Here is a 56,652-nt window from a genome sequence, read left to right on the forward strand (position 1 = left end):
CTCCAGGTCAGAGGCGCATACTTGAGTCATGCCCGCCCAGCCAGGACGGTGCAGCAAGACCAAGAGGGGAAGCAGGACCATGAACGTCACCGCCAGGATCCGTGCCCGCCGCGCCGAGGCCCGCACTCGCAAGGCGGTCAACCGCGCCATCGACCAGGCCGCCACGCCCGCGATGCGCCACGAACTCATCTCCCTCGCCCAGGCGCAGAACGTCTGGCGCTGACTCGAGACCGGATCCGCGACGTGATGCAGGGCACATTTCGGATCCGTGTAACACCACCGGGACGACGCACGATGTTCCGGTTGACCCCGTAGTGCTGGCGGACCCCCGACCTGGCAGCACTACGGGGTTTCTTCATGCCCGGACCCGCCCCGGGCGACCGGTGGTCACCGGAGCGCGACGAACGGCGACCACCCGGTTCAGCGCGGCCGTCCACCCGTCCACCCGTTCACCGGGTCGCCGCGCACCGCGCCCGGCCACCTCGCGCGGACTGCGCCAATCGACTGAAACGGACAGCTCGGACACGCGCGCCCTGCGTCACACCGGCGGGCGGCGGTCGGACCGGCGGACTGGACCGAACGGGCCGCCACTACTCCACCCGTTCAGTTCTACAGCCGATCGATGGTGGTCGTCGTAGGCCATCCGTCGTAGCGGTGGGTCATAGAGTCACCCGTTAGGTGAGGGGGGTCACAGGGGTGCCGCTCACCGACGAACACGTTCCGCTTATCGTCTACTACCCAGTAGTTACCTACCTGGCAACACGCGAGGAGGAAACTGATCAGTAGTCGCGAGTGGCGCGCTCCGCGGCGCTAGGAATCCCCCCGCACTACCCAGCGGTACACGAGGAGCTCGACACTTTGGCCGTGACAGGAACGGAGTCCGTGCGCACGGAACACCGCCGCACCCTGCACCTGACCTTCGAAGAGCCGGAACAACAGCAGCGGCGCGTTCCGGCCGACCCGCCGGTCGCCACCGACCGCCCGGCACCCAGGCTCACCGCGCGCGAACGCACCCTGGTGATCGCCGAGCGCTGGCTCGGTTCGTGGGCGCCGACGCTGCGCCTGGCCCTGCTGCTGGTCGCGAGCGTGGTCGTGGGCCTGGCCCTGATCGCGTGGTTGGCCGGACCGTACCCCGCCGCGGTGACCGCGCTGCTGCTCGTCGGCATCGCGGGTGCCCGGCGCACCTGATTCCCGCGGAGTCTCCGCCCGCGGACCGCGAGGGGCGGGGTCCTCACCAGGACCCCGCCCCTCGCCACGTCCCGACTAGTGCGCCGCCACCGGTTTCAGGTCCGCGTGCCCCTCGTCGACGTGGTAGTCCTCCGGCCTGGTCTCGTCCAGGCCGTTGAACACCCGCATCCGCCGGGCCACCGCGCTGACCGCGACGGCGACGACCAGGTTTGCCACCAGCGCAACGAATCCGACGTAGATCTGCAGCGTCGACCCGCCGAACGGGTGCCACCCGAACAGGTTCAGCTCACCCAGCTTCAGCGCGGACGTGCCGAAGTGCGCGCGCTTCCCATCGGCGCTCGGGATGCCGTAGAGCATCACCATCCCCCAGCCCATGCCCGCGACCCAGCCCGCGACCAGGCCCCACACGTGGAACCAGCGGGTGTAGAGCGCGATGGCGACCGCGGGCAGCGTCTGCAGGATCATCACGCCGCCGATCAGCTGCAGGTCGATGGAGAACTGCGGGTCGATGAACAGCACGAACGCGACCGCACCGAACTTGACGACCAGCGAGGCCAGCTTCGCCTGCCGCGCCTCCTCCCGCGGCGTCGCCCGCTTGCGCAGGAACTCCTTGTAGATGTTGCGGGTCCACAGGTTCGCCGCCGCGATCGACATGATCGCCGCGGGCACCAGGGCGCCGATGCCGATGGCGGCGAAGGCGATCCCGGCGAACCAGGACGGGAACTGCTCGGCGAACAGGTTCGGGATGATCGTGTTCGTGTCCGGGTTGCCGGTGGCGTGGTTGACCAGCGGCTTGGTCCCCGCCGCGATGGCCACGAAACCGAGCAGCGCGAGCAGGCCCAGCAGCAGCGAGTACGCGGGCAGCGCGGACATGTTCCGCTTGATCACGGTCCGGCCGCGCGAGGCCAGCACCCCGGTGAGCGAGTGCGGGTAGAGGAACAGCGCCAGCGCCGACCCCAGCGCCAGGGTGGCGTACTGGAGCTGGTTGTTGCCGTTGAGCAGCAGCCCGTCGCCCGGCGCCGGCGTGGCCTTGAACTTGGCGTCGGCCGCGCCGAAGATCTCCGACCAGCCGCCCAGCTTGATCGGCAGGTAGACCACCGCGACGATGATCACCAGGTAGACCAGGATGTCCTTGACGAAGGCGATCAGCGCGGGCGCGCGCAGCCCGGACTGGTAGGTGTAGAGCGCCAGCACCACGAAGGCGATCAGCAGCGGCAGGTGCCCCAGCGCACCGGACCCGTTGAGCCCCAACGTGCGCAGCACCGCCTCCAGCCCGACGAGCTGCAGCGCGATGTAGGGCATCGTCGCCATGATCCCGGTGATCGCGACGAGCAGCGCCAGCACCGACGAGCCGTAGCGGCCGCGCACGAAGTCGGCAGGGGTCACGTAGCCGCGGGCCCGCGACACCGACCAGATCCGCAGCAGCGGCATGAAGATCAGCGGGTACAGGATCACCGTGTACGGCAGCGCGAAGAACCCGGCGGCACCGGCGCTGAACATCAGCGCGGGCACGGCGACGAAGGTGTACGCGGTGTAGACGTCGCCGCCGATCAGGAACCAGGTGATCCACGAGCCGAACTTGCGCCCGCCCAGGCCCCACTCGTCGAGGTGGTCGAGCGTGCTGCCCGCTTTCCACCGCGCGGCGAAGAAGCCCAGCACCGTCACCACGCCGAACAGCAGCAGGAAGATGACCAGTTCGGTCCACCTCATCGGGCCGCCCCCTCGTCCAGGCTGTCCACGTCCGGTTCGGGCCCGGTCGCCGGGTTGGTCGGCTTGTCCCGCGTTTTGAGGTAGACGGTGACCGTGGCCAGCACGCCGAGCGCGACGCCCGCGAGCTGGAACCAGTAGAAGAACGGTAGGCCGAACAGCGCCGGTCCGGCGCGGTTGAAGATCGGCGTGACCAGCAGCACCAGCGGGACCAGCAGCAGCAGGTTCCACGGGCTCCAGCGGATTCCGGATGTTCGAGCGGGTTGTGCCATCGCGGTGCCTCGCTCTCCGTGACGGGAGTGTTGCCGCGAAACACTAGAGCGAAGGAAAGGCGAAGTCACCCGTTCACCGGGGTCAAAGTCATTTGGCGATTTGTTGGCCGACCGGACTGCCCGATCGCGCGGCGGCGAACCGCCCGAAGGGGTCACGGGCCGCGTCGGGAGTGGACACCAACCCCCTCCCCTTTCAGGATATAGCACACAGGGGGCCTTGTGGCAAGGCTCGATCGTGCCGCAGAATCTCCGGCCGGTGTCAGCGAATGGGGGAGACAAGCGCATGCGCAACTACGTTCTCGGTCTCCAGGAGATCGACCGGACGCAGGTGGCGGTCGTCGGCGGCAAGGGTGCGAACCTGGGCGAACTCACGCGGGTCGAGGGTGCCCGCGTACCCGCCGGGTTCTGCGTGACCACGGACGCCTTCCGCCGGATCACGGCGGAGGCGCCGACCATCGACGGCCTGCTGGACCGACTGTCCAGTGTGGACGCGAACGACCGGGGGGCGATCCGCGCGCGCAGCGCGGAGATCCGCCGGGCCATCGAGGAAACCGCCATCCCGGACGACTTGGCGGCCGCGATCACCGGCGCGCTCGACGAGCGGGCGGCCCACGCGGTCCGGTCGAGCGCGACGGCGGAGGACCTGCCGACGGCGTCCTTCGCGGGCCAGCAGGACAGCTACCTGAACGTCGTGGGACAGGCGGAGGTCCTCCGGCACGTCAGCCGGTGCTGGGCCTCGCTGTTCACCGAGCGGGCCGTGACCTACCGGCTGCGCAACGGTTTCGACCACCGCAAGGTCGGCATGGCCGTTGTCGTGCAGGAGATGCTCTTCCCGGTCTCGGCGGGTGTCCTGTTCACCGCCGACCCGGTCACCTCGAACCGGAAGGTCGCCGCCGTTGAGGCGACCTTCGGCCTCGGCGAGGCCCTGGTCTCCGGCCTGGTGAACGCGGACAGCTACCAGGTGCGGGACGACGAGGTCATCGCGAAAGCGTTCGGTACCAAGGAAGTGGCCATCCACCCGGTGCCCACCGGCGGCACGTGGGAAGAGGCCGTCGACCCCGCGCGGCGGGCGGCGCCCGCGCTGACGGACGCGCAGGTCGTCGAACTGGTCCGGCTCGGCAGGCGGATCGAGGCGCACTTCGGTCACCCCCAGGACATCGAGTGGTGCCTGGTCGACGACGGCTTCCGGGTCGTGCAGAGCCGGGCGATCACCACGCTGTTCCCCGTCCCGGAGACCGACGACGAGGACAACCACGTCTACGTGTCCGTCGGCCACCAGCAGATGATGACCGACGCGATAAAGCCCCTGGGGCTCTCGTTCTGGCAGCTGACCACGCCCCGCCCCATGGCCGAGGCGGGCGGGCGGCTCTTCGTCGACGTCACCCGGATCCTGGCCTCCCCCGCGACCAGGGCGGCCTTCTTCGACATCGCGGGGAAGTCGGACCCGTTGATCCCGGACGCGCTGGGCGCCCTCCTCGACCGCGACGGCTTCATCCCGCCGGAGCGGGAGGGCCACGGTTTCCCGATCCCCGGTGCCGCACCCGCCACGATCGAGACCGACCCGGCCGTGGTCACCGAGCTGATCGAGCAGAACGCGGCTTCCGTCGCGGTGCTCAGGCGGGACATCCGGGCGAAGTCCGGGACCGCGCTGCTCGACTTCATCCTGGCCGACCTCCAGGAGCTGCGCCGGCTCCTGTTCGACCCGCGCAGCCACGAGGTGATCATGGCGGGGATGCAGGCGACGTGGTGGCTCAACGAGCGGTTGGGCGAGTGGCTGGGGGAGGGGAACGCGGCCGACGCGCTCACCCAGTCCGTGCCGCACAACGTCACGGCGGAGATGGGGCTGGCACTGCTCGACGTCGCGGACGTGATCCGCCCGCACCCGGAGGTCGTCGCCCACCTGCACGACGCGGAGGACGGTTTCCTCGACGAGCTGCCCGGACTCCCCGGCGGTGCGCAAGCGCGCGACGCCATCCTGGCCTACCTCGACAAGTACGGGGTGCGCTGCGTCGGCGAGATCGACATCACCCGGCCGCGGTGGGCCGAACAGCCCACCACGCTGCTGCCCATGCTCCTCACCAACATCAGGAACTTCGAGCACGGCGCCGGTGCGCGCCGCTTCGAACAGGGGTTGCGGGAGGCCCGGCAGAAGGAGCAGGACGTGCTGGCGCGCCTGCGGGCCCTGCCGGACGGCGCGGCCAAGGCCGACGAGACCCAGCGGATGATCGACCGGGTCCGGACGTTCACCGGGTACCGGGAGTACCCGAAGTACGGCATGGTCAGCCGCTACGCCGCGTACAAGCAGGCCCTGCTCGCGGAGGCCGCGCGCCTGGTGCGGACCGGCGTGCTCGCCGAGCGGGACGACGTCTTCTACCTGCGGTTCGACGAACTCCAGGAGGTCGTGCGCACGAGCGAGGTCGACCGGGACCTCATCCGCCGCCGCAAGGAGGCGTTCCGGTCGTACGAGTCGCTCACCCCGCCCCGGGTGCTCACGTCGGACGGCGAGACCGTCAACGGGACCTACCGGCGCGACGACCTGCCGACCGGCGCGCTGGTCGGCCTGCCGGTGTCCGCCGGGGTCGTCGAAGGTCGGGCCCGGGTGGTCCTGGACTTGGCGCGGGCCGACCTCGAACCGGGCGACATCCTGATCACGGCCTACACGGACCCGAGCTGGTCGCCGCTGTTCGTGGCGGTCGCCGGCCTGGTGACGGAGGTCGGCGGCGCCATGACGCACGGCGCGGTGATCGCCCGGGAGTACGGCCTGCCCGCCGTGGTCGGCGTCGCGCAGGCGACGCGGCTGGTCCAGGACGGCCAGCGGATCCGCCTGAACGGTACCGACGGGTACCTGGAGATCCTCTCGCCCGCCTGACCACCACCCCCGGGTCCACAGGCTGTGCACAACCTTGTCCACAGCCTGTGGACAACCCTGGGGCGCCTGTGACTGGTGAGGCAAAAAGGTACGTTGACCTGGGCACCGCGACCGACCCGTTCATCCCCAGGTCGATCCACACGGGGTCAGGACGGGGTCGGCGGGGCCACCCGGGCGACCAGGTCGTCCCCCACGATCAACAGGCATTTCAGGCACCGGGTACCCGCGTGCGTGCGCGCCAACCGCGCGAACGGGACCGTGTGCGAGCACACGGCCTCCACGAAGCTCGCGGGCCGCTCGTCCGCCGCGAAGGCGTGCACCCGCTCGTCGTAGCCGGACCGCTGCCACCGCCACTGCCGCACCCCGACCACCCCCTCGTCCCCACGGGGACCTGCCCGAGAACACCGGTCCGTCCGATGTGCCCTGTCCGATGTGGGCCACTCTCCCAGACCGGGGGAGACTCTCGCGGCAAGAAGGCCCAACACGCAAGAAGGCCACCGTTGCCAGTCGGCGACGGTGGCCCTCTTGTGGGAATCGCTTAGCCCAGGCGCTGGCGCAGCGCCTCCAGCTCGTCACGCAGCGGAGTGGGCAGCTTGTCGCCGATCTTGTCGAACCACTCCTCGATCAGCGGCAGCTCCGCGCGCCACTCCTCCGCCGAGAACTCCAGCGCGGCGTCGATGTCGGCGCGGTCACCGTCCACACCGTCGAGGTCGAGCTCGTCGGCGGTGGGCACCCAGCCGATCGGCGTCTCGCGGGCCGAGGCCTTGCCCTCGATCCGCTCGATGGCCCACTTCAGGATGCGGCTGTTCTCGCCGAACCCGGGCCACAGGAAGCGCTTGTCGTCGCCACGGCGGAACCAGTTGACGTAGAAGATCTTCGGCAGCTTGGTCGCGTCGGCGCGCTTGCCGGTCTCGATCCAGTGGTTGAAGTAGTCACCGGCGTTGTAGCCGATGAACGGCAGCATGGCCATCGGGTCGCGGCGGACGACGCCGACCGCGCCGACCGCTGCGGCGGTGGTCTCGCTGGAGAGCGTGGCACCCATGAAGGTGCCGTGCTGCCAGTCGCGGGACTCGGTCACCAGCGGGATCGTGGTGGCCCGGCGGCCGCCGAAGAAGATCGCCGAGATCGGCACGCCCTGGGGGTCGTCCCACTCGGGCGCCTTGGTGTCGCACTGGTCGATCGGGGTGCAGTAGCGCGAGTTCGGGTGGGCCGCCTTCTCCGTGGAGTCGGGGGTCCAGTCGCCGCCCTTCCACCCGGTGAGGTGCGCGGGCGCCTCGCCCATGCCCTCCCACCAGATGTCGCCGTCGTCGGTCAGCGCGACGTTGGTGAACAGCGAGTTGCCCTTGGCGATGGTGCGCATCGCGTTCGGGTTGGTGTGGTAGTCGGTGCCGGGGGCGACGCCGAAGAAGCCGTTCTCCGGGTTGACCGCGTAGAGGCGGCCGTCCTCGCCGAAGCGCATCCAGGCGATGTCGTCGCCGATGGTCTCGACCTTCCAGCCCGGGATGGTCGGCTCCAGCATGGCGAGGTTGGTCTTGCCGCAGGCGCTCGGGAAGGCCGCCGCGACGTAGTAGACCTTGTCCTCGGGCGAGGTCAGCTTGAGGATCAGCATGTGCTCGGCGAGCCAGCCCTCGTCCCGGCCGATGACCGAGGCGATGCGCAGCGAGTAGCACTTCTTGCCCAGCAGCGCGTTGCCGCCGTAGCCGGAGCCGAAGCTCCAGATGAGCCGCTCCTCCGGGAAGTGCACGATGTACTTGGTGTCGTTGCACGGCCACGCCACGTCCGCCTGGCCCTCGGCCAGCGGCGCGCCGATCGAGTGCAGCGCGGGCACGAAGTCGCGCTCGGTGCCGTCGGCGTCGACGAAGCGGTCGAGCGCCTTGGTGCCCATCCGGGTCATGATCTTCATCGAGACCACGACGTACTCGGAGTCGGTGATCTCCACGCCCAGCATGGGTTTCTCGGCGTCGAGCGGGCCCATGCAGAACGGGATCACGTACATGGTGCGACCGCGCATGCACCCGCGGTACAGCTCCGTCATGATGGCCTTCATCTCGGCCGGTTCCATCCAGTTGTTGGTGGGACCGGCGTCGGCCTCGTCGACCGAGCAGATGAAGGTGCGCTCCTCGACCCGGGCGACGTCGTTGGGGTCGGAGGCCGCGTAGAACGAGTTCGGCTTCTTGTCGAGTCGCGTGAACGTGCCCGCGTCCACGAGCTTGTCGGTCAGACGGGTCCACTCGTCTTCCGAGCCGTCCACCCAGACCACCTGATCCGGAGAAGTGAGCTCGGCCACCTCGCGCACCCACGCCAGGAGCCGGTGGTGCGTCGTCGGTGCCTGGTCAACGCCAGGGATTGTCACTGCCGTCATCTCGCCTCGTCTCCTGACTGAACGCCGAAATGCCAATCAGGACACCGCTGACCTGACCGGGGACGGCGGCGTCCTAACCGAATGGCTCAACCCCCGCCCTGTCGAGCGGGTGTGTGCCGTGATGGATTGCGATTAGGTTAGCCAGTTGACGGCGAGGTAACCGACACCTTGCCTGTCGGTTCTCTCACAAGAACGATAAGGGGATCGATTCAGTACCCACTTGCGGGGCTGATGTTCCACCGATCCGGTGTCCGAAGACCGGACAGTCGTGACCAGGAGTGAATCTCACCACGGTTTCCCTTCGCCTGACCGCCGAACGAGAAAGATCCCGGTACGCGCACGGCGTACCGGGATCTTTTCTCGTCTCACTCAGCGTGCACGGGTGAGCACTGTGATTGACAATGCGCCCGCCGCAGTGGGAGTTCGGCGGGGATCAGCCCTGCCACGAGGCGTCGGAGCCCGAGGCGTCCGAAGCCGACGCGTCCGAACCGGCGGCGGTGGGGGCGGCCCCGTCCGCGGTGCTGTCGGACTCGTAGGTGCCGTCGGCGTTGATGTGGCCGGTCTCGACCGCGGTCCACTCGTCGTCGCCGGTGTGCTGGGCCACGGTCACGTCGCCGTCGGCCTCGACGACCACGGCCTGGTCGGCCGAGCCGTCACCGTCGACGTCGGTGAACGCGTAGGTGTTGCCCTGCTCGTCGGTGACCACGGCGGTGTCGTTCTTGCCGTCGCCGTCGACGTCGTACTGGGCCTCGCCCGCGTTGATGTCGCCGCCCTGGTTGTCGACGGTGATCTGGTTGCCGCCGCCGTCGTTGTGGTCGACCGGGGTCGAGTCGGGGCCGTCGGCGGTGTCGGTGGAACCGGTGTGGCCGGAGTGGCCACCGCCGTTGTCCGCGCCGTCACCGGAGGGGTTCTCGACCGAGTTCGGGTCGGCGGCGGTCCACTGGCTGCTCGCCTCGTCGTACTCGGCGGCGCCGGTGACGTTGCCCTGCTCGTCCAGGGTCACCGCGGTGTCGGCCTGGCCGTCGCCGTCGGTGTCGGTGAACGCGGCGAAGCCGTCCTCGGTCTGGACCACCACGGTGTCGTTGTGGCCGTCGCCGTCGTAGTCGTAGTTCTCGGTGACCTCGTAGGTGTCGCCACCGATCTCGACGGTCAGCTCGTCGTGCCCCGTCTCGTCGACGGAGGTGTCGTCGGTGGTGGTGTCGGCGCCGGTCTCGTCAACGTACACGGGTGCCCCCTCATTTCCTTCCCTTGCGGGATTTTCACTGGCTTGTTGGGTCTTATGACTGACGCTTCGCCGACTTGGTTCCCGGCGTTACGGTGTTACTTCTTGTCGCGAACTGTGCGAATGGCGGCAAGGAGCTTCTCCGCCCGATCGCGGCCCGCGACCACGTCGGTGAGCCGCTTGTTCACCACCGTCACGCGCTTCTGCCGCTCGCTGACGTCGAGCCGCATCGCCTTGTCCACCTCGCGCAACTGCTCCTCGATGCTCGCGATCCGCTTGCCCAGCGCCTCGTCGAGCGCGAGCGAGAGCTGGGACTCGGCGTCGATCAGCTGCTCGGACACCAACTGGTCCAAAGTGGAGCGCGAGTCGGCGATGGACTCGTTGAGCCACAGCTTCATGTGCTGCTTGTCCGCGGTGTGCTTGCGGGTGCGGGCGATCCACCAGCCCGCGCCGAGCCCGATGATGATCGTCGGGACCAGCAGCACCGGGGCGGCGATGGCGCCCGCGAGCGGGATGGTGGCCATCTTGCCCGCGCCGATGCCGCCGGAGATGCCCATGAACACCAGCAGCTTGTCCTCGGCGGTCGGCAGCCGCTTCTCCGCCGCGCGCACGACCACCTGGGACGGTCCGGTGCGGGCGAACTGGGCCCGGATGACCTCCAGCTCGTCCGCGCTGAACAGTTCACTGAGGACGGAGTCGGCCACCTGGTTGAGCCGGTTGCCCGCCGAGAGGCTCACCCGGGTGCTGACCACCTGCATCGCGGCGTCGACCTGGCCGGGCAGCTCGCGCAGCTTGTCGCGGTCGGCGGCGTCGATGGCCTGGCGGAACCAGGACTGCAGGTCGCGCATCTCGCGGCTGACCTCGTGCGCGTTCTCCAGCCGGGCGCGCTGGATCTCGCTGCGCAGCTTGACCTGCCAGCCGCGGGTGGAGGAGCGGCGCTCCGCGGTCAGCTCGTCCTTGCGGGCGCGCAGCGCCTCCGCCTCGGCCTCGCCGATGGTCAGCGCGCGGCGCTGGTTGTCCAGGTTGACCTTCAGCTCGCCGAGCGCGGACGAGAGCGCGCGCAGGGTGTTGGCCTCGCCGAGCATCGCCGAGCGGCCGACCAGCAGCGTCTGCAGGGCCTCGAGGAGCTCGGGCACGCCGGAGCGCGCGCGCAGCATCTCGGCGGCCTCGGGGTTGGGCGCCTTGCCCGACATCTCGTACATGCGCGAGGACACCGGGTGGAAGGTCGCACCCTTGAAGCGCGGGGCGTGCTCGGCCAGCAACGCCTCGTTGGCCTCCATCACCTGGCGCCAGCCGCGGTAGGCATCCACTTTGGACAGCACGAAGACCACGGTCTCCACCCGCTCGCCCACCCCGGCGAGGAAGTTCAGCTCGCCGAGGGTGAAGGGGGCGGAGGCGTCGACGACGAACAGCAGCGCCGTGGCCGTGGCGGCGGCCTCGATGGCCAGCTCGCCGTGCATCGAGTCGAGCCCGCCGACGCCGGGGGTGTCGACGATGGTCAGCTTCTCCAGCAGCGGCACCGGGCCGTCGACCTCGACGAAGCGCGGCGGCAGCTCGCCGTCGGGCAGCTCGTGCGCGGCGGACACCCAGTTGATCAGCTTGCCCAGCTCGACGGGCACCGGGGCGAGCTGGCCCGGGTAGCACGCACGGGCCTCCCACTCCTCGGCGTGCCCGAAGACCAGGTAGGTCGCCGTCGCCACGTCGGCGTCCACAGGGGACAGTCCGGGCGTGTCGATCATGGCGTTGACCAGCGAACTCTTCCCCCGGTTGGTCTCACCGACCACCACGACCGACGGCGTCTTGCGGCGCCGCGCGCGCTGCTGCTCGACCCACTCGGCCGACTCCGGAGCGGCCTCGCGCAGCAGGGTGAGCAACTGCTCCCGGGTCTGCGCGACCTGCTTGGGCAGCGGCAGCGGCGGCTTGGCCTGGGTCACGGGGTGACCGCCTTGCTGGTGTAGACGGTGACGATCGGTGGCCGCAGCAGCACACCCCGGTCGCTGAACCCGACCACCTCGGTCTCGGCGACCGTGCCGTCGAGCGCGGCGTCGTCGGTGCCGACCGTGCCGCCCGCCTCGTGGAAGGCCGGGTCGAACCGTTCGCCGTCCGGCCGCAGCGCGACCACGCCGACGGCGGCCAGCCCCTCCTCGATCCGCTCGGCCACGCCGGAACTGCGCGCCCGGTCGTGCGCGTAGAGGCATAACGCGACCATCGACCGCCGCTCCTGCACCGCCTGGTCGTGGACCTCGGGCGCGACACCGACCGCCACGGCCTCCTCCGGGAACTCGTCCACCAACCCCACCTCTTCAGCGACGCGCGGCGGGGTCACGGGTTCCACCACCTCGGTGGGCTCGTCCGCGCCGTGCTCGTCCTTGTGCTGTCCCCTGAACCAGGAAGCCATCAGCCTCACCCTGTCCGCGCCCCATGTGCCGCCGAATCGTATAGCGCCCGAGGTGCCTGGTCGGCCCGTTCAGCCGACCCTGTCCACCTGCGACACACGCGGGGCGCTCGGGCGGCGGGCCCCGGTGGGAAACATTCCACCGGAAAATCGTGGGACAGAAATGACAAATAATGGACAAGGAGCCGGACATGAAAAAGCCCGGCGCCGCCGGTCGAACCGGTGGCGCCGGGCGGGAGAACACCTAGCGGTCGATGTGCTTGCGATCCGCACCGCCGATCGCGTCGGCTACCGCCCCGGCGATCGAGATGGCCGCCCTGGTGAGCGGGTCACCCCCGCCCCCGACCGCTTTGCCCAGCTCACGGGCGAAGACCCGGTTGGTCTCCTGGCGCTCGATGTACGCCTTCTCCGACATCCGGACCTTCCGGCGGTAGCCGTCCCGGCCCACCGTGGTCTCCGCCTCGTACGGCTCGCCACCATTTCCTTGTTGGTCAGCCATCACTCCCCCTCCAGGGAATTGGCGGCACCGCACTGCCGCGTCCAGCTGAGCGTAACCGCTATTTCTTCCGATGCGCGAAAACAATGTGCGCCCGCAGCGAATTCACCGCCGTTCGGACGAGCGGCGACCGCGAACGGCCCATGCGGTGGCGGCGCCCAGACCGGCGACGGCGGTGGGCACGAGCCCGAGGGTGACGGCGACGGCGGCGACGGCCGCGGCGGCGGTGAGGATCAGGGCGGCGGCCCGGCGGGTGCGGGCGGTGTCATCGATGACGTGGCGGAGCAGGGCGGTCGCGGGGGTGTCGGTCAGGCCGCTCGGCGGTTGGGGTCGCGGAGGCTGCGGCGCAACGCGGGGGCTCGCAGCAGCAGTCGGACGGCGTAGCGGAACTGGTCGCCGCGGTCGGGGATGCCCGCCGGCTCCGCCCGGAACTCCTCGCGGTAGCGAGCCCGGTGGGGCACCGGCAGCAGCCTGATCGAGCCACCCAGCAGGCGCAAGCCTGCCTTCGCGCAGTCGGGGCACGGGGCGGTCACCTCCTCGGTCTCCGGTCGGTCGCTGACGCGGCGCGCCCAGGCAGTGTGGTCGGGCGGTCTCAGCAACCGCACCACCACGTTCCCGCCGAGTTCGCCGAAGAGTTCGTTGCTCATGTGGCACCTCCCGCGTAACCCGGTTCCGCACGCCTGGTGAGCTGCCGGGTGCGCGCCTCGGCCCGAGCCAGTGCGGCGCCTGCCCGCACGCCCCCCGCCCCGGTGAGGCGGTAGTAGCGCCTGCGCGGCCTGCCCTCGACTCTCGGGTCGACCTCTTCCCAGCGGCTGTCCACCCACCCGCAGGCCTCCAGCCTGGCGAGGATGGGGTGGACGGTGCCGCTGGGCAGACCGGCTCGCGCGCCGAGTTCGAGCCCGTAGAACTCGGCCGCGGGGTCGGCGAGCAGCACTCGCAGCACAGCCTGGGTCGGTTGGGTCATCCTCGGCTCACCCATGGCTTAACTCTACCTAGGGTCTAGGTAGAGAACGACCAACTCGACCGAAACCCGCCTACTCGGCCCGCGCTTCAGGGACAGCTGCCAGGCGGGGCATCGGCTCGCCAAGTCGGGAACGGTGCCGGGTGGGGATGAGGGGGTGGGTGGTGGGCGGAGATGTCACTGCGCTTTTAGTTGCTGCCAGATGAGGAAGTACGCGCGGTGGATGACGTGCGCGACGCGGCTCTGGGCCGGGGTCGCGCCGAAGGACGCGAACGAGCGCCACCAGCCCGCGCGCTCCAGGGCGTAGGCCGTCAGCTCGTTGTGCGGGCGGCCCTTCATCCCCAGTTGCTCGCCGACCTCCGCGCTGCTGCCCACCCGCAGCACCTCCTCGGCCAGGTCCTCCGGCATGTTCACCGCGCCGGAGGTGACCAGGGTCAGCGCCTCCAGCAGGCGCAGCTGGTGGGCCTCGGGCTTGGCCAGCAGCACCTCGATGGCGTCGTGCACGCGCTGGCGCTCGCCGGGGTCGCCGGAGGCGTGGGCCAGGGCGGTGACCGAGGCCAGGGCGGCGGCGGCCTTGATGCCGTCGGCGCGGGCGCGGAACACCGCGTCGAGCCTGGTGCGCACCCCGGCGAGGCCAGAGGCGTCGAGCAGCTTGCGGCGCAGGGCGCCCGCGGTGAGGTCGGGTTCGGCGCGCAGGGCGTCCACGGCCCGGCGGATGCCGTAGAGGTCGAGCGTCTCCAGCAGCCGGACGCGGGTGCCGGTGGGCACGTCGCAGTCCCAGGTGGTGAAGATGTCCGCCGACATCAGCATGGTCTCCCAGATCGCGTCGTCGAGACCGGAGAGCTGGCGCAGCGCGTCGGCGTCGGCGGAGGTGAAGCCACCGGACTCGGCGGACTCGGCGATCAGGCCGATGACCGGGATGACGTCGGCGACCCGGGGCTTGAGCGTGCTCGCCTGCTTCTCCGCCAGCAGCCGCGCGGCCGTCCACACGTCACCGTTGCTGCCGGACACCGACTCCGGGGTGATCGTGTCGGCCTTGTTGAGCACGGCGATGGCGTTGACCGGACCGGCCTCCCGGCTGGCGGTGGCGGCGGTGAACGCGGCCAGCGCCTGCTGGTCGTCGGCCCGCACGCCCTGCGTCACCACGTAGAGCACGGCCTCGGCACCGGCCACCGCGTTGCGGGAGGTGTCATCCAGGTCGTCGTTCTCCGGCGCCTCGACCTCTTCGCCGTCTTCGGCGCTGTGCTTGGCCGCGCCGAGCAGCTGCTCCGTGCGCTTGACCGAGGCCAGGTCGAGCGAGCCGAGACCGGGGGTGTCGATGACGGTCAGGTCGCGCAGGACGGCGTTGGTCAGGTACGCCTCCAGGTGCGAGACCTTGTCGAAGTCGACCTCGAGGTCCTTCGGGATCATGCCGCCCGCGTCGAAGGGCAGCACCTGCTTGGTGCCGTCGAAGAACACCAGCTCGACCCGGTCGACCGTGCCGTACTGGAAGCGGGTGACCAGCCGGGTGCACTCGCCCACGTCGGTCGGCGCGACCCGCCTGCCGATCAGCGCGTTGACCAGCGTGGACTTGCCGGACTTGATCCGGCCCGCCACGGCGACCTGCAGCGGCGCGGACAGCCTGCGCAGCACCTCGCGGAACCCGGCGGCGGTGCGCGCGGACACCTGCGGCTGCAGCCGCTGGCACAGGTTGGCCACCGCCGCGGACAGCGGCCCGGCCAGGTGCTGTTGCTCGGTCGCGGTCGACACGCCGTCCTCCCCTGGTTTTTCGCCAGCATCGTGCCATGACCGGGCGCGCCGCGGGTCCACACCGGTCGGGTTCGCGCCACCCGGCCGTTCAACCCACAGGCGGACCGGCAATGCGACGGCGGGTGGACGCGCCTGGTCACCGGGGGTACCTACCCTTGGTGGCGTGCGGAGACTCAGCCTCTGGATGAAGGCGCACCCGATCGTCGGGGACAGCGTCGTCGCCGCGCTGCTCGCGCTGCTGGAGTCGGTCTCGCTGTTCACCCCGCCGACCGGGGTGAACCTGGTGGTGTTCTGGGTGACCGGCGTGCTGATGCTGGGCCCGCTGCTCATCCGCAGGCGCGACCCGCTGCTGTCGGCGTACCTCATCCTCGGCGCCGGTTTCCTGCAGCTGCTCACCCACGGCCCGCCCGTGCTGCACGGTGTGGACGCCCGGCTGCGGCCGGTCGACATCGCGCTGGGCATCTCGCTCTACACCGTCGTGGCCTACGTCAGCCGCAGGCAGGGCGCGCTCTACGTGCTGTGGCTGGCCATCGGCACCACGATCTGGGCGACCTGGCGGATGGAGCTGCCGCAGTCGATCCTGCCCGCCACGGTCATCGTGGTGATCTTCGCGTTCTGCTGGGCGCTGGGCGAGTTCTCCGGCGCCCGCCGGGCCTACCACGTCGAGGTCGAGCGGCGGCTGGCGCTGCTGGAGACCGAACGGGACCAGCAGGCGCGGATCGCCGTCGGGCAGGAACGCGCCCGGATCGCCCGGGAGCTGCACGACGTGGTGGCGCACGCGGTGAGCGTCATCGTGGTGCAGGCCGACGGCGCCGCGTACGCGGTGCGCGCCCAGCCCGAGATGGCCGAGCGGGCGCTGAACACGATCTCCGCGACCGGCCGCGAGGCGCTGACCGAGCTGCGCCGCCTGCTCGGCGTGCTGCGCAGCGACGACACCGAGATCGACCGCACCCCGCAGCCGGGCGCCCAGTCCATCTCGGAGCTGGCCGAGCGGGTCCGGGCGATCGGGGTGCCGGTGCGCCTCGACCTCACCGGCGAGCTCGACGACCTGCCCGCGGGCGTCGGCCTGGGCATCTACCGGATCGTCCAGGAGGCGTTGACCAACACCATCAAGCACGCGGGCCCGGGGGCCTCGGCCGCCGTGCAGGTGCGCCGGGTGGGGGACCGGGTCGAACTGGACATCACCGACCGCGGCCCCGGGATCTCCCGGCTGGCCACGGTCGGCGGCAACGGGCTGATCGGCATGCGCGAGCGGGCCAACGTCTTCGGCGGCACGCTCCAGGCGGGACCGCACGAGCAAGGTGGCTGGCGCGTGCGGGCCGTGCTGCCGGTGAGCACCGCGTGAGTGGAAGGGCGTTACCTTGACCCATGTGATCAGGGTTGTGTTGGTCGATGACCAGGAGCTGATGCGGGTCGGGTTCCGCATGGTGCTCGGCGCGCAGGAGGACATGGAGGTCGTCGGCGAGGCCGGGGACGGCAAGGCCGCGATCGCGCTGGCCGAGCAGCTGCGCCCGGACGTGGTGCTGATGGACGTGCGCATGCCGGTGCTCGACGGCGTGGAGGCGACCCGGGTCATCACCGAGGCGGGCACGTCGAAGGTGCTGGTGATGACCACCTTCGACCTCGACGAGTACGCGCTGTCCGCGCTGCGCAACGGGGCCAGCGGCTTCCTGCTCAAGGACACCCCGCCCAGCCACCTGATCTCCGCGCTGCGCTCGGTGGCCAGCGGCGACGCGGTGGTCTCGCCGAGCGTGACCCGGCGGCTGCTCGACCGGTTCCTCGGCCCCGGTGGCGGAGAGCTGCGCGACGCGTCGGTGCTCGACGTGCTGACCGAGCGGGAGCGGGAGGTGCTGGTGCTGATGGCCCAGGGCCTGTCCAACACCGAGATCGCCCGCAAGCTGTTCCTGTCCGAGGCCACGGTCAAGACGCACGTGGGCCGGGTGCTGTCCAAACTGGAGCTGCGGGACCGGGTGCAGGCCGTGGTCCTGGCCTACGAGACCGGGTTGGTGCGCCCCGGCGACGTGTAGCGCCGCCGGGGCGGGAGCGACTACCGGTAGGCGGCGGCGTCCACCGTGGTCGGGTCGACGCCCCGGTCGACGACGTCGTCGTGCCAGCGGCCCCAGTCCGGCCGGGTGCCGTCGAGGTCGGTGAAGCCGTACTCGCGCATCAGCGTCCAGCTGGCCAGGACCTGACCGGCGAACCGGGACACCCCCGGGTCCGCGGCGAGCGCGGCGATGGCCCGGCCGACGTAGTTCGGGGTCTCGGACATGATGTAGTTCGGGTCCTTGGCGACCCCGTCGCGCCAGGTGGCCTCGGTGACGCCGAAGTGCTCCAGCATCATCTCCGAGCGCAGGAAGCCTGGGGTTACCGCGAGCCCGGTGGTGCCGTGCGCGGCCAGGTCCGCGCCGAGCACCCGGCCGATGGCCCGGATGCTCGACTTGACCACGAAGTACGGGATGCCGACGCCCGGCCAGTAGCGGTCGGTGTCGCCGTCGGTCACCTCGACGACCAGGCCGCCGGGCCGGTCGACGACCAGCGGCAGCAGCTTGTGCAGGGCGATCAGGTGGGTGTCGACGCCGTTGCGCACCACGCCGAGCGCCTTGTCCAGGTCCGACTCCCAGAACGGGGTGCCGAACTCGACGAACGGGTCGCCGCCCCAGACGTCGTCGACCAGGACGTCGACGTGCCCGTGGTCGCGCGCGACCCGGTCGCGCAGCGCCTCCACATCGGACACCGCGGAGAAGTCGCAGCGCACCGCGATCCCGGTGCCGCCCGCCGCGTCGACGAGTTCGGCGGTCTCCTCGATCGTCTCCGCGCGCTTGATCGGCGACGCGACATCGCGGGTCGTGCGGCCGGTGACGTAGACCGCCGCGCCCGCCGCGCCCAACTCCACCGCGATGCCCCGACCGCACCCGCGCGTCGCGCCCGTGACGACCGCGACCTTGCCCGCCAGCGGTTTGTGCTCGCTTGCCACGAAGTTCTCCTCCCTTAGCGGCGCCAGGCGTCCAGCACCGCGTCCACGTCTTGGCCGAGTCGGTCCGCGATCCGCCCGTGGGGGCGGATGGACCAGTCGATGGACACCCCGTTGACCAGCGACAGCAGCACGCGCGCGGCGACCTCCGGCGCGGGTGCCCCCGGCAGCAGCGGCGCGGCCCGGTCGAAGGCGTGCCGCAGCCGCTCCTGCATCACCGCGAAGTGGCGGCCCAGTTGGCCGCGCAGGTGCTCGTCGGCGAGGTCGACGGCGAGCTGACCGAGGTGGTTGGCCGCCGTCTCCGCGTCCCCCAGGGACAGGAACGTGGCCACGGCGGCGGCGCGCAGACCGGCCACCGGGTCGGCCTCCGCGTCGGCCGCGGCCAGCATCACGGCGTCGACCTCGGCGGTGGCGTGGGTGAACAGCGCGCGCAGCAGGCCGTCCTTGGAGCCGAACCGCTGACCGACGGTCCCCACCGAGACCCCGGCCTCGGCGGCCACCTGGGCCAGGGTGAACCCCGGCCCGACCCGGCCGATCACGGTGTGCGCGGAGTCGAGGAGCCGCTGGTCGGTGATGGTCTTGGGGCGTGCCACGCAGTTATTGAACCATGGTTCAATAACCCTGTCAGCCCCAACCGGACCGGTGGCGCGGATCAGGGTCGGGTCAGGGTCGTCACGGATACCCCGGCTCTCAGGATCGCGGGAGGGTACACCTGCGAGTTGACCCGAGAGGGGAACCAGAGGACGACGCCAAGCGACGGGCGGTAGTGCCACTCTGGAATGGGTCACCCGGGGGACGTACATCGGGGGATGTGCGACACAGGCAGCAAGCACGAGGAGTAGCCATGATCGAGGCAGTCGGCCTCACCAAGCGATACGGCAAGACGCTCGCCGTCGACAACCTGTCGTTCTCGGTGCCGAGCGGCCGGGTGACCGGCTTCCTCGGCCCGAACGGCGCCGGGAAGTCGACGACCATGCGCATGATCCTGGGGTTGGACACCCCGACCGGGGGGACCGCGCTGATCGACGGCAAGCGCTACCGCGACCTGCAGCAGCCGCTGCGCACCGTCGGCGCGCTGCTGGACGCGAAGTGGGTGCACCCCAACCGCTCGGCCCGCGCGCACCTGCAGTGGCTGGCGCGGTCGAACCGGCTGCCCGCCAAGCGGGTGGACGAGGTGCTGGAGATCGTCGGCCTGACCAGCGTGGCGGGCAAGCGGGCGGGCGGCTTCTCGCTGGGCATGTCCCAGCGCCTGGGCATCGCCGCGGCGCTGCTGGGCGACCCGCAGGTGCTGCTGTTCGACGAGCCGGTCAACGGCCTGGACCCCGAGGGCATCCTCTGGATCCGCAAGTTCATGCACCGGCTGGCCGAGGAGGGCCGCACGGTCTTCGTCTCCAGCCACCTGCTGTCGGAGATGGCGCTGACCGCCCAGGAGCTGGTGGTCATCGGCCGCGGCAAGCTCATCTCGCAGAGCAGCACCGAGGACTTCGTCACCCAGGCCACGGAGAACACCGTGCGGGTGCGCAGCCCGCAGCTCGCGCCGCTGCGCAGCGCGCTGGGCAAGCTGGGCGTGTCGATCCGCGACGAGGGCGAGGCCCTGGTCGTCTCCGGCATGGACTGCGCCGACATCGGCGAGCTGGCCGCGCGGGAGGGCGTCGTGCTGCACGAGCTCAGCCCGCAGCGCGGCTCGCTGGAGGAGGCGTTCATGCAGCTGACCGGCGACTCCGTCGAATACCACACCGAGATCGCCGAGCCCGGTGTGCCCGCGACCCTGACCACGGCCGGGAAGTGACGTCATGACCCTGCTCGCCGTTGAACGGATGAAGCTGTTCTCCACCCGCTCGCCGTGGTGGTGCTCGCTCATCGCACTGGCGCTGACCGTCGGGTTCGGCGCGCTCATGGCCGGTACGGCCAACACCGAGACGCCGCTGACCGTGGCCGCCACCCAGTTCGGCTACACCTTCGGCCTCGTCGTGATCATGGTGATGGCCGCGCTGGCGATCACCACCGAGTACCGCTTCGGCACCATCCGGGCCACCTTCCTGGCCGTGCCCAACCGCGGCAAGGCGCTGCTGGCCAAGACCGCCGTCGTCGCGATCCTCGCCGGTGTGCTCGGCGAGCTGGCCGCGTTCGGGTCGTGGGGCATCGGCAAGCTCATCAAGCCCGCGTCGGACCTGGCGCTCAACACGCCCTACGAGTGGCGCGCGGTCGCCGGTGTCGGCCTGGTGTACGCCGTCGCCGCGGTCATCGCGGTCGCGGTCGGCGTGCTGGTGCGGCACTCCGCGGGTGCCATCGCCCTGCTGCTGGTCTACGTCCAGCTGGTCGAGAACCTGGTCTCGCTGATCCCCCGGATCGGCAACGACATCCACCGGTGGATGCCCTTCACCATGTCCGCCAAGTTCATCACCGGCGACCCGGACGTGACCCTGCGCAACATCAACGAGGGTCCGCCGCTGGCCGACGCGGGGCTGTCCCCGTGGCCCGCGCTGCTCTACTTCGCCGGGTTCGCCGTGGTCATGATGGTCATCGCGCTGGCCGTCGCGAACCGGAGGGACGCCTGATGACCACGCTGCTGGCCACCGAGCGCATCAAGCTGTTCACCACCCGCTCGCCGTGGTGGTCCATCGTCGCGGCACTCGGGCTCACCATCGGGTTCGCCGGGCTGGTCGCGCTCAACCACAGCGAGGGCCGCCCGCTGCAGGTCGAGCACAGCCAGTTCGGCATCCAGTTCGGGCTCGTGGTCGTGCTGGTGATGGCCGCGCTGGCGGTCACCACGGAGTACCGCTTCTCCACCATCCGCGCCACCTTCCAGGCCGTGCCCAACCGCAGCGCGGTGCTGGTCGCCAAGACCGCCGTCGTGGCGGTGCTGGCCGCGGTCATCGGCGAGATCGCCGCGTTCGGCTCGTGGACGGTCACCCGGGTGATCGCGGGCGGACCGGAGATGGCCATCGCGACCGGCGCCGACGTGCGCATGGTCGCGGGCGTCGGACTGGTCTACGCGCTCGCCGCGGTCATCGCGGTCGCGGTCGGCACACTGGTGCGCCAGTCTGCGGGCGCGATCTCGATCCTGCTGATCTGGCCGCTGCTGGTGGAGAACCTGGTCCAGCTCATCCCGGGGGCGGGCCCGCACATCCACGACTGGATGCCGTTCGTGAACGCGGAGCGGTTCCTGAACCCGCCGGAGTTCACCACGCCGCCGATCGGTCCGTGGGGTTCGCTGGCCTACCTCGCCGGTGTCGCCGCGGCGCTGTTCGCCGCCGCGATGGTGGCGGTCAACCGCCGGGACGCCTAGGCACTACCCACCACCGGTTCGGCCGATCATTCGGGGAACGGCCGGACCCGCACGGGGAATGGGAGCCCGGGTCACCTTTCGGGGGGTGGCCCGGGTTTCCGCGTGTCCGGGGTAAGACGCGCGTCCGGGTTGGCCGATCCGTTCGCGCGCTCGTGGGATGCGTGCGACCATCGGCCGCATGATCGAGGCGTCCGGTCTGACAAAGCACTACGGCCGCACGGTCGCGGTGGACAACCTCTCGTTCACCGTGAGCGAGGGGCGGGTGACCGGGTTCCTGGGGCCCAACGGCGCGGGCAAGTCGACGACCATGCGGATGATCCTCGGCCTCGACCGCCCCACCTCCGGCGACGTCCGCATCGATGGCGAGCACTACCGCGACCTGCGCCAACCGCTGCGCACCGTCGGCGCGCTGCTGGACGCGAAATGGGTGCACCCCAACCGTTCGGCCCGCGCGCACCTGAGCTGGCTGGCCACGTCGAACAAGCTGCCGGGCACCGCGGTGGACGAGGTGCTCGACCTGGTCGGGCTGACCTCGGTGGCGCGCAAGAACGCGGGCGGGTTCTCCCTGGGCATGTCCCAGCGGCTCGGCATCGCCGCCGCACTTCTGGGTGATCCCAAGGTGCTGCTGTTCGACGAGCCGGTCAACGGCCTGGACCCCGAGGGCATCCTCTGGATCCGGCGGTTCATGCACCGGTTGGCCGAAGAGGGGCGCACCGTCTTCGTCTCCAGCCACCTGCTCTCCGAGATGTCGCAGACCGCGCAGGACCTGGTGGTCATCGGCCGCGGCAAGCTGATCTACCAGGGCACCGTCGGCGACTTCATCGCGCACGCCACGGAGAACTCCGTCCTCGTGCGCAGCCCGGAGCTGGGCAGGCTCGCCGAGGTGCTCAGCGCCGAGGGCGCCAAGCTGAGCCAGGACGGCGACGGGTTGCAGGTGTCCGGAATGGACAGTGCGGAGGTCGGCGAGCTGGCCGCGGCGGCGCGGATCACCCTGCACGAGCTGAGCAACCACGCCGGTTCGCTGGAGCAGGCGTTCATCCAGCTGACCGGTGGGACGGTGGAGTACCAGGCCGCCACCGAGGAGGGACCGACCGCATGAGCCTGCTCGCCGCGGAACGGATCAAGCTGTTCAGCACCCGCTCGCCGTGGGCCTGCGGGCTCCTGGCCGTCGCGCTGCCGGTCGGGTTCACCGCGCTGCTGGCCGCGCAGGCGGGCGACCAGATCGACGCCACCGTGGCGAACACCCAGATCACCACCAACCTGGGCCGGGCGGTGGTGCTGGTGCTGGCCGCGCTCGCGGTCACCAGCGAGTACCGCTTCGGCACGATCCGCAGCACGTTCCAGGCCGTGCCGAACCGGGTGACCGCGCTGACCGCGAAGGCGACCGTGGTGGCGGCGGTGACCGCGGTGATCGGCGCGCTCGTCGGCTTCGGCTGCTGGGGCGTGTTCCGGGCCATCCACGCCGGCGCCGACCTGGCGCTCACCGGCGCCGAGGACTGGCGGCCGGTGGCCGGGCAGGCGCTGGTGTTCGCGCTGACCGGCCTGCTCGCGCTCGGCGTGGGCATCCTGGTGCGGCAGACCGCGGGCGCGGTCGCGCTGCTGCTGGTCTACTCGCTGCTGGTGGAGAGCCTGGTCCAGCTCATCCCCAAGATCGGCGACGACATCCAGCGGTGGCTGCCGTTCTTCGCCGCCGACCGGTTCATCGGCGCCACCGGCGACGACGCGGCGAACCGGTCGGACCTGCCGCTGAGCCCGTGGGGCTACCTGGCCTACTTCGCCGCCATCTCGCTGGTCGTGCTGGCCGCCGGGATCGCCACGGCGGCGCGCCGGGACGCGTGAACCACGCTGCGTGAGGTGTCCGGGAAGTCTGGGAAAGGCCCTTCGACCTGGCCGAAGGACTTCCGCCTCTAGTGGCGGCGCGCGCCGTTTCCTACAACAAACTGCGGGATTAAGACCACGTTAAGTAAGTGTGAGACCCCCCACACGTTACGGACTTACCGTCCGTCACGGGGTCAGATGGACCCACAGACCCGTCTCGGAACCCTTGGAGGTGGACCTTGACGGTGATCGACTCCAACGCCGCCCGCAAGCGGCAGACCATCCCGATGCACCGAGGACTGCACGTCGAACCGCTCATCGGACTGGAGTGGTCCGAAGCACTGGAACAGCCGGTGGCGGGCGAGGCCACCGCGCCGGGCGAGGCCCGCCGGGCCTGGGTGCACCGCGCACCGGAGGCCCAGGTCGTCGCCCTCTACCGCGCCGCGTCGGCGGCCGAGCGGGCCCTGCCCGCCCCGTGGTGGCTGCGCGCGGTCGCCGCGGGCGAACTCCCCTCCCGGCGCGAGGGCTTCGCCGTCGAGGACCGGGTGGCCAAGCTGCTGAACGCCCGCCCGGGGTGGGTCTTCGTCCCGTGGGGCGTGGACGGCGACGCGGGCTACTGGGAGTTCATGCCGTCCGAACGCGCGCTGGTCGAACCCGGCATGCCGACCACGTTGGCGCACACGCACCGGCACCCGGGCTGGATCGACGTGGTGGCGGTGCACGCGGGCGGCCCGGCCCCGGCGCCGATCCCGGTGCGGGGACTGCCGGACCTGCGCGCCAACCTGTCCAGGTTGGAGTCGTTAAGACCCTGAGGTCCGGGCGGTGGACCGGGTTCGCGCCTCGGCGGCGGCGCGCCCGCGGTGGGCCGCGCGGAGCGGGAGTGGGCGTCAGCGGGTGAACCGGCAGGTGGCACGCTGTTCGGGTGACTCAGCCGGACCAGCACCCGACCAGCGCCACCGAACCGTTCGACGACCGGCCCCGGCGGACGGTGGTGAGTTTCGTGCACCGCGGTGGCCGGATGACGGTGGGCCAGGCCAAGGCGTGGGAGCGGCGGTGGCCGGAGTTGGGTCGGCAGGTCGGTGACCTGCCCGAGGGGACCCTCGACGCGGATCGGTGGTTCGGGCGGTCGGCGCCGGTGCTGCTGGAGATCGGGTCCGGGATGGGGGAGACCACCTCGCTCCTCGCGCAGGCCGCGCCGGAGGTGAACTACCTGGCGGTCGAGGTGTACGAGCCGGGGTTGGCGCAGCTGATGCTGCGGGCCGAGGCGATGGGGCTGACCAACCTCCGGCTGCTGCGCGGCGACGCCGTCGTCCTGCTGACCGACCACATCGCACCGGGATCGCTGTCCGGGGTCCGGTTGTTCTTCCCAGACCCCTGGCCGAAGAAGAAGCACCACAAGCGCCGCATCGTGCAGCCGTCGTTCGCGGGGCTCGTCGCGTCGCGGTTGGCGCCGGGGGGCACCTTCCACCTGGCGACCGACTGGGAGAACTACGCCGAGCAGATGCTGGCGGTGCTGTCCGGGGAACCGCTGCTGCGCAACCGGTTCGACGGGTGGGCGCCGCGGCCGGAGTGGCGGCCGGTGACCAAGTTCGAGTCCCGCGCCCGCACCGAGGGACGGATCAGTCGTGATCTCATCTTCGAACGAGTGAATGACTGACCGTCGGTGACAGGGGTTCGGCAAGGACCACACGTCCGAGTAGTCGAGGCGCGGGGCTTGAGTACCGATATCCAGTGATGTGACGGCCCTGCGCGATGCCCCCACCCCCGCACCCCCGACCGACCCGGGGCCGCCGTCGCCACGCAACCGCCCCGCCGACTCGCTCTTCACGGCGGCCGAGCGGTTCCTCCAGGTCTTCCACGACGCGCGGCCCAAGGCGGGGCCGTTGGCCGCGCGGCTGGCCAAGGTCCGCGCGGAGGTCGCCGCGACCGGCACCTACCGGCACACCCCCGCCGAACTGGCCTTCGGCGCCCGGGTCGCGCTGCGCGAGAGCGGCTGGTGCCCGGACACGGTGCCGTGGCGCGGTTTGCTGGTGCGCGACCTGCGCGAGGTCCGCGACGCCACGGCGGTGGCCGCCGAGTGCGTGCACCACCTGCGGATGGCCGCGGCGGGCGGCGCGGTCAGACCGGTGGTCAGCGTGTTCGCGCCGGACACGCCGTGGCGGGCGGGACCGCGCATCCGCAACGACCAACTGGTCCGCTACGCCGGTTACCGCGAGGCCGACGGCGTGCTCGGCGACCGCCGCTACGTCGACTTCACCACCGGGGTCTGCCGGTTGGGGTGGCGCCCGCCGGTCGAGCGCGGCCCGTTCGACCTGCTCCCACTGGTCGTGGAGACCGACGACGACGGCGTGCGGCTGTTCCCCATCCCGCGCGAGGCCGTGGTCGAGGTGCGGCTGGCGCACCCGGAGTTCGCCTGGTTCACCGAGCTGGACCTGCGCTGGCACGCGGTCCCGGTGATCAGCAACACCCGCCTGCACATCGGCGGCATCGACTACCCCGCCGCGCCGTACAACGGCATCTACATCTGCCGCGCGATCGGCGAGGACGTGCTCGGCGAGGAAGCCGCGTACGGCAAGGCCACCGCGGTGGCGCGGCGGCTGGGCCTGGACACCAGCAGCGACCGCACGCTCTGGCGCGACCGCGTCGCCCTCGAGCTCAACCGCGCGGTGCTGCACTCCTTCGACGCGGCGGGCGTGCGCATCGAGCACTCGGCCGAGGTCTACGCCCCCGCGACCGAGGCCCCGCACCGCCCCGCCTTCCTCCGCCAGATCCCCGTCAAGCGCTGAGATCCGACACCGGCGGGTGACACCGACCCGCGCCCGGTGCCGGGGCGGTGGGAGGATCGGGCGCATGAGCCTGCGCCTGCGCGCCCCCATCGTGCTGCCGTGCGACCCGACCTGCTCGGTGCTGCGCGACGCGGTCGTCGACGTCGACGCCGGTGGCCGGATCACCCACTGCGGCCCCCGGGCGAGCGCCCCGCCGTCCTCCGCCCCGGTGCGCGAGCTGACCGGCATCCTGCTGCCCGGCCTGGTGAACGCGCACGCGCACAGCCCGATGACGCTGCTGCGCGGCCTCGGCGGCGACCTGCCGCTGGTGCGCTGGCTGACCGAGGTCATCTGGCCAGCCGAGGCGAAGCTGGCCCCGGCCGACATCCACACCGGCATGGTGCTCGGCTCGCTGGAGATGCTGCGCGCGGGCGTGACCACCAGCGCGGAGATGTACTTCCACGGCGAGGAAGTGGTCCGCGCCGTGCTCGACACCGGCGCCCGGCTCGTGCTGGCCCCGGCGGTGATCGACGCCCCCGGGTGGGACTGGCGCGCGCAGCTGGCCGCGACCAGCGCGTGGATCGACGCGGACGGCCTGCGGTTCGGGCCGGGCCAGCGCATCGAGGTCGGCTACGGCCCGCACTCCGGCTACATGCTCTCCCCGGCGGCGCTGGGCGAGGTCGGCGCGGCGGCCCGCGAGCGCGGGGCGCTGGTGCAGGTGCACGTGTCGGAGTCGCTGCCGGAGGACGTGGCGCAGCGCGAGTCGCACGGGTCGATGGCCGCGCTGATGGACCGGGCGGAGCTGTTCGGCGGCCGGGTGCTGGCCGCGCACTCGGTCCACCTGTCCGACGAGGACATCGCGGTGTTCGCCCGGCGCGGTGTCGGCGTCGCGCACTGCCCCGGGTCGAACATGAAGCTGGCGTCCGGCATCGCCCGGGTCGGCGACCTGCGCGCGGCCGGGGTGGCGCTGGGGCTGGGCACCGACGGGCCCGCCAGCAACGACGACCTGGACCTGTGGGAGGACATGCGGTTGGCGGGCCTGCTCAGCCGTGTGTCCACACTGGACTCGACCGCGCTCGGCGCGGCGGACCTGCTGCTGATGGCGACCCGGGGCAGCGCCGCGGCCCTGTCCCGCGACGACATCGGCGTGCTGGCACCGGGCGCTTGGGCCGACCTGGTGCACGTCGGCGTCGACGACCCGGCCTTCGCGGGCGGGCTCGACGTGTCGGACGAGCAGCTGCTGTCGAACCTGGTGTGGGCGGCCGGGTCCCGGACGGTGCGGGACGTGTGGGTCGCCGGGGACGTCGTGGTCAGCGAGGGCGCGCCGGTGCGCGTGTCGTGGGACGAGGCGCTGGGCGCGTCCCGCAAGGCCGTCGCCGGGCTGGTCTGAGCCTCAGCCCACCGGGGCGGGCGCGGTCCGGTTCCGGGATTGCCGCAGCCTGCGCCAGGAGTTGACCCCGGCCAGCAGGGCGCACCCGGCACTCACGCCGAGCAGACCGAACCCGATGCCGCTGAGCAGCCGCTTGCGCTCGAACCACGCGGGCAGCCGGACGTCCGTGGACTGGTCGCAGGTGACGGTGGCGGTTCCGGTGAACCACATCGTCACGGTCTGCTTGTCCCACCGGGCGCCGCGCTCGAACATGCCCTTGTCCTGGAGCAGGAAGAACCGCTCCTCGCCGGAGTCGGTTCGGAGCTTGCACTGGTACTGGCCGTTGCCGTGGGGGTTGAGGCCGAGCAGGTCGCCTTCCTCCACGGTGACCTGGACACCGGCCCGCGTCGCCTCGACCTCGTTGGCGCCCAGCGCCCGGCCCGCGAAGATCGCCGCGCCGTCGACCCACAGCCAGACGGCGCCCACCACGGTGAACGCGACCCACAGGACGAGCCAGCGCAGGACCTTGGGCTTGCGTGTTTTCTCCCCCACGGGCGGAGAAACTAGCGAACCGGGCGGGACCGGATGACCAGTTCCGTCAGATGCGCGTCGTCGGCGGCGAACACGGCGGTCCGGATGGACTCGGCGACCGACTCCGGCCGCAGGTACTTCGCCGGTTCGTAGTCCCCACCCTCGTCGGCGCGGACCACGCGTTGCATGTCCGTGTCGGTGCGACCGGGGAAGACCGAGGTGACCCGGATACCCGCCGCTTCCTCCTCGCCGCGCAGCACGTCGGCGTAGGCGGTGAGGGCGAACTTGCTCGCCGCGTACGGGCCCCACCCGGGGTTGGCGGACTTGCCCGCGCCCGAGTTCACCAGCACCACGCGGCCCCGGGCGGCGCGCAGCGCGGGGAGCAGCAGCCGGGTCAGCTCCGCGACCGCCACGACGTTGATCTCGTAGGTGCTCCGCCACAGGTCCGCCGACGCCGCGGCCAGCGGACCCACCCGCGCCACACCGGCGGAGTGCACCAGGACGTCCAAAGTGGACAATTCGGCCGCCGCGGCGGCCAAGGCCGCGTGGTCGGTCAGCTCGACCGGCCACGGCCGTGCGTCGGGCAGCTCGGCGGCCAGCGCGGCCAGCGCCGCCTCGTCGCGACCACCGAGCAGGAGCGTGTGCGTGTCGGCGAGGGCGCGCGCGGTGGCCGCGCCGATACCTCGGGACGCGCCGGTGATCAGGGCCAGGGGCATGGCCCGAACAGTAGGGCCCGCGCACCCGGTGGGTGCGCGGGCCCTACCCGTCGGTCAGCCGCTCACTCGCCGATGCGGCAGCCGGACTTCCAGATCACCGCGACCGACGGCCGCGGCTGGGCGGTGCCGCCGTCGGGCCAGTGCGCCAGCGGGTTGTCCGCGCTCGCGCCGTCGAGCTCGCCCGGGTGCTGCACCGACACCAGGATGAAGTCGTCCTCGACGACCGGGCCGCAGGTCTCGGCGCCGACCGGCACGGTGAGGAACTGCTTGAGGTAACCGCGGTAGCGGCCGTCGACCGGCACGGCGAACAGGCCGTCGTTGGACCCGAGCGCGTTGCCGTCGGTGGCGATCCACAGGTTGCCGTAGCGGTCGAACGCCACGTTGTCCGGGCACGAGATCGGGCTGACCTGGGTCTTGTCGTACCCGCCGAAGTAGGTGTCCGGCGAGGTCGGGTCACCGCAGACCAGCAGCAGCCGCCAGGCGAAGGTGGTCGCGGTGTGGTCGCCGCGGTTCTCCTCCCACTCCAGGATGTGGCCGTGCTTGTTGCCGACGCGCGGGTTGATCTCCGTCGCGCCTTCCTTGCCCGCCTTGCCGCGGTCGGTGTTGTTGGTCAGCGCGGCGTAGATCCGGCCGTTGACCGGGTTCGGCTGCACGTCCTCGGGGCGGTCCATCTTGGTGGCGCCCACCTTGTCCGCGGCGAGGCGGGTGAAGACGTACACCTCCTCGGCGGTGAAGCCCTCGACGAAGGACTGGTCGCCGGAGACCAGCTTGACCCACTTGCCGGAGCCGTCGAACTGGCCGTCGGCCGGGAGCTTGCCGGTGCCGTCGATCTCCGCGACCGGGCTGTCGCCGGTGAACTGGGCGACGTAGAGGGTGCCCTCGGTCAGCAGCTTCTTGTTGTGCGCGCGGGCCGAGGGGCTGTTGCCCCGGCGGTAGCGCTCCTTGGAGACGAACTTGTAGACGTAGTCGAAGCGCTCGTCGTCACCCATGTAGCAGACGACGCGGCCGTCGCGGGCGACCTGGATGGTGGCGCCCTCGTGCTTGAACCGGCCCAGCGCGGTGTGCTTCACCGGCGCCGCGTTCGGCTCCAGCGGGTCGATCTCCACGACCCAGCCGTGCCGGTTGAACTCGTTCGGGTCCTTGGACAGGTCGAAGCGCGGGTCGAACCGCTCCCACTTGCGGACGCTCTCGCCCTTCGGCGTGCCGTAGCGGGCGATGCGCGGCACGGCCACCGGGTCGGTGACCTTCTCGCCGCCGCCGAAGTAGCCGTTGAAGTTCTCCTCGCCGGAGAGGATGGTGCCCCACGGGGTCACGCCACCGGCGCAGTTGCCGAACGTGCCGAAGACCTTGCGGCCGGTCGGGTCGGCGTTGGTGCGCAGGAACTGGCTGCCCGCGGCCGGGCCGACCACCTGGAACGGCGTGGTGACGGTGATCCGGCGGTTGTACTTGCGGTCGATCCGGGGGACCAGCTTGCCGGTGCGGCGCTCGCGGTCGACGCGGACCACGGAGAAGCCGTGCCCGGCCCAGCCGATCTTGACCTGCTCCTCGGTGGGGTTGGCCGCGCTGTAGCCCTTGAACATGAACGACTCGGTCGTGTACTCGTGGTTCGAGCCCATGAGGTACGAGTCGTGGTCCAGCGGGACCAGGCCGCAGAAGTCGTTGTTGTAGCCGAACTGCTTGGCCTGCGCCGCGGCGGTCTGCTTGTCGAAGTCGAACGCGGGGGCACCCGGCAGCACCGCGTCGCCCCAGCGGATCACGACGGCGTTGTTGTAGCCGGCCGGGGTGACGATCCGGTCCTCGCGGTTGGGCGCGACGGCGTCGAAGTCCAAGCCCTTCGGCCCCTTCGGGCGACCGTGGCCGCCGTGGCCGCCGTGGTCCGGGTGCGCGGCCGCGGTACCCGCGGTGCCCGCGACACCGGCACCGGCGACGGCGAGCACCGCGCCCGCCTTGAGCATGCCGCGCCTGCTCACGATCGAGCGGACGACGTCACCGAAGTAGGCGTTGTCCGAGGTGTTGGGCGCCTCGTGCGCGCACGCGTTCGAGCAGCGGTACTGGCAGGTCACGGCGGACCTGCCGAGCGGGTGGTTCGGCGGCAACAGCGGCAGCGAGATCCGGCCGTCGGTGGTGGACACGGAGCCTCCGGTATCGGACAGCGTGGTCAGTGGGAACGGCGTGACCGTAGGAGCCCGAAACCAGTGAAAGCGGACAACAGGGTTAACAACGACTGAACTCCTCCGGGTACGCCCAGGTCCTCGCGCTGCGCGACCGCGCCGTGACGGCCGGACATGCCGGTGGCCGCCATCCCAACCCGGATGGCGGCCACCGAACGGCGTATTACCCGAAAACCACTGCCCGACTAGCGCTCCACGTCGCCGCGGATGAACGCCTCGACGGCCTCGTACGCGTCGTCGTCGGAGTACTGCTCCGGCGGGGACTTCATGAAGTAGCTCGACGCCGACAGGATCGGCCCGCCGATGCCCCGGTCCAGGGCGATCTTCGCCGCGCGCACCGCGTCGATGATCACGCCCGCGGAGTTGGGCGAGTCCCAGACCTCGAGCTTGTACTCCAGGTTGAGCGGGGTGTCGCCGAACGAGCGGCCCTCGAGCCGCACGTAGGCCCACTTGCGGTCGTCGAGCCACGGCACGTGGTCCGACGGGCCGATGTGCACGTCCGCCTTGGCCATCTCGTGCGGGATCTGCGAGGTGACCGACTGCGTCTTGGAGATCTTCTTGGACTGGAGCCGCTTGCGCTCCAGCATGTTCATGAAGTCCATGTTGCCGCCGAAGTTGAGCTGGTACGTGCGCTGCAACTCGACGCCGCGGTCCTCGAACAGCTTCGCCATGACCCGGTGCGTGATGGTGGCGCCGACCTGCGACTTGATGTCGTCGCCGACGATCGGCACGCCTGCCTCGGTGAACTTCGCCGCCCACTCCGGGTCGGAGGCGATGAACACGGGCAGCGCGTTGACGAACGCCACGCCCGCGTCGATCGCGCACTGCGCGTAGAAGCGGTCCGCCTCCTCCGAGCCGACCGGCAGGTACGAGACCAGCACGTCGACCTCGGCCTCGCGCAGCGCCGCGACGACGTCGACCGGCTCCTCGTCGGACTCGCTGATGATCTCGCGGTAGAACTCGCCGAGACCGTCGTAGGTGTGGCCACGGCCGACGGTGACGCCCAGCGGCGGCACGTCGCAGATCTTGATCGTGTTGTTCTCGCTGGCCACGATCGCCTCGGACAGGTCGCGACCGACCTTCTTCGCGTCGACGTCGAACGCGGCCACGAACTCGATGTCGCGCACGTGGTAGTCGCCGAACTGGACGTGCATCAGCCCCGGCACCCGCGTGGTCGGGTCGGCGTCGCGGTAGTAGTGCACGCCTTGCACCAGCGACGCCGCGCAGTTGCCGACGCCGACGATGGCCACCCGAACAGAGTGGCGGTTCTCGCCCATGCCGGTTCTCCTTCTCGTTTCTCCATCCCCGTTCCGGGACGGGGTACAGGCGCGTCGCCTGCGTGCTGGCGGTCTTTGGCCGTCAATCGGTGGGGTCGGGCTGCTCGCTCTGCTCGTGGGCGATCAGCTCGTTGAGCCAGCGCACCTCGCGCTCGCTGGTCTCCAGGCCCAGGCGGTGCAGCTCCCGGGTGTAGCGGTCGATCTGCTCACCGGCGCGGGTCATCGCCGAGCGCAGGCCCTCCCGGCGCTCCTCGACCCGGCGCCGCCGCCCTTCCAGGATGCGCATCCTGACCTCGGCGGGGGTGCGGGAGAAGAAGGCCAGGTGGACGCCGAAACCCTCGTCGTCCCAGGTCTGCGGACCGGCGTCGGCGAGCAGGGTGGCGAAGTGCTCCTTGCCCTCCGCGGTGAGCTTGTACACCCGCTTGCCGCGCTTGCCCCACGACCGGGTCTCCGCGTCCGGGGTCTCCTCGACGATCCACCCGGACCGCAGCAGCCGCCGCAGCGTGGGGTAGAGCGAGCCGTAGGAGAACGTCCGCAGGGTCCCGAGCAGGTCGTGCAGGCGCTTGCGCAGCTCGTAGCCGTGCATCGGGGCCTCGTGGAGCAGCCCGAGGATCGCGAACTCGAGCACGGGCACACCCCCTCAACTTCGGGCACGCTGTGAGCTGACCTACTGGACGCTTATATCGTGCCGATACATCGCAAGGGTGGCCAAGCCGAGATCGTGTGTCAATCACCACGTGAACCGGCCGACCGGCGCCGACGCCCGCCCAGGACCGGATCCGCCCCGGTCAGCGGGCACGCAGGTCACGAATGGGATCGATCAGGCATGTCGGCGGCCGGAATCGGCTCGCCCCCGTGGTAACGCCGCCGCGTAGGCTGTCGGCGTGCGAACGCAGCGGCAGGTGGTCGACTACGCGTTGCAGCGCCGGTCGCTGCTCGCCGAGGTCTACTCGGGTCGGGTCGGCACCAGCGAGGTGTGCGACGCCAACCCCTACCTGCTGCGCGCCGCGAAGTTCCACGGCAAGCCGACGGACGTCACCTGCCCGGTGTGCCGCAAGGAGCACCTCACCCAGGTCAGCTGGGTCTACGGCGACGAGCTCAAGCACGCCTCCGGCTCGGCCCGCGCCGAGGAGGAGCTGGCCAAGATGGCGACGGTGTTCGAGGAGTTCACCGTCTACACCGTCGAGGTCTGCCGGACATGTTCGTGGAACCACCTGGTGCAGTCATACGTCCTGGGGACCGGGGGCGTTCGCACGCCCAAAACCCGCAGGAGAACGGCAGCCGAGTGACGTGCAAGGTGACCACGGTCCCCTCGCGGTCGCACCACCCTGCCGCGCGTGACCACGGAACGGCGCCCTGGACCGGCGCGTCGGCCTGGGAGGCTCTTTCGTGAACGACCACAGTGACCATCGGCGACGCCCCGAGCCGGAGTGGCCCTCGGGCGACGACCCGGACACCGGGCGCGCGTCCGGCTCGGACGGCAAGCCCAAGGACCCGGCGGCGGGCGGCAAGGCCGACCAGCCGAAGGAGGAGAGCACCGGGTTCTGGAGCCCGCTGTGGGAGGACGACGGCGACGGTGACGCGCCCGGCCCCGGCCCGGCGCGCGGCGACGCGCCCCGCCAGCCCGGCCCCGGCCCGCGCGGCCCCCAGGCGGGACCGGCCAACGGCCGCGGCCCCGGCGGGCCGAACCGCCCCGCGGGTCCGCCCCAGGGTGGCCCCGGCAAGCCGAACGGCGCCCCGCCGCGGCCCGGCGCACCGGCACCCGGCCCGGGTGGCCCTGGTGGTCGCGGGCCGAACGGGCCCGGTGGCCCCGGTGGCCCGAGCGCGCCGACCTCGGTGATGGGCGCCCCCGGCAGGCCGGGTGGCCCGAACGGGCCCGGCGGCCCGCGGCCCACCGACGCGACCATGGCCATCACCCCGCCCGGCGCGGCCGACCGGACCGTGGCGATCCCGCCCGCCAAGCCGGACCCCGGCGCGGCGCAGACCGTCTTCATCCCCAAGGGGCACGGGCAGACCCGGCCCTCCGAGCCGCAGCTGCTCACCCATCGCGAGCCCGAGCCAGACCTCGACGACTACGACGACGAGAAACCGGACGTGGACACCGCCCAGCCCAGCGAGGAAGAGCTGCGCAAGCGGCGCCGCAAGAAGATCTGGCGCCGCGTCCGCCGCACGCTCTACGTCGCGGCGGGTCTGATGATCGTCGGCCCGATCGTGGCCTTCTTCATCACCTACCAGCTCGTCGACGTCGACAACCCGAACGACGTGGCCCGCGACCAGGACAAGGTCGTCACGCTGCTCTACGCCAACGGCGACGAGATGGCCAAGATCGCCAAGCCCGAGGCGAACCGGGTGATGCTCAAGCCGGGCGAGATCCCGAAGACGGTCCTGCACGCGGTGTACGCCGCCGAAGACTCCACCTTCGAGACCAACGCGGGCTTCGACATCACCGGCATCATGCGCGCGGTCTGGAACAACGCGACCGGCGGCAAGGGCGGTGGCTCGACCATCACCCAGCAGTACATCAAGACCGCGAGCGGTGACGACGACCCGACGCTGACCCGGAAGTGGGTCGAGGTCGTCAAGGCGTACAAGATGAACGAGACCTACTCCAAGGACGAGATCATCACCGCCTACCTCAACACGATCTACTTCGGTCGCGGGGCGTGGGGCATCGCGTCGGCGGCGAAGATGTACTACGGCGTCACCGACCTCAACCAGCTCACCAAGTCGCAGGCCGCGCTGCTCGGCGGCATGATCCAGAGCCCGTCGCGGTACAAGGACACGACCTACCAGCACTCGCGCTGGGACTTCGTGACCAAGCAGATGGTGCAGAACGGCTGGATGACCGAGGCCGAGCTGCGGGAAGCCGCCTTCCCGGAGCTGGTGCCGATGGAGCAGAACAAGGCGGTCTCGCTGACCGGCCCGCGGGCCCGCATCCCGTTCCTCATCGAGGACGAGCTGGCGAGCCTCGGCTACTCCATGGACAAGGTCAAGAAGAACGGCTACAAGATCACCACGACGATCGACCCGCGCGCGCAGCAGCTCGCCGAGGACGCGGTCAACGACGTGATGAAGAACCAGCCGAAGAACCTGATGCCCGGAATGGTCGCGGTCGACCCGAAGACCGGCGGCGTGCTGGCCTACTACGGCGGCGCCGATCCCAACGGCCTGGACTGGGCGGGGACCGAGCAGGAACCGGGGTCGTCGTTCAAGCCGTTCGACCTGGTCGGGCTGCTGCACAAGAACCAGGGCCTGGGCAAGCTCTACGACAGCTCGCCCTACAAGGTTCCGGGCATCGACCGCACCATCACCAACGCCTCCACCCCCAAGTGCGAGGAGTGCACGGTGGCGGAGGCGATGAAGCAGTCGCTGAACAGCGTCTTCACCAAGATGGTCGTCGAGGACGTCGGTCCGGCGAACGTGGCCAAGGCCGCCCGGGAAGCGGGCATCACCTCGGAGAAGATCGAGGAGACGAGCTTCAACATCGCCATCGGCGGTGGCAACACCCGGGTCAGCACGCTGGAGATGGCCAGCGCGTACGCCACCTTCGCCTCGGGCGGCATGCGCAGACCGCCGCACATGATCGCCAAGATCGAGTACCCGAACGGCGGCACCGCCTGGGAGGCGAGCGGCGAGGCGAAGTACGCCGAGGTCCAGGCGTTCGACCCGGACGACGCCGAGCAGAACCAGAAGATCGCCCGCAACGTCACCGAGGCGCTGCTGCCGATCCCGCAGTCGTCGGGCATCCCGTGCGCCAAGGAGCGGCTGTGCGCGGGCAAGACCGGTACGCACCAGTGGACCGACCCGAAGAACCCGGGCAAGAAGTCCAACGACAACGCCAAGGCGTGGATGGTCGGGTACACCCCGCAGGTCTCCACCGCGGTCTCGCTGAGCGCGCTCGACGGCGCACCCGTGCGCAACGACAAGGACAAGCCGATCTACGGCGCGGGCGTGCCGGGGCAGATCTGGCAGAAGTTCATGAACAACTACCTGGGCAACTCGCCGAAGGAGAACTTCGGCAGGTTCGTGGCGATCGGCGAACCCGACCGGAGTTCGATCTCGACGTCGGCCAAGCCGTCGTCGACGGCGAACTCGCAGCCGCCGGTGACCACCACCGAGCAGCCGACCACGGCGGCCCCGACGACCACCACCCCGACCGGAGGTGAGGAGACGACGACCACGACCACGACGAGTCGTACGCGTCCCACCAAACCGGGTGGACCGACCGAAACGGAGATACCCCTACCGGGGAACAACTAGCTGATCAAGCCACCGAGAGGGTCGGGAACCCCGTGGTTCCCGACCCTCTCGGGTATTTGCCCTCGGGCCTACCCCATTCGCACATCGCAGGCCGTAGCATCGCCGCGTGCCAGGCGATCCAGGTCAGCCCGATGAGGTCGTGACCCCACGACCCGACGAGGTCGAGTCCCCAGCGGGGGCCGCGCGCGCACCCGAGGCGCCCGGCGACACCGGGCCGGGGACGCGCGAGAGCGCTTCACCGTCCGGGGTCAGCGACACCGACTCCCTCGACCCGGACGAGCGCGTCCGCCCGTCGTGGTCGGAGTCGCTCGCCCGCAACGCCACGCGACCGCTGGGCGGTCCGCTCGGCGAGCACGCCGTGGTGGGCAGGCACTGGTTCTGGACGCCGCTGCGCGTCGGGCTGCTGCTGGCGCTGCTGGCGCTGGTGGTGAGCTGGTTCGGCAAGTCGGCCTGCGTGCAGCAGTACGACACCGGGGACAAGCTCGCCCTGGACTGGCGCTCCAGCAGGCCGTACGTGGCGATGTGCTACTCGGACATCGTCCCGCTCTACACCGCGGAGCGGCTGGACAAGCCGGAGACCTTCCCGTACGAGACGTCCTGGGTGGACGACGAGGGGAAGCCGACCGCGCACACCCGGTACATGGAGTACCCGGTGGTGACCGGCATGTTCCAGTGGGTCAACGCGAAGATCACCGCGGGGTGGGTGACCAAGTCCGAGGAGGGCTGGCTGCCGACCGCGCTGCCGGTGGTCATCTACTTCTCCATCTCCGCGTTCTGGCTCGCCCTGGCCTGGCTGGTCACCGTGTGGTGCACCGGCCGCACGGCCCGACATCGACCGTGGGACGCGGCGTTCATCGCGCTGTCACCGCTGGTGCTGGTGCACGCCTTCACCAACTTCGACACCCTGGCCACGGCCTGCGCGGCCGGTGCGCTGCTGGCGTGGTCGCGGAAGAAACCGGTGCTCGCGGGTGTGCTGCTGGGGTTGGGCATAGCCACGAAGCTCTACCCGCTGTTCCTGCTGGGGCCGCTGTTGATCCTCTGCCTGCGCACGGGCCGGATGAAGGCCTGGTGGCAGGCGACCGCGGGTGCCGTCGTCACCTGGCTGGCGTGCAACCTGTGGCTGATCCTGCTCTACCCCGAAGGCTGGGCGGAGTTCTTCCGGCTCAACTCGGAGCGCGGCGCGGACCCGGACTCGCTCTACAACGTGGTCATGAAGTTCACCGGCTGGGAGGGCTTCGACGGGCCGCTGCCGTGGGGCGAGTCCCCGCAGTGGCTGAACCTGGTCAGCGCCGCGTTGTTCGTGGTGCTGTGCGCGGGCATCGCCTACATCGGACTCCAGGCGGTGAACCGGCCGCGGCTGGCGCAGCTGTCGTTCCTGGTGGTCTCGGCGTTCCTGCTGACCAACAAGGTGTGGAGCCCGCAGTACTCGCTGTGGCTGGTGCCGCTGGCGGTGCTGGCGCTGCCGCGCTGGAAGCTGCTGCTGGCCTGGATGACCATCGACGCCCTGGTCTGGGCGCCGCGGATGATGTACTACCTCGGCGAGAACAACAAGGGCCTGCCGGAGGAGTGGTTCCTCGGCATGGTCGTGCTCCGCGACCTCGCGGTCATCGGGTTGTGCGTGCTGGTCATCTACGAGATCTACCACCCGGCGCTGGACCGGGCGCGCCGCAGGGTCGACGAGGACCCGGGCGGTGGCGTGTTCGAGGACGCCCCGGACAAGTTCGTCATCGGCGGGCGCAAACCGCGCTCGGGCACGGTTTCCGATCACGACGACGTGCCGGGTGAGCCGGTCCCGGCGCCGGTCGGGACGTAGCGGGAACGAGGTCTTCGAACGGGAGTGGCTCCGCGTGACGGAGCCGCTCCCGTTCGTTTATGTGGCGCAGTGGTGGCGGTCGCGCTCTCGACGCCGGGGCGCGCGGTGACCGAAGATGAACCCGAGCCGTTTTCACGGCGTGAAATCCGCTGTTCGCACCGTCCATCCCGGTGAAACACTGGCGGCAGTGATGGGATGATCGGAGGAACTGGTGGCGCAGCGGCAGGGGTTCTGGCTCGGGTTCCTGGCCTACGCGATCTGGGGGTTCTTCCCGCTGTACTGGCCGCTGCTGGCCCCCGCGGGTCCGGTCGAGATCCTCGCGCACCGCATCTTCTGGTCGCTGGCCGTCGTCGTCGCGCTGGTGTTCGCGACCCGGCGCTGGCGGCAGCTGCGCGCGGTGGGGCGGCGGCAGCTCGGGTTCATCGCGGTCGGCGCGCTGACCATCGGGATGAACTGGGGGATGTACATCTACGGCGTGGTCACCAACCAGGTGGTCGAGACCGCGCTCGGGTACTTCATCAACCCGCTCGTCACGATCCTCTGGGGCGTGCTCTTCGTGGGGGAGCGGCTGCGGCGCGCGCAGTGGATCGGCCTGCTCATCGCGCTGGCCGCCGTCGTCGAGCTGACCTTCGACTACGGGCGCCTGCCCTGGCTCGCCCTCACCCTGGCGTTCTCCTTCGGCACCTACGGCCTGATGAAGAAGAAGGCGGCGGTCGGGTCGACCGAGGGGCTGGCGCTGGAAACCGCGATCCTGGCCCCGCTGGCCCTCGGGTACCTGGTGTTCACCCACGCCCAGGGCACCGGCACCTTCGGCCACGCCGGGTGGGGCAACGCGCTGCTGCTCGTCGGCACCGGGGTGATCACCGCGATCCCGCTGCTGATGTTCGGCGCCGCCGCGACCCGGGTGCCGCTGACCACGCTGGGCCTGCTCCAGTACTTCGTGCCGATCATCCAGTTCGCGATCGGGCTGCTGGTCTTCCACGAGCACATGACCACGGCCCGCTGGGTCGGCTTCGGCCTGGTCTGGGTGGCGCTGGTCGTGATCACGGTCGAGTCGCTGGTGGCCCGGGGCACCGCGCGGCGCCGGGTGGCGCGGGTCGAGCCCGAACTCGTCTAGGCGCGCTGGTGGATCCCCTTGCCCATCAAGCCGGGGACGGTGCCGGGCGGGGCAGCGGGGGCGGGCGGTGGGCGAAGTCGGACAGGGTCGGCCGGGAGCCGAGGAACGCGATGAACATGCCGACCAGCAGGGCCGCCCGGCCCCACACGCCGATCATCACCGCCTGCGCGGCGAAGCCCTCGTAGATGCCAGACGGCTCGCGGGCGGCGATCTGCGCGAACCACAGGAAGATGCCGATCCCCATGGCCAGGTCGGCCACCAGGTAGGCGGTGATCCAGCCCCAGCGCAGGTTCAGCAGCACGAACATCGGCACCAGCCACAGCGTGTACTGCGGCGAGTGGACCTTGTGCAGCAGCAGGAACCCGCACAGCATCGCCGCCGACACCGCGATCCACGGGTAGGTGCCCTCGCGGCGGTAGCGGATCCAGCCGACCACGCAGGCCACGGCGAAGGACGCGAAGACCAGCAGCGGTGAGAGCAGGCCGATGACCTGGTGCATCGACTCGTTGCTCGGGTCCGAGTCCGGCCGCAGGCCCCAGAACCAGATCGAGTTCGCGGTGATGTCCGCCTTGCGCTGGCCCTGGAAGACGAAGGAGGCCAGCCAGCCGTCGAAACCCGCGATGGCGAACGGGACGTTGACCGCGACCGCGGTGGCCAGCGCCGCCGACCCGACCTTGACCATGCCCGCCCAGTCGCGGACCTTGCCCACCGGCAGTTCCCGGCCGCGCTCGCCGCCGGTGAGCACGTAGAGCATCAGCGGCAGCACGAAGATCGCCGGGTAGAGCTTGAACGCGAAGCCCAACCCCAGCAGCACCGCGGCGACCAGCGCCCGGTGCAGCAGCGGCCGGTCGGCGCCCCGGGCGCCCCAGCCGCGGTGCAGGAAGTAGACGGCGGCGACCGCGCACGCCACGACCGGGAGCTCCCAGTTGTGGAAGGCGTACATGACCAGCGCCGGTGACAACGACCAGATCAGCGCCCGCCACCGCGACAGCTTGCCCAGCATCCAGCCGGTGACCAGACCGAACGGGGCCATGATGAGCGCCGAGGCGAGCAGGAAGCCCGCGTCGTTGGTGGCGAAGAGCGCGCCGAGCCAGATCAGCAGGCCGGTGAGCACCGGGTACTCGACCGTGCCGCCGGTCAGGCCGCCGTCGGCGGTGATGCCGCCGTGCACGTACGGGAAGACGTGCCGGTCGATGTCGCGGCCGATCCACAGGTACTGGATGTCGGAGTAGCAGACCTCGGCGTACTTGCGCTCGTCGAAGTCCGGCTGGCTGCGGCCCCAGGTGTCGAACTCCGGGCCGGTGCAGCGGTCCTTGTTGGCGAAGCCGAGCACCAGGGTGAGCCCGCAGAGCAGCACCACGAGCGCGAGCGCGCCGCGGCCGAGCCGCACCGCCCTGGCGCGGTGCCCGGTCGGGACGGGGGCGCGGTCGGCGTCGTCCACGGCGTTCGCTCCCTCGACCTGCCCGTCCACCCGGCCGGAGGCGCCTGCGGGCACCGTGGTCACCGGCCGAGCGCGGTGCGCAGGTACTCGATGTCCGCCGCCTGGCCCTCCGCCGGGGTCTCCACGACCACCGGGGCGCCCGCCGCCGCGACCACCGCGACCAGTTGGTCGGCGTCGATCGTGCCGGTGGCTATGTTGTCGTGCCGGTCGCGCGCGGAGCCGAACTCGTCGCGCGAGCTGTTGAGGTGCACCAGGTCGATCCGGCCGGTGATCGCCTTGACCCGGTCGACGATGCCGACCAGGTCCTCACCGGCGGCGAAGGCGTGGCAGGTGTCCAGGCAGAAGCCCGCGCCGAACTCGGCGACCGCGTCCCAGAGGCGGGCCAGCACGTCGAAGCGGCGGGCCATGGCGTTGTCGCCGCCCGCGGTGTTCTCGATCAGGATCGGCACGCCGAAGCCGCCCTCGGCGTGCTGGCGCTCGAAGAACTTGCGCCAGTTGTCGATGCCGACCTGGACGTCTTCGCCCTTGTTGACGTGTCCGCCGTGCACCACGAGCCCCTGGGCGCCGACCTTGGCCGCGGCCTCGGCGTGCTGGGTGACCAGCTTGCGGGAGGGGATCCGGATCCGGTTGTTGGTCGAGGCCAGGTTGACCACGTAGGGGGAGTGCACGAAGAGGGTGAGGTCGGTGGCGAGCAGTTCGTCGGTGCGCGGGTGCGCCTTGGGCGCCTTCCAGTCCTGCGGGTCGGCGAGGAAGAACTGCACGACCCGCGCACCGCGCTCGTGCGCGGCGGCCAGCGGGTCGTCATCGCGGACGTGGGCGCCGATGCTCATGGCGGTGAGGGTAGTCGGCCCGCGCACCAGGGGAAGCCCTGGTCCGGTCGGGAACCAAGTGGATCTTGGGGGAGGTCGGCCGCGTGCGCACCGGGTGCCGAACCCTGCTCCATCCGGGCTATTGCGAACCACTTTCAGGGAAAGCACCCCAGCGGGCGTCACTGTCTCGGGTTACAGTCGTTTCTCCGAGTGAAGCTACTCGCGAGTACACGGAGGATCTTCATGCGAAGGCGTGGCCGGGCCGTGGCCGTAGGTCTCACCGTGGTGATCGCCGGGACCACCACGGGACTTCTCGCCGGGACCGGGACGGCCGCCGCCGCGCCACCGATCGTGGTCGGCAGTTGCGCCACCACCGTCCAAGGCGCCCCGGGCACCCCGATCGCGCTGAGCCCCACCGCGGTGCTGGACCCGGTGCTACGCGTGGTCAACGCCGTGCCGCTGGTCGGACAGGGGATCGCGGGCGGGGTGCGCAACGCGCTGTCGGCCATGGGGAACATCCCGATCGGCACCGTCCTGGCGGGCGACTCGATGATCTCCGGCGGGTCCATCGCCGCCGCCGCGGTCCCGCGCATCCGCGACGCCATCGGCAAGGTCCCGCTGATCGGCCCCGTGCTCGGCGGGATCATCGGCGACGTGCAGCAGACGCTCACCGCGGGCTGCGCGATCACCGTCAAAGCGGTGAACGACGCGGTCGCGCCGGTGCAGGACGGCGCGGGAGCCGTGGCGGGTGCGGTCGAGCGCGGCGCGGCAGCGCTGCCGCAACTGCCCAACCTCCTCCCCGGCACCCCGGGCACCCCCGGTAAACCGGGCACCAACCCGGGAACCCAGCCCGGCACGAACCCCGGCACCCGGCCCGGCGGCACCGCCCCCGGCGGCGGTCTGCCCGGACCGGACAGCAAGGTGGTCGGCGGTGTCGCCACGGGCGCGCCACCGCTCTTCGGCACCGGGCGCGCGCCGATGACCGACTACACCGGCATCCCCTTCGCCCCGGCCGGACTGTTCTCCCCCGCCCCGGGCGTGCGCTACGGCGGCACCATCCCCGGCTACGCGCCGCAGTTCGGCATCCTCGGCGCGGGTGACGCCGACGGCGTGCAAGCCGCGGGCCGCGCGGAGGCGCTGGACGCGCCCGGCGGCAACAAGATCGCGCTCCCGGTCCTGCTTGCGGTCTTCGCCCTCTCCGGCGTCACCGCCGCACTGGTCCGCACCTGGGTGCTGCGCAAGACACCCGCTTGACCCGCCGGTAGGTTTACTTCGATCGGGTAACCGCCCGATCGGGTGAAAGGATCACGGCGTGCGGCGACTGCTCGGCTCGGCCACGGTGACCATCGGCCTGCTCGGCGCCGGGTTCGCCGGCACGGGTGTGGCCGCCGCGGACCCGCTGCCGTTCCTCGCGGTCGACTGCGCCCAGCAGGTCGTCGCGTTCCAAGGGCAGCCGGTCCGGCTCGCCCGCGCAGCCGTGGCCGGGTTCGTCACCAAGGCGGTCCGCGAGACCCCCGGGCTGGGGTTGGCGCGGTCGACCGCGGTCGGGCTGTCGTTCCCGCTCGGTCCCGCGATCGAGGTCGGGACCGTCCCCGACGGCACCGGCGAGATCCCGGCCGCGCACATCGCGGACGTTGTGGCAGCCGAGGTCCGCCAGGTCGAGGCGGTCGCCCCGGCGGCGGACGCGGTGAGCGCGCGGGTCCGCGAACTGGTGGCGGCGGACTGCGGGATGACGCTGCGGGCACTGGACGCGAGCAAGCGCGCACCCGCGCCGGGCAAGCCGACCCAGCCGCGCGCGGACGACCCGAAGGCGCCGGACGCGACCACGCCGAACACCCAGCCCGTCGGTGGCGCGCCGTCGGCCCCGGAGATCCGCCTGTACGACCCCCGGTCCTTCCCCGGCGCCGCGGCGCGCGACTACGGGACCGTGCCCTACGCCAAAGCGGGCCACTACGTGCCCGCGCCGGACGCCCGCTACGGCGCGATCCCCGGTTACGCACCGCAGTTCGGGATCCTCGGCTCCGGCCTGACCGATGTCCGCCCGGCGGGTGAGGCCTACGCACTCCCCGTGACCCCGGTGGGCGCCGTCGGCCTGCCGGTGGTGCTCGCGGTCCTGGCGCTGTCGGTGGTCAGTGGTGCGCTCGTGCGCACGTGGGTCCTGCGCCGGACCAGCCCGCGCTGAACCCGGCCCCTCGCTGAAACCGGCTGTTCGGCCTGCTGTTACGCTGCTCGGCGCGAGACCCCTCCTGCCACGGAAAGTCCGTGGCCGCCGAGTCCACAGGAGGTGAGTGGTCTTCATGCGTCATTACGAGGTCATGGTCATCCTCGACCCCACACTCGACGAGCGCACCGTCGCCCCGTCCCTCGACACGTTCCTCAACGTCATCCGCACTTCGGGCGGCAACGTGGAGAAGGTCGACATCTGGGGCAAGCGCCGCCTCTCGTTCGAGATCAAGAAGCACAGCGAGGGCATCTACGCCGTGCTCGACGTGAACGCCGAGCCCGCCGCGGTCAAGGAGCTCGACCGCCAGCTGTCGCTGCAGGAGTCCGTGCTGCGGACCAAGGTCATGCGCCGCGAGACGGCCTGACCATGGCCGGGGACACGATCATCACGGTCGTCGGGAACCTCACCGCGGACCCGGAGCTGCGCTTCACGCCCTCCGGGGCGGCGGTCGCGAGCTTCACCGTGGCGTCCACCCCGCGCACCTTCGACCGCCAGAGCGGCGAGTGGAAGGACGGCGAGGCGCTGTTCCTGCGCTGCAACATCTGGCGGCAGGCGGCGGAGAACGTCGCCGAGTCGCTGACCCGCGGCGCCCGCGTGCTGGTCACCGGGCGGCTCAAGCAGCGCTCGTTCGAGACCCGCGAGGGTGAGAAGCGCACGGTCATGGAGCTCGAGGTCGACGAGGTCGGCCCCTCCCTGCGGTACGCCACCGCCAAGGTCAACAAGGTCAGCCGGGGTACCGGCGGCGGTGGTGGCGGCGGCTTCGGTGGCGGCAACGGTGGCGGTGGCGGCGGTGGGGGCTACAACGGCCCGTCCGCGCCTCCGGACGACCCGTGGGGTTCCGCGCCTCCCGCCGGTGGCGGCGGTGGCGGCGGCGGCTTCAACGACGAGCCGCCCTTCTAACCGGGCAGCGCACCCCCGCACAGACGCTTATTTCCTCAAGACACACTCAGGAGTTCTCCCGTGGCCAAGCCACCGCCTCGCAAGCCGAAGAAGAAGGTCTGCGTGTTCTGCAAGGACGTGAAGAAGGACCGTCCGGTGAACATCGACTACAAGGACACCACGCTGCTGCGGAAGTACATCTCCGACCGCGGCAAGATCCGTGCCCGCCGGGTCACCGGCAACTGCAGCCAGCACCAGCGCGACGTGGCCATCGCGGTCAAGAACGCCCGCGAGGTCGCTCTCCTGCCGTACACCTCGACCGCTCGCTGACCTGGAGGGGATCAGACATGAAGCTCATCCTCACCACCGACGTCAGCGGCCTGGGCGGCCCGGGTGACCTCGTCGAGGTCAAGGACGGCTACGGCCGCAACTACCTGCTGCCGCGCGGGTTCGCGATCCCGGCGACCAAGGGCGCCGAGAAGCAGGTCCAGGTCATCCGCCGGGCCCAGGAGGCCAGCCGGATCCGCAACCTGGACCACGCCAAGGAGGTCAAGGCCGCGCTGACCGCGCTGGGCTCCGTCCCGCTGAAGGCCAAGTCCGCCGCGGGCTCGGGCAAGCTGTTCGGCTCGGTCACCACCGCCGACATCGTCGCCGCCGTCAAGGCCGCGGGTGGTCCCGTGCTGGACAAGCGCGCCGTCGAGGTCACGGGTCACATCAAGACCGTTGGCAAGCACTCCGTGAGCGTGCGCCTGCACCCCGAGGTGACCGCCGCGTTCACCGTCCAGGTCGCCGCCGCGAGCTGACCGGACACCGGCAGTACGGAACCGCCCCGCTCCGTCACGCAGAGTGGGGCGGTTCCGCGTCCGCCCAGTTGTCCACAGGGGGACGCTCACCCTGGTGAGCGACGCGCCCCGCGACACGCCGAATCCCGCCGCCCGCGCGACACGCCGGGGACCGCGCGAGGGATTTTCTCCACACCTCATACACAGGCCCTGACCTGGCGATTCCCCACCACTTCGGTCAGTTGTCCTCAGGTTGTCCACAGGCCCTGCCGGACCTGTGCCCACCTCAGCGCAACCATCCCCAAGTTATCCACAGGGTAGTCCCCAGTGGGGTTTGCGTACCCCGCGAAGGGGTTCTAGCGTCGCCTCGCGACCGGCCGCCGGGCGGGGTGAACACCACCCGGATGTCGTAGCGGGGGACGTATCGTTGGCGTCGAACACGCGTGCGATCCGCCCGGCAGACACCCACGGCAGACCAGCAGGAGGGGGCACAGCTCGTGGCGCTCGCCGACGACTTCTCCGCACCGCCGGAACCCGGTGGTGGCGGGCAGGACCGCAAGCCCCCGCAGGACATCGCGGCCGAGCAGAGCGTGCTCGGCGGCATGATGCTGTCCAAGGACGCCATCGCCGACGTCATCGAGGCGCTGCGCCCGGACGACTTCTACCGGCCGAACCACCAGACCATCTACGACTGCGTCCTGGACCTGTACGGCCGCGGCGAGCCCGCCGACCCGATCACCGTCTCCGCCGAGCTGGAGCGCCGCGGCGAGCTGCGCCGCATCGGCGGCACCAACTACCTGCACACGCTGCTGTCCACCGTGCCGACCGCGGCCAACGCGGGCTACTACGCCGAGATCGTCGCCGAGAAGGCGATCCTGCGGCGGCTGGTGGAGGCGGGCACCCGGATCGTGCAGCTGGGCTACCAGGGCGCGGAGGGTGCGGACGTCACCGAGATCGTCGACCGGGCGCAGGCCTCGATCTACGAGGTGACCGAGCGCAGCATGAGCGAGGACTACGTCGCGCTCGAGGAGCTGCTGCAGCCCACCATGGACGAGATCGACGCCATCGCCTCGCGCGGCGGCCAGTCCCAGGGCATCCCCACCGGCTTCGCCGACCTCGACGAGATCACCAACGGCCTGCACCCCGGTCAGATGGTCATCGTCGCGGCCCGCCCCGGTGTCGGCAAGTCCACCCTGGGCTTGGACTTCGCCCGCTCGTGCTCGATCAAGCACGGCATGTCCAGCGCCATCTTCTCCCTGGAGATGAGCCGCGTCGAGATCGTCATGCGCCTGCTCTCCGCCGAGGCCAAGATCCGCCTCGGCGACATGCGCGGCGGCCGGATGAGCGACGACGACTGGACCCGCCTGGCCCGCCGGATGAGCGAGATCAGCGAGGCGCCCATGTTCATCGACGACTCGCCGAACATGACCATGATGGAGATCCGCGCCAAGGCCCGGCGGCTCAAGCAGCGGCACGACCTGAAGCTGGTGGTGGTCGACTACCTCCAGCTGATGACCTCCGGCAAGCGCGTCGAGTCCCGCCAGCAGGAGGTATCGGAGTTCTCCCGGCAGCTCAAGCTGCTGGCCAAGGAGATCGAGGTCCCGGTCATCGCGATCAGCCAGCTGAACCGAGGTCCGGAGCAGCGCACCGACAAGCGCCCCATGCTCTCCGACCTGCGCGAGTCCGGCTCCCTGGAGCAGGACGCGGACATGGTCCTGCTGATCAACCGCCCGGACGCCTGGGAACGCGACGACCCGCGCGCGGGCGAAGCCGACCTGATCCTGGCCAAGCACCGCGCGGGCCCCACCGCCACGGTCGTCGTGGCCCACCAACTCCACTACAGCCGCTTCGCCGACCTCGCCCAGGGCTGACCCCCTCGATGGCCGTCCGCCGACCTAGTCGGAAGTCGGTATTTCCGTGCGCGCCAGGTACGCCAGTTCGATCCGCGCCCGGCGGGCCAGCTCGACTCGTCGGTCATGACCGTGCGCCACGGACTCGACACCCGGGCGGGCCCCGGTCTCAGCCGTACCGCTCGACGAGGGCGGTGCCGATCGCGGCCAGGTGGTCTCGCACTGCGGGCGGTCCGGTCGCCTCGACCCAGTCGATCAGGCCGGCCAGCTCGCCCGCGAGCATGTGCTCGTCGCGGCCGCGGATGACGACCTCGACGCGGCCGTCGGGCGTGGTACCCCCCACCTCGAGCCGACCGCCGAACGCGATCCGGAGTACGCCTATGCCGTCGGGCACGCACACGGCCTGGGCCTCGACGGGTGTGCGCTTGCGGTCGACCTCGTCGGCGATCTCGCGCCAGCTCTCGGCGAGGTCGAAGTCGTCGGGTCGGCGCACGGGGTCGTCGGTCGGGTCGACGGAGGACACGCGGTCGATGCGGAAGGTTCGCCTGCCTGCCTCGGTGTTGGCGACGAGGTACCACGACAGGCCCTTGGCGACGATGCCCAGTGGGTGGACGGTTCGCTCGGTTTCGGCGCCGCCGCGGTCGACGTAGCCGAGTCGCACCTGGACGCCGTGGATCACCGCGTCCTGGAGTTCGTCGAGGAAGCGCGGTGGGCGGTGCTCGATCCGGCTCGACCCCCACCGCCGGGGGTCCGTGACCACCGACGACGCCGCTGCCTCGGCTTGGGCACGGAAGGGCTCCGGCAGGGCGTGGACGAGTTTGCGCAGCGCCGCCTTCACCGTCGGTGTCGCCGCCGAGGCCGGGCCCGCGACCAGGAACAGGGCGCGGGCCTCACTCGCGGTCAACCCGGACAGGTCGGTACGGGCACCGCCCACCAGCCGCCAGCCGCCGCCGCGGCCCTGCGTGGCGTACAGGGGCACCCCGGCCGTGGCCAGGGCGTCGAGGTCGCGGCGGGCGGTGCGTTCGGAGACCTCCAGTTCGCTGGCGACCTCCGCCGCCGTCACCTGCTCGCGCCGTTGCAGCAAGAGGAGGACGGCCACCAGCCGGTCGGTTCGCACACCGCCAACACTCGCACGGAAAACCGGTCATGGGGTGACCGGTTTCAGTGGCCAAGATGGCGCCATGACCTCACCGACGACTCATCCAACCGATTTCCCCCAGCCCACTCTCATCCCGGTCAACGGTGTGGAGCTCGAGGTTTTCGAAGCGGGACGGCACAACGCAGGCAAGCCCATCGTGCTCTGCCACGGCTGGCCGGAGCTCGCCTTTTCCTGGCGCTACCAGGTGCCCGCCCTGGTCGAGGCGGGCTACCACGTCATCGTCCCCAACCAGCGGGGCTACGGGAACTCGTCCCGTCCGACCGAACTGACGGACTACGACATCGAGCACCTGTCCGGTGACCTCGTAGCGCTCCTCGACCACTACGGGTACGAAGACGCCACCTTCGTCGGTCATGACTGGGGCGCGGCCGTCGTCTGGGGACTGACCTTGCTGCACCCGACCCGGGTGAACAAGGTGATCAACCTCAGCCTCCCCTACCTCGAGCGCGGGGCGAAGCCCTGGATCGAGTTCATGGAGGAGGTGCTCGGCGGCGACTACTACTTCGTCCACTTCAACCGGCAGCCAGGCGTCGCGGACGCCGTGTTCGACGAGAACGCGGGCCGGTTCCTCCGCAACCTGTACCGGAAGAACGAACCCCCCCAGGAGCCCCGGCCGGGCATGGCGTTCATCGAACTCGCCCGCGCGGACACACCACTCGGTGATCCCCTGATGAGCGACAGCGACCTCGCCGTCTACACCGCCACCTTCGGGTCGACGGGATTCACGGGCGGCGTGAACTGGTACCGCAACCTCGACCGCAACTGGCACCTGCTGGCGGACGCGGACCCGGTCATCCACCAGCCCACCCTCATGATCTACGGCGACCGGGACACGATCGCCAAGTCGGCGAACCTGGCGGAGTTCGTGCCGAACGTGGAGGTGATCAGCCTGGACACCGGTCACTGGATCCAGCAGGAGAAGCCCGAGGAGACCAACCGGGCGATCCTGGAGTGGCTGGCACGGCAGGACGCCCGCTAGGGCGCCAGCACCGTGGTCGGGGTGATCTCCGGGACGAAGGCCACTACGTCGTAGGCACCGCGCAGCGAGCGCACCTCCAGGTAGTGCTCGCCGTCGCGGGCCGGGTCGTAGACGCCGGAGATCAGCCGTGTCCGCCATGGCGCGTCGAGGGTGGTGGGGGAGCCGTCGTCCAGCCGGACGGTCCGCTCCCCGCCCGCCGCGAGCAGGACGTCCTCGAGCGAGCCGGGCGCGGGCGGCGGAACGTCGACGCCGTTCGCCCGGCCGTGGCCGAACGTCACGTGCGCGGCCGCGTAGGCCCGGCCCAGTTCCGCGCGCAGGTGTCCACCCATCATGGCGTCCGCCGCGACGTGCGCGCTGCCCTCCCACAGCACGACGCGCGCGGGCAGCAGCGCGCGCACCCGGTCGGCCGCCGCGCGCTCCTCGCGATCAGCGTCGTACCCCACGCCGATCGCGTTCGCGTGGTGGTCGACGATCGCGTCGAGGAGTTCCCCGGCCCCCGCCCGCCCCGCGATCTCTCGTGCCCGGCGGGCCAGCTCCACGAACGGAGTCCCCGGATGGGTGCCTCGCGCGCGCAGCACGTGCTCACCGGCGTCGTGGGCGGTGCGGATGACGTCGAATAGCACGCGGACCTTCGCCGCTTCGGCCGGGTCAACCGCCTCCACCAGGTCCACAACGCGGTCGTAGTCGGCGGGGAGCACCCGCGAGCTACCCACACCGACTACGCGCACAGGGTCACCGGGGTGGTCGGCGTTGCGGCGTCGCAGCGAGTCCAGCGCATCGCGCATCTCCTCCGTGCGCCACGGCCCCCACGCCTGGCGCAGCGCGGCATCGATGTCGACGTCCGCGCCGCGCACGTACCGGTCGTACAACTCGCCGACCCGCTGGTTGTCGAGGACCGCGATCACCCGGAACCCGCGCTCGACGAGCACCCGGGTCGTCCGCGTCACGACCGCGAACGTCTCGCGCGCGGACCGCGTCCCGGTCCCCAACCCGACCACCGACGCGTGCCCCACCACATCGGCGAACGCCTCCGGGTCGGTGTCCGCCCGCTGCGCGCGCACCCAGTCGACCAGCGTTTCCTGTTGTCCGCTCATGTGGACCACGCTGTCGGGTCGACCTAGGTCGAGGTCAAGCCCGGGCTACGCGTCGGGTTGGAAGAACGCGAGGACCCGCTGGGCGGCGTCCGGTGCCATCAGCATCTTCTGCACCTCCGCCGACATCCGGGCGGCGGCGCTGGTGCGCTCGAACATCTCGAGTTCGTACTCCCGGACGGCGGTGGGGTAGTCGTCCGGGTGGGCGGCCAGCGCGCGGCCGAGCAGGGCGCCGTCGAGCAGCGCCATGTTGGCGCCCTCGCCCGTCGGCGGCATCAGGTGCGCGGCGTCGCCGAGCAGCGTGACGCCCGGGGTGGGCGGCCAGGTCAGGCCGATCGGGAGCGTGGCGACCTGCCGGGGCACGACCTCGTCCGCGCAGGCCGCGACCAGCGCGGGGAACCGCGGGTCCCAGCCCGCGAGCCGGTCGACCAGCCAGGCCCGGGTGGCGGCCGGGTCGTCGAAGGGGATGCCGCAGGTGGCGATCCAGTCCTCGGCGGTGTTGTAGAAGCCGACGCCGACGCGGACGTGCCCGTCGCCCTTGCGCTGCGCCGCCAGGGACAACCCGTCGCCGAGCACCCAGCAGGTGCCGCGCCCGACCATCGCCGCGAGGTCGGGGTGGGTGCGGTCGATGTCGGGGATGCCGAGTTCGACGAGGTTCTGGCCGAGGTGCGTCGGGGCGGCGTCGGTGAGCAGCGCGCGGACGCGGGAGTTCGCGCCGTCGGCACCGACGAGCAGGTCGTACGGCGCGCTGCCGCCGTCGGCGAAGCGCAGCACGCCGTTGTCGGCGGAGGCGAACGCGTGCCCCCAGCGCACGGTGCCCTCGGGGAGCGAGTCCAGCAGCAGGTCGCGCAGGGCTGCGCGGTCGACCTCGGGTCGCAGCAGCGGGGCGTCGTCGGGTGTGTCCTCTTGCAGCAGCAACGTGCCGTCCGGCTCGAATAAGCGCATGTCCTGGCCCGAGCCGCGGGCGATCGCGTGGAACCCGTCGATCAGGCCCGCATCGCGCAGCGCCCGCTGACCGGAGTGGATGTCGAGCGTGCCGCCCTGCCCGCGCGCGTGGCGCGACGACTCGCGTTCGTACACGACGGCCTGGATGCCGTGGACGTGCAGCACTCGAGCAAGGGCCAGGCCACCCAGGCCCGCACCGACGATCGCGATCCCCATGACTCCTCCAGTCACTGTATCGGTCGATACACTGTATCAATGCACCCGCTGTATGGTCGCGCCATGCTGGTGTGGGAACGGCCGGAGCCGCCGGACCGACCGACGCCCGCCCCGCTGAGCCGGGAGCGGATCGTCCGGGCGGCGATCCGGCTCGCCGACGCGGACGGCCTGGACGCGGTGTCGCTGCGCAAGGTCGCGGCGGCGCTGGACGTCGGACCGATGCGCCTCTACGGCTACCTCGCCACCAAGGAGGAGCTGCTCGACCTGATGCTCGACGCGGCGCACGCCGAGATCCGGCCGTCCGGGACCGGCTGGCGGGAGGTGCTGCGCTCCCTCGCCGAGTCCACCCGGCAGACCGCCCACCGGCACGAGTGGCTCGCCGACCTGCTCGGCGGACGCCCCCAACTGGGCCCGAACACGCTCGCCACCAGCGAGGCCGTGCTGGCCGGGGTGGGCGACGCCGACCTGGAGACCGTCGTGCCCGCGATCTCCGCGGTGAACGCGTACGTGACCGGCGCGGTGCGCCGGGAGATCGCCGAGCGCCGCGCGGAGCGGGCCTCCGGGTTGGACAAGGCGCAGTGGCAGGCCGCATTCGGGCCGTACCTGCTGCGCACCTTCGCCACCGGTCGGTTCCCCGCGCTGGCCGCGATGGTCCACGACGGCCCCCACCTCGACGCCGACCGGAGCTTCGACGCGGGCCTCGACTTCCTCCTCGACGGCATCGAGGCCTGCCTCACCCGAGCCGAGACCGGACCCCCAACCGGGTCCTGACCAGCGAATACGCCAAGTGGTGCCACACCTGGCATCATTCTGAGCCAGATTTGCTTGCAATGGTGCCACGCGTGTGTCACAGTTGAGCCATGGACCTGACCACGTATGTGCGCAACCTCGGCCGCGAGTTCGCGACGCTCGCCGAAGCGGGCGGCGAGGAGTCGCGTGCGCTGGTCGAGCGGCTGACCGGACCGCTGGAGTCGGCGATCCGGATGGCCCTGCTGGAGGCGCTGTCCGCCGCCGCCGACGAGATCACCCGGGACCTGGCACCGGGTTCGGTGGAGCTGCGCCTGCGCGGCCGCGACCCGGGCTTCGTGGTGACCCAGGCGCCCGCCGAGCCGCCCGCGAACCCCACCGACCACGGCGCGACGGCCACCGACGGCGACTTCCAGATCGCCGAGGACGGCCCATCCGCGCGGATCAACGTGCGGCTGCCCGAGCAGCTCAAGGCCGCGGTCGAGGAGGCCGCCGCCAAGGAAGGCCGCTCGGTCAACGCCTGGCTGGTGCGGGCCGCGGCCACCGCGTTGCAGCGGTCCGAGCGCGACCAGCGGCCCGAGCCGTCGGGCGGCAAGCGGGCCAAGCAGTCGCTGACCGGCTGGGTGCGCTGACCGCACCCGGCGCGCCGCGCTCCGCACCACTTCACCGTCCCTGACCTGCGGGGATGGTTCACCGAAACAGAACGAGGGGACAGCCATGCCCATTTTCGAGACCACCGAGCCGATCGCCGTGACCGTCGAGTTCGGCGTCGGCGACCTGCGGGTCACCGCGAGCGACCGCGCCGACACCGTCGTCGAGGTCCGGCCGAGCGACGAGACCGACGAGTCGGACGTGCAGGCCGCGCAGCGGATCCGCGTCGACTACGCCAACGGCAGGCTCCAGATCACCGGGCCGAAGTCGCGGGTCTTCGACTTCTCCCGCAAGTCCAGGTCGGTCGACGTGACCATCGAACTGCCCACCGGCTCCGACGTGTCGGCGCAGGTGCAGCTCGGCGACTTCCACGGCACGGGCACGCTGGGGGAGTGCCGGTTCAAGACCTCGATCGGCCACGCCCGGCTGGAGCGCACCGGCCCGCTGCGCGTCGAGACCTCCACCGGCCACGTCGACGTCGACGTCGTCGCGGGTGACACCGAGGTCTCCACCGGCTCGGGGAAGATCCGGCTCGGCGCGGTCGACGGCACCGCCGTGGTCAAGAACTCCAACGGGCACACCGCGATCGAGTCGGTGACCGGCGAGGTGCGGGTGCGCGCGGCCAACGGCGACATCGGCGTCGGCCGGGCCGGGGCGGGCGTCGACGCGAAGACCTCCAACGGCGACATCGAGCTCGGCGAGGTGGTCGGCGGTTCGGTCGTGCTCGCGACCGCCATGGGCGACCTCACGATCGGCATCGCCGACGGCACCGCCGCGTGGCTCGAGGTGACCACCGGGTTCGGGCAGGTGCGCAACCTGCTGGAGAACACCACCCGGCCCGAGCACGCCGACCGGACCGTCGAGGTGCGCGGGCGCACCACCTACGGCGACGTCACCGTCAAGCGCGCCTGATCCACCGCCACCGAGGGGGAATCCCATGACCAGCAAGCAATCCCAGGCCGCGATCGCGGTGGTCGGACTGCGCAGGTCGTTCGGCGACAAGGTGGTCCTCGACGGCCTCGACCTGACCGTGCCGCGCGGCACCGTGTACTCGCTGCTCGGCGCGAACGGCGCGGGCAAGACCACGGTCGTGAAGATCCTGTCCACTTTGCTCGGTGCGGACGCGGGCACTGCCCGCGTCGCCGGGCACGACGTGGCCCGCGACCCCGACGCCGTGCGCGCCGCGATCGGGGTCACCGGCCAGTTCTCCGCCGTGGACAACCTGCTCACCGGCGAGGAGAACCTGCTGTTGATGGCGGACCTGCACCACCTCGCCAAGGGCGATCGGCGCGGGCGTACCGCCGAACTGCTGGCCAGGTTCGACCTGACCGAGGCCGCGCGCAAGCCCGCCTCGACCTACTCCGGGGGCATGCGGCGGCGGCTCGACCTGGCGATGACGCTGGTCGGCGACCCCCGGGTGATCTTCCTCGACGAGCCGACCACCGGGCTCGACCCGCGCAGCCGCCGGAACCTGTGGCAGATCATCCGCGACCTGGTGGCGGGCGGCGTCACGATCTTCCTGACCACGCAGTACCTCGAAGAGGCCGACGAGCTGGCCGACCGGATCGGTGTGCTGGACCAGGGCAGGTTGGTCGCCGAGGGGACACCGGAGGAACTCAAGCGCCGCATCCCCGGTGGTCACGTCCGCCTGCGGTTCGCCGACCAGCGCGGCCTCGACACCGCCCGGCGCGCGCTCGGCCGGGCGTCCCACGACAGCGACGCGCTGACCCTGCGGGTGCCCAGCGACGGCAGCCTGCGCGCGCTCAAGACCCTGATCGACCGGCTCGACGCGCAGGCCGTCGCGGTCGACGAGTTGTCCGTGCACACCCCCGACCTCGACGACGTCTTCCTGTCCCTCACCGGCACCGACGAGAAGGTGACTTCCCGATGACCACCCTCGCGCCCCCGCGCACGCAGCCGCTGCGCGACTCCGCGACGATGCTGCGCCGCAACCTCCGGCGCATGCTGCGGTACCCGTCGATGACGGTGATGCTCGTCGGGATGCCGATCGTGTTCCTGCTGCTGTTCGTCTACGTCTTCGGCGGCACGCTCGGCGCGGGCCTCGGCGGACCCGCGGGCGGTCGCGCCGAGTACGCCAACTACCTGGCGCCCGCGATCATCCTGATGACCGTGACGACCACCGTCCAGGGGACCGCGATCTCGGTCGCGATGGACCTGACCGAGGGGGTCATCGCCCGGTTCCGCACCATGCACATCGCCCGCGTCTCGGTGCTGACCGGGCACGTGCTGGGCAGCGTGCTCCAGGCGCTGTTCAGCGTGGCGGTCGTCGTCGGCGTCGCGCTGCTGGTCGGTTTCCGCCCCGCCGCCGGGCTCGGCGGCTGGCTGGCCGCGACCGGGTTCCTGGCGGTGCTGGCCTTCGCGCTGGTCTGGTTGACCGTCGCGCTCGGCCAGGTGAGCAAGAGCGTCGAGACGGCGAGCAACCTGCCCATGCCGCTGATGTTCCTGCCTTTCCTGAGCAGCGGCTTCGTGCCCACCGACTCGATGCCCGCCGGGCTGCGCTGGGTCGCCGACCACCAGCCGTTCACCCCGGTCATCGAGACCCTGCGCGGCCTGCTGATGGCCAAGCCGCTGGGCGACCACGGCTGGATCGCGCTCGGGTGGTGCGCGGTGATCGCCCTCGGTGGCTACCTGTGGTCGAAGAAGCTGTTCAACCGCGAGTCCGCGCGCTGACCCGCGCCGCGGGGTCGACCGGACCACCCCCAGGCGGCCCGGTCGACCCGTCGTTTCACCAGACCTTGCCCGCCTGCTCCCGGATCGCGTGGTTGACCCGGTTGAACAGGTTGGTCATCGCGATGTTCAGGATGATCGCGGACAGCTGCTCTTCGGTGAAGTGCTCGGCGGCCGCGGCCCAGACCTCATCGGTCACCCCGGGGGCGCCGTCCTGGATCCGGGTCGTGGCCTCGGCCAAGGCCAGCGCCGCCCGCTCCGGCTCGGTGAAGAACGGCGTCTCGCGCCAGGTGACGACGCTGTGCAGGCGCTCGTCGGTCTCGCCGCGCTTCTTCGCCTGCTGCACACCGGCGAACGCGCAGGGGGCGCAGCCGTTGATCTGGCTGGCGCGCAGGTGGACCAGCTCTTGGACGAGCGGGTCGGCGCCACCGGCCTGGATCGCCTTGTGCAGCAGCTTGACGGCGGTGGTGACGTCGGGGTTGAACGCGGCTTCGATACGGGGTCCCACGGATCTCGTTCCTCCATCGGTTACCTGTGCCCGGTCGGGCACGTCATCCCCCATGACGAAGCGGAATCGCGGAAGGTAACGACATGTCTGACACCGCCGGGGCGTTCGAGGCCCACCGGGACCGGCTGCGCGGGATCGCCCACCGGGTGCTCGGCTCGCACGCCGACGCCGAGGACGTGGTGCAGGAGGCGTGGCTGCGGCTCTCCCGCCAGGACGCGGCGGGCATCGACAACCTCGGGGCCTGGCTGACCACGGTCGTCGGCAGGCTCAGCCTCGACGTCCTGCGGGCCCGCCAGGCCCGACCGGAGTCGTCCTACGACCTCGTGGTGACCGCCGACGACGGACCGGCACCGGAGGACGACGCG

At 71.2% G+C, this 56,652-nt stretch carries 56 protein-coding genes (1 of these 56 cut by a window edge); 32 read left to right on the forward strand and 24 right to left on the reverse strand.

The genetic code is table 11. The annotated features are described in order from the left end of the window. Positions 1-79 precede the first annotated feature (79 nt). Both CLV40_RS37980 and CLV40_RS13795 read left to right on the forward strand, forming a co-directional pair. Complete coding sequence (locus tag CLV40_RS37980) at positions 80-223, forward strand: hypothetical protein (protein WP_181043487.1); 144 nt, start codon at positions 80-82, stop codon at positions 221-223. Between the two features lie 641 nt (positions 224-864). After that, the gene (locus tag CLV40_RS13795) at positions 865-1,188 is read left to right on the forward strand and encodes a hypothetical protein (RefSeq protein WP_146108030.1); all 324 of its coding nucleotides are present in this window, start codon (positions 865-867) and stop codon (positions 1,186-1,188) included. A gap of 75 nt (positions 1,189-1,263) precedes the next feature. Here the strand turns inward: CLV40_RS13795 and mctP are convergent, their stop codons facing one another. Next, a complete protein-coding gene (mctP, locus tag CLV40_RS13800; protein WP_104479273.1) occupies positions 1,264-2,898 on the reverse strand; it encodes a monocarboxylate uptake permease MctP in 1,635 nt (544 codons plus the stop codon). Further along, a complete protein-coding gene (locus CLV40_RS13805; protein WP_104479274.1) occupies positions 2,895-3,167 on the reverse strand; it encodes a DUF3311 domain-containing protein in 273 nt (90 codons plus the stop codon). The genes mctP and CLV40_RS13805 overlap by 4 nt, the downstream gene beginning before the upstream one ends. Positions 3,168-3,450: 283 nt before the next feature. Here CLV40_RS13805 and rph point away from each other — a divergent pair, with 283 nt between their 5' ends. Next, positions 3,451-6,036, forward strand: a complete 2,586-nt coding sequence (gene rph / locus CLV40_RS13810; protein WP_104479275.1) for a rifamycin-inactivating phosphotransferase — start codon at positions 3,451-3,453, stop codon at positions 6,034-6,036. A gap of 146 nt (positions 6,037-6,182) precedes the next feature. Here rph and CLV40_RS13815 read toward each other — a convergent pair whose 3' ends face one another. The 9 genes from CLV40_RS13815 to CLV40_RS13855 all read right to left on the reverse strand — a co-directional run bounded on the left by CLV40_RS13815 (position 6,183) and on the right by CLV40_RS13855 (position 15,221). Continuing rightward, entirely contained in the window at positions 6,183-6,398 is a 216-nt protein-coding gene (locus CLV40_RS13815) for a hypothetical protein (protein WP_146108031.1), read from the reverse strand. A 176-nt stretch (positions 6,399-6,574) separates the two neighbouring features. After that, on the reverse strand, positions 6,575-8,398 hold the full coding sequence (locus CLV40_RS13820; protein WP_104479277.1) for a phosphoenolpyruvate carboxykinase (GTP): 1,824 nt from the start codon (positions 8,396-8,398) through the stop codon (positions 6,575-6,577). Positions 8,399-8,831: 433 nt separating this feature from the next. Further along, the gene (locus CLV40_RS37985) at positions 8,832-9,623 is read right to left on the reverse strand and encodes a DUF6802 family protein (protein ID WP_181043488.1); all 792 of its coding nucleotides are present in this window, start codon (positions 9,621-9,623) and stop codon (positions 8,832-8,834) included. A gap of 95 nt (positions 9,624-9,718) precedes the next feature. Then, entirely contained in the window at positions 9,719-11,554 is a 1,836-nt protein-coding gene (locus tag CLV40_RS13830) for a dynamin family protein (RefSeq protein WP_104479278.1), read from the reverse strand. Further along, positions 11,551-12,018 (reverse strand): nucleotide exchange factor GrpE, encoded by a 468-nt coding sequence (gene grpE, locus CLV40_RS13835; RefSeq protein ID WP_104479279.1) that lies wholly within the window; start codon positions 12,016-12,018, stop codon positions 11,551-11,553. Before grpE ends, CLV40_RS13830 begins: the two co-directional genes overlap by 4 nt. A gap of 241 nt (positions 12,019-12,259) precedes the next feature. Further along, the gene (locus CLV40_RS13840; RefSeq protein WP_146108032.1) at positions 12,260-12,514 is read right to left on the reverse strand and encodes a hypothetical protein; all 255 of its coding nucleotides are present in this window, start codon (positions 12,512-12,514) and stop codon (positions 12,260-12,262) included. Between the two features lie 305 nt (positions 12,515-12,819). Next, the gene (locus CLV40_RS13845) at positions 12,820-13,158 is read right to left on the reverse strand and encodes a hypothetical protein (protein ID WP_104479281.1); all 339 of its coding nucleotides are present in this window, start codon (positions 13,156-13,158) and stop codon (positions 12,820-12,822) included. Continuing rightward, the gene (locus CLV40_RS13850; RefSeq protein WP_245931271.1) at positions 13,155-13,490 is read right to left on the reverse strand and encodes a PadR family transcriptional regulator; all 336 of its coding nucleotides are present in this window, start codon (positions 13,488-13,490) and stop codon (positions 13,155-13,157) included. Before CLV40_RS13850 ends, CLV40_RS13845 begins: the two co-directional genes overlap by 4 nt. A 159-nt stretch (positions 13,491-13,649) precedes the next feature. Continuing rightward, positions 13,650-15,221: a dynamin family protein gene (locus CLV40_RS13855; protein WP_104479283.1), complete on the reverse strand. Its 1,572-nt coding sequence runs from the start codon at positions 15,219-15,221 to the stop codon at positions 13,650-13,652. Positions 15,222-15,420: 199 nt separating this feature from the next. Between CLV40_RS13855 and CLV40_RS13860 the strand changes: the two genes are divergently transcribed. Then, positions 15,421-16,566: a sensor histidine kinase gene (locus CLV40_RS13860; protein ID WP_104479448.1), complete on the forward strand. Its 1,146-nt coding sequence runs from the start codon at positions 15,421-15,423 to the stop codon at positions 16,564-16,566. A 25-nt stretch (positions 16,567-16,591) separates the two neighbouring features. Further along, positions 16,592-17,248 carry a response regulator gene (locus CLV40_RS13865; protein WP_104479284.1) on the forward strand — a complete coding sequence of 219 codons (657 nt, stop codon included), beginning with the start codon at positions 16,592-16,594 and terminating at the stop codon, positions 17,246-17,248. Between the two features lie 20 nt (positions 17,249-17,268). On the opposite strand, the gene CLV40_RS13870 is transcribed toward CLV40_RS13865, so the two are convergent. Both CLV40_RS13870 and CLV40_RS13875 read right to left on the reverse strand, forming a co-directional pair. Then, the gene (locus tag CLV40_RS13870) at positions 17,269-18,174 is read right to left on the reverse strand and encodes an SDR family oxidoreductase (protein ID WP_104479449.1); all 906 of its coding nucleotides are present in this window, start codon (positions 18,172-18,174) and stop codon (positions 17,269-17,271) included. Positions 18,175-18,209: 35 nt separating this feature from the next. After that, positions 18,210-18,785, reverse strand: coding sequence for a TetR/AcrR family transcriptional regulator (locus tag CLV40_RS13875; RefSeq protein WP_104479285.1), 576 nt, complete (start codon positions 18,783-18,785; stop codon positions 18,210-18,212). Between the two features lie 251 nt (positions 18,786-19,036). Between CLV40_RS13875 and CLV40_RS13880 the strand changes: the two genes are divergently transcribed. The 9 genes from CLV40_RS13880 (at position 19,037) to CLV40_RS13920 (ending at position 27,454) form a co-directional block, all read left to right on the forward strand. Then, positions 19,037-19,981: an ABC transporter ATP-binding protein gene (locus tag CLV40_RS13880; RefSeq protein WP_104479286.1), complete on the forward strand. Its 945-nt coding sequence runs from the start codon at positions 19,037-19,039 to the stop codon at positions 19,979-19,981. A gap of 4 nt (positions 19,982-19,985) precedes the next feature. Further along, a complete protein-coding gene (locus CLV40_RS13885) occupies positions 19,986-20,750 on the forward strand; it encodes an ABC transporter permease (RefSeq protein WP_104479287.1) in 765 nt (254 codons plus the stop codon). Beyond that, the gene (locus CLV40_RS13890; protein ID WP_104479288.1) at positions 20,750-21,481 is read left to right on the forward strand and encodes an ABC transporter permease; all 732 of its coding nucleotides are present in this window, start codon (positions 20,750-20,752) and stop codon (positions 21,479-21,481) included. Before CLV40_RS13885 ends, CLV40_RS13890 begins: the two co-directional genes overlap by 1 nt. A gap of 178 nt (positions 21,482-21,659) precedes the next feature. Next, complete coding sequence (locus CLV40_RS13895; protein WP_104479450.1) at positions 21,660-22,580, forward strand: ABC transporter ATP-binding protein; 921 nt, start codon at positions 21,660-21,662, stop codon at positions 22,578-22,580. After that, complete coding sequence (locus CLV40_RS13900) at positions 22,577-23,320, forward strand: hypothetical protein (protein WP_104479289.1); 744 nt, start codon at positions 22,577-22,579, stop codon at positions 23,318-23,320. Before CLV40_RS13895 ends, CLV40_RS13900 begins: the two co-directional genes overlap by 4 nt. A gap of 266 nt (positions 23,321-23,586) precedes the next feature. Continuing rightward, positions 23,587-24,111 (forward strand): hypothetical protein, encoded by a 525-nt coding sequence (locus tag CLV40_RS13905; RefSeq protein WP_104479451.1) that lies wholly within the window; start codon positions 23,587-23,589, stop codon positions 24,109-24,111. 206 nt (positions 24,112-24,317) lie between these two features. Further along, positions 24,318-24,956: a tRNA (guanosine(46)-N7)-methyltransferase TrmB gene (gene trmB / locus CLV40_RS13910; RefSeq protein WP_219823982.1), complete on the forward strand. Its 639-nt coding sequence runs from the start codon at positions 24,318-24,320 to the stop codon at positions 24,954-24,956. A gap of 79 nt (positions 24,957-25,035) precedes the next feature. Continuing rightward, positions 25,036-26,085, forward strand: coding sequence for a nitric oxide synthase oxygenase (locus CLV40_RS13915; RefSeq protein WP_181043489.1), 1,050 nt, complete (start codon positions 25,036-25,038; stop codon positions 26,083-26,085). Between the two features lie 64 nt (positions 26,086-26,149). Beyond that, complete coding sequence (locus CLV40_RS13920; protein WP_104479291.1) at positions 26,150-27,454, forward strand: amidohydrolase family protein; 1,305 nt, start codon at positions 26,150-26,152, stop codon at positions 27,452-27,454. 3 nt (positions 27,455-27,457) lie between these two features. Here the strand turns inward: CLV40_RS13920 and CLV40_RS13925 are convergent, their stop codons facing one another. The 5 genes from CLV40_RS13925 to CLV40_RS13945 all read right to left on the reverse strand — a co-directional run bounded on the left by CLV40_RS13925 (position 27,458) and on the right by CLV40_RS13945 (position 32,756). Continuing rightward, on the reverse strand, positions 27,458-27,985 hold the full coding sequence (locus CLV40_RS13925) for a hypothetical protein (protein WP_104479292.1): 528 nt from the start codon (positions 27,983-27,985) through the stop codon (positions 27,458-27,460). An 11-nt stretch (positions 27,986-27,996) separates the two neighbouring features. After that, a complete protein-coding gene (locus tag CLV40_RS13930; RefSeq protein ID WP_104479293.1) occupies positions 27,997-28,680 on the reverse strand; it encodes an SDR family oxidoreductase in 684 nt (227 codons plus the stop codon). Between the two features lie 62 nt (positions 28,681-28,742). Then, positions 28,743-30,812, reverse strand: coding sequence for a PhoX family protein (locus CLV40_RS13935; RefSeq protein ID WP_104479294.1), 2,070 nt, complete (start codon positions 30,810-30,812; stop codon positions 28,743-28,745). Positions 30,813-31,036: 224 nt separating this feature from the next. Continuing rightward, positions 31,037-32,128, reverse strand: coding sequence for an inositol-3-phosphate synthase (locus tag CLV40_RS13940; protein WP_104479295.1), 1,092 nt, complete (start codon positions 32,126-32,128; stop codon positions 31,037-31,039). A gap of 82 nt (positions 32,129-32,210) precedes the next feature. Beyond that, positions 32,211-32,756, reverse strand: a complete 546-nt coding sequence (locus tag CLV40_RS13945) for a PadR family transcriptional regulator (RefSeq protein WP_104479453.1) — start codon at positions 32,754-32,756, stop codon at positions 32,211-32,213. A 256-nt stretch (positions 32,757-33,012) separates the two neighbouring features. On the opposite strand from CLV40_RS13945, the gene CLV40_RS13950 reads away from it, so the two are divergent. From CLV40_RS13950 to rarD, 4 genes are all read left to right on the forward strand, one after another. After that, a complete protein-coding gene (locus CLV40_RS13950; RefSeq protein WP_104479296.1) occupies positions 33,013-33,417 on the forward strand; it encodes a DUF5318 domain-containing protein in 405 nt (134 codons plus the stop codon). Positions 33,418-33,517: 100 nt separating this feature from the next. Beyond that, entirely contained in the window at positions 33,518-36,388 is a 2,871-nt protein-coding gene (locus CLV40_RS13955) for a transglycosylase domain-containing protein (RefSeq protein ID WP_104479297.1), read from the forward strand. A 106-nt stretch (positions 36,389-36,494) separates the two neighbouring features. Continuing rightward, positions 36,495-38,201 (forward strand): glycosyltransferase family 87 protein, encoded by a 1,707-nt coding sequence (locus tag CLV40_RS13960; protein ID WP_245931272.1) that lies wholly within the window; start codon positions 36,495-36,497, stop codon positions 38,199-38,201. Positions 38,202-38,412: 211 nt separating this feature from the next. Next, complete coding sequence (gene rarD / locus CLV40_RS13965) at positions 38,413-39,318, forward strand: EamA family transporter RarD (RefSeq protein WP_245931273.1); 906 nt, start codon at positions 38,413-38,415, stop codon at positions 39,316-39,318. 25 nt (positions 39,319-39,343) lie between these two features. Here the strand turns inward: rarD and CLV40_RS13970 are convergent, their stop codons facing one another. Both CLV40_RS13970 and CLV40_RS13975 read right to left on the reverse strand, forming a co-directional pair. Beyond that, positions 39,344-40,822, reverse strand: coding sequence for a glycosyltransferase family 87 protein (locus CLV40_RS13970; RefSeq protein ID WP_104479300.1), 1,479 nt, complete (start codon positions 40,820-40,822; stop codon positions 39,344-39,346). Continuing rightward, entirely contained in the window at positions 40,819-41,589 is a 771-nt protein-coding gene (locus CLV40_RS13975) for a deoxyribonuclease IV (protein ID WP_104479301.1), read from the reverse strand. The genes CLV40_RS13970 and CLV40_RS13975 overlap by 4 nt, the downstream gene beginning before the upstream one ends. A gap of 222 nt (positions 41,590-41,811) precedes the next feature. Here CLV40_RS13975 and CLV40_RS13980 point away from each other — a divergent pair, with 222 nt between their 5' ends. From CLV40_RS13980 to dnaB, 7 genes are all read left to right on the forward strand, one after another. Next, entirely contained in the window at positions 41,812-42,822 is a 1,011-nt protein-coding gene (locus CLV40_RS13980; protein WP_146108033.1) for a hypothetical protein, read from the forward strand. A gap of 58 nt (positions 42,823-42,880) precedes the next feature. Beyond that, positions 42,881-43,750, forward strand: coding sequence for a hypothetical protein (locus CLV40_RS13985; RefSeq protein ID WP_104479303.1), 870 nt, complete (start codon positions 42,881-42,883; stop codon positions 43,748-43,750). Between the two features lie 115 nt (positions 43,751-43,865). Further along, positions 43,866-44,156, forward strand: a complete 291-nt coding sequence (gene rpsF / locus CLV40_RS13990; RefSeq protein WP_026421757.1) for a 30S ribosomal protein S6 — start codon at positions 43,866-43,868, stop codon at positions 44,154-44,156. A 2-nt stretch (positions 44,157-44,158) separates the two neighbouring features. Continuing rightward, complete coding sequence (locus CLV40_RS13995; RefSeq protein ID WP_104479304.1) at positions 44,159-44,692, forward strand: single-stranded DNA-binding protein; 534 nt, start codon at positions 44,159-44,161, stop codon at positions 44,690-44,692. Between the two features lie 60 nt (positions 44,693-44,752). Continuing rightward, the gene (gene rpsR, locus CLV40_RS14000) at positions 44,753-45,001 is read left to right on the forward strand and encodes a 30S ribosomal protein S18 (protein ID WP_018684297.1); all 249 of its coding nucleotides are present in this window, start codon (positions 44,753-44,755) and stop codon (positions 44,999-45,001) included. 17 nt (positions 45,002-45,018) lie between these two features. Then, positions 45,019-45,474, forward strand: a complete 456-nt coding sequence (gene rplI, locus CLV40_RS14005) for a 50S ribosomal protein L9 (RefSeq protein ID WP_104479305.1) — start codon at positions 45,019-45,021, stop codon at positions 45,472-45,474. 476 nt (positions 45,475-45,950) lie between these two features. Continuing rightward, complete coding sequence (gene dnaB, locus CLV40_RS14010; RefSeq protein WP_104479306.1) at positions 45,951-47,324, forward strand: replicative DNA helicase; 1,374 nt, start codon at positions 45,951-45,953, stop codon at positions 47,322-47,324. Positions 47,325-47,472: 148 nt separating this feature from the next. Here the strand turns inward: dnaB and CLV40_RS14015 are convergent, their stop codons facing one another. Beyond that, on the reverse strand, positions 47,473-48,420 hold the full coding sequence (locus CLV40_RS14015; RefSeq protein WP_104479307.1) for a helix-turn-helix transcriptional regulator: 948 nt from the start codon (positions 48,418-48,420) through the stop codon (positions 47,473-47,475). 64 nt (positions 48,421-48,484) lie between these two features. On the opposite strand from CLV40_RS14015, the gene CLV40_RS14020 reads away from it, so the two are divergent. After that, positions 48,485-49,441, forward strand: a complete 957-nt coding sequence (locus CLV40_RS14020) for an alpha/beta fold hydrolase (protein ID WP_104479308.1) — start codon at positions 48,485-48,487, stop codon at positions 49,439-49,441. On the opposite strand, the gene CLV40_RS14025 is transcribed toward CLV40_RS14020, so the two are convergent. Together CLV40_RS14025 and CLV40_RS14030 are read right to left on the reverse strand one after the other, a co-directional pair. Then, positions 49,438-50,535 carry an erythromycin esterase family protein gene (locus tag CLV40_RS14025; RefSeq protein ID WP_104479309.1) on the reverse strand — a complete coding sequence of 366 codons (1,098 nt, stop codon included), beginning with the start codon at positions 50,533-50,535 and terminating at the stop codon, positions 49,438-49,440. The genes CLV40_RS14020 and CLV40_RS14025 overlap by 4 nt on opposite strands. A gap of 45 nt (positions 50,536-50,580) precedes the next feature. Continuing rightward, complete coding sequence (locus tag CLV40_RS14030; protein ID WP_104479310.1) at positions 50,581-51,693, reverse strand: FAD-dependent oxidoreductase; 1,113 nt, start codon at positions 51,691-51,693, stop codon at positions 50,581-50,583. Between the two features lie 63 nt (positions 51,694-51,756). Between CLV40_RS14030 and CLV40_RS14035 the strand changes: the two genes are divergently transcribed. The 5 genes from CLV40_RS14035 to CLV40_RS14055 all read left to right on the forward strand — a co-directional run bounded on the left by CLV40_RS14035 (position 51,757) and on the right by CLV40_RS14055 (position 55,782). Next, a complete protein-coding gene (locus CLV40_RS14035; RefSeq protein WP_104479311.1) occupies positions 51,757-52,464 on the forward strand; it encodes a TetR/AcrR family transcriptional regulator in 708 nt (235 codons plus the stop codon). 89 nt (positions 52,465-52,553) lie between these two features. Further along, entirely contained in the window at positions 52,554-53,072 is a 519-nt protein-coding gene (locus CLV40_RS14040) for a YlcI/YnfO family protein (protein WP_104479312.1), read from the forward strand. An 85-nt stretch (positions 53,073-53,157) separates the two neighbouring features. Continuing rightward, positions 53,158-54,003 (forward strand): DUF4097 family beta strand repeat-containing protein, encoded by an 846-nt coding sequence (locus tag CLV40_RS14045; RefSeq protein WP_104479313.1) that lies wholly within the window; start codon positions 53,158-53,160, stop codon positions 54,001-54,003. A 25-nt stretch (positions 54,004-54,028) separates the two neighbouring features. Further along, positions 54,029-54,982, forward strand: coding sequence for an ATP-binding cassette domain-containing protein (locus tag CLV40_RS14050; RefSeq protein WP_104479314.1), 954 nt, complete (start codon positions 54,029-54,031; stop codon positions 54,980-54,982). After that, complete coding sequence (locus CLV40_RS14055; RefSeq protein WP_104479315.1) at positions 54,979-55,782, forward strand: ABC transporter permease; 804 nt, start codon at positions 54,979-54,981, stop codon at positions 55,780-55,782. Before CLV40_RS14050 ends, CLV40_RS14055 begins: the two co-directional genes overlap by 4 nt. A gap of 55 nt (positions 55,783-55,837) precedes the next feature. On the opposite strand, the gene CLV40_RS14060 is transcribed toward CLV40_RS14055, so the two are convergent. Further along, positions 55,838-56,287, reverse strand: a complete 450-nt coding sequence (locus tag CLV40_RS14060; protein ID WP_104479316.1) for a carboxymuconolactone decarboxylase family protein — start codon at positions 56,285-56,287, stop codon at positions 55,838-55,840. A gap of 83 nt (positions 56,288-56,370) precedes the next feature. On the opposite strand from CLV40_RS14060, the gene CLV40_RS14065 reads away from it, so the two are divergent. Further along, positions 56,371-56,652, forward strand: partial view of a sigma-70 family RNA polymerase sigma factor gene (locus CLV40_RS14065; RefSeq protein WP_104479317.1) — the 5' portion only. The gene runs 585 nt beyond the window's last position; only the first 282 of its 867 coding nucleotides appear in the window; the start codon lies at positions 56,371-56,373; the stop codon falls past the right edge of the window.

Origin of the sequence: Actinokineospora auranticolor, assembly GCF_002934265.1 — a bacterium.
In the GTDB taxonomy this organism is placed as follows: domain Bacteria; phylum Actinomycetota; class Actinomycetes; order Mycobacteriales; family Pseudonocardiaceae; genus Actinokineospora; species Actinokineospora auranticolor.

What these genes read in the sequence shown, in the direction of transcription:
- CLV40_RS37980 (WP_181043487.1), top strand. Translation starts at nt 80, where the DNA reads ATGAACGTCACCGCCAGGATCCGTGCCCGCCGCGCCGAGGCCCGCACT.
- mctP (WP_104479273.1), bottom strand. Translation starts at nt 2,898, where the DNA reads ATGAGGTGGACCGAACTGGTCATCTTCCTGCTGCTGTTCGGCGTGGTG.
- CLV40_RS13805 (WP_104479274.1), bottom strand. Translation starts at nt 3,167, where the DNA reads ATGGCACAACCCGCTCGAACATCCGGAATCCGCTGGAGCCCGTGGAAC.
- rph (WP_104479275.1), top strand. Translation starts at nt 3,451, where the DNA reads ATGCGCAACTACGTTCTCGGTCTCCAGGAGATCGACCGGACGCAGGTG.
- CLV40_RS13820 (WP_104479277.1), bottom strand. Translation starts at nt 8,398, where the DNA reads ATGACGGCAGTGACAATCCCTGGCGTTGACCAGGCACCGACGACGCAC.
- grpE (WP_104479279.1), bottom strand. Translation starts at nt 12,018, where the DNA reads ATGGCTTCCTGGTTCAGGGGACAGCACAAGGACGAGCACGGCGCGGAC.
- CLV40_RS13840 (WP_146108032.1), bottom strand. Translation starts at nt 12,514, where the DNA reads ATGGCTGACCAACAAGGAAATGGTGGCGAGCCGTACGAGGCGGAGACC.
- CLV40_RS13845 (WP_104479281.1), bottom strand. Translation starts at nt 13,158, where the DNA reads ATGAGCAACGAACTCTTCGGCGAACTCGGCGGGAACGTGGTGGTGCGG.
- CLV40_RS13850 (WP_245931271.1), bottom strand. Translation starts at nt 13,490, where the DNA reads ATGGGTGAGCCGAGGATGACCCAACCGACCCAGGCTGTGCTGCGAGTG.
- CLV40_RS13880 (WP_104479286.1), top strand. Translation starts at nt 19,037, where the DNA reads ATGATCGAGGCAGTCGGCCTCACCAAGCGATACGGCAAGACGCTCGCC.
- CLV40_RS13885 (WP_104479287.1), top strand. Translation starts at nt 19,986, where the DNA reads ATGACCCTGCTCGCCGTTGAACGGATGAAGCTGTTCTCCACCCGCTCG.
- CLV40_RS13890 (WP_104479288.1), top strand. Translation starts at nt 20,750, where the DNA reads ATGACCACGCTGCTGGCCACCGAGCGCATCAAGCTGTTCACCACCCGC.
- CLV40_RS13895 (WP_104479450.1), top strand. Translation starts at nt 21,660, where the DNA reads ATGATCGAGGCGTCCGGTCTGACAAAGCACTACGGCCGCACGGTCGCG.
- CLV40_RS13900 (WP_104479289.1), top strand. Translation starts at nt 22,577, where the DNA reads ATGAGCCTGCTCGCCGCGGAACGGATCAAGCTGTTCAGCACCCGCTCG.
- CLV40_RS13905 (WP_104479451.1), top strand. Translation starts at nt 23,587, where the DNA reads ATGCACCGAGGACTGCACGTCGAACCGCTCATCGGACTGGAGTGGTCC.
- trmB (WP_219823982.1), top strand. Translation starts at nt 24,318, where the DNA reads ATGACGGTGGGCCAGGCCAAGGCGTGGGAGCGGCGGTGGCCGGAGTTG.
- CLV40_RS13920 (WP_104479291.1), top strand. Translation starts at nt 26,150, where the DNA reads ATGAGCCTGCGCCTGCGCGCCCCCATCGTGCTGCCGTGCGACCCGACC.
- CLV40_RS13930 (WP_104479293.1), bottom strand. Translation starts at nt 28,680, where the DNA reads ATGCCCCTGGCCCTGATCACCGGCGCGTCCCGAGGTATCGGCGCGGCC.
- CLV40_RS13940 (WP_104479295.1), bottom strand. Translation starts at nt 32,128, where the DNA reads ATGGGCGAGAACCGCCACTCTGTTCGGGTGGCCATCGTCGGCGTCGGC.
- CLV40_RS13975 (WP_104479301.1), bottom strand. Translation starts at nt 41,589, where the DNA reads ATGAGCATCGGCGCCCACGTCCGCGATGACGACCCGCTGGCCGCCGCG.
- CLV40_RS13980 (WP_146108033.1), top strand. Translation starts at nt 41,812, where the DNA reads ATGCGAAGGCGTGGCCGGGCCGTGGCCGTAGGTCTCACCGTGGTGATC.
- rpsF (WP_026421757.1), top strand. Translation starts at nt 43,866, where the DNA reads ATGCGTCATTACGAGGTCATGGTCATCCTCGACCCCACACTCGACGAG.
- CLV40_RS13995 (WP_104479304.1), top strand. Translation starts at nt 44,159, where the DNA reads ATGGCCGGGGACACGATCATCACGGTCGTCGGGAACCTCACCGCGGAC.
- rplI (WP_104479305.1), top strand. Translation starts at nt 45,019, where the DNA reads ATGAAGCTCATCCTCACCACCGACGTCAGCGGCCTGGGCGGCCCGGGT.
- CLV40_RS14020 (WP_104479308.1), top strand. Translation starts at nt 48,485, where the DNA reads ATGACCTCACCGACGACTCATCCAACCGATTTCCCCCAGCCCACTCTC.
- CLV40_RS14025 (WP_104479309.1), bottom strand. Translation starts at nt 50,535, where the DNA reads ATGAGCGGACAACAGGAAACGCTGGTCGACTGGGTGCGCGCGCAGCGG.
- CLV40_RS14030 (WP_104479310.1), bottom strand. Translation starts at nt 51,693, where the DNA reads ATGGGGATCGCGATCGTCGGTGCGGGCCTGGGTGGCCTGGCCCTTGCT.
- CLV40_RS14035 (WP_104479311.1), top strand. Translation starts at nt 51,757, where the DNA reads ATGCTGGTGTGGGAACGGCCGGAGCCGCCGGACCGACCGACGCCCGCC.
- CLV40_RS14040 (WP_104479312.1), top strand. Translation starts at nt 52,554, where the DNA reads ATGGACCTGACCACGTATGTGCGCAACCTCGGCCGCGAGTTCGCGACG.
- CLV40_RS14045 (WP_104479313.1), top strand. Translation starts at nt 53,158, where the DNA reads ATGCCCATTTTCGAGACCACCGAGCCGATCGCCGTGACCGTCGAGTTC.
- CLV40_RS14050 (WP_104479314.1), top strand. Translation starts at nt 54,029, where the DNA reads ATGACCAGCAAGCAATCCCAGGCCGCGATCGCGGTGGTCGGACTGCGC.
- CLV40_RS14055 (WP_104479315.1), top strand. Translation starts at nt 54,979, where the DNA reads ATGACCACCCTCGCGCCCCCGCGCACGCAGCCGCTGCGCGACTCCGCG.